The organism is Pseudomonas sp. Irchel 3E13, assembly GCF_900187455.1.
In the GTDB taxonomy this organism is placed as follows: domain Bacteria; phylum Pseudomonadota; class Gammaproteobacteria; order Pseudomonadales; family Pseudomonadaceae; genus Aquipseudomonas.
In genome coordinates this window covers 169195-225536 of record NZ_FYDX01000009.1, presented here as the reverse complement: position 1 = coordinate 225536, position 56342 = coordinate 169195, and the positions used below count along the sequence as shown (strand labels likewise).

Below are 56342 nucleotides of genomic sequence, written 5' to 3'. Positions count from 1 at the left end.
AACGCTCGCGTTCGGCCTCGTCGGCGAACTGGTAGGTGTCGATTGCCGCCTTGGCCACACCGCACAGGCTCAGGCCGAGGACAGCGGCTGCCAGCCAGCGCTTCATGGCCGGGCCTCATCGACCAGGCCCTGGTACAGCGGCGCCAGTTGCTCACGCCAGACGGTTTCATCGATCACGCCGACGAACTTGTGGCGGATGATGCCTTCGGCGTCGATCAGGAAGGTTTCCGGCGCGCCGTACACACCCAGGTCCAGGCCCAGGGTGCCCTGCTCGTCACGGATATCCAGTTGATAGGGGTTGTGGAACTCGGCCAGCCATTTCAGCGCGGCGGCATTGTCGTCCTTGTAGTTGACGCCGTAGATCACCACGCCCTGCTCGGCCAGTTTGTTCAGCACCGGGTGTTCGACCCGGCAGGACACGCACCAGGTGCCCCAGACGTTGACCAGCGCCGGCTTGCCGTGCAGGTCGTTCTGGGTCAGGGTGCGGTCGCCCTGCACGTTGGGCAGCGAGAACGCCGGGAACGGCTTGTCGATCATCGCCGACGGCAGCTCGGCCGGGTCCAGGTACAGGCCACGGTAGAGGAACACCGCCACCAGCAGAAACACCGCCAGTGGCAGCACCATGATCCAACGCTTCATGCAGTTGCTCCTTCCAGACCGAGTACGTCACGTACCTTGCTCTTGACCTTGATCCGATAACGCCGGTCCAGCGCCGCCAGCAAACCGCCAAGGCCGGTCAGCAGACCACCCAGCCAGATCCAGCGCACGAACGGCTTGACGTGTACCCGCACCGCCCACGCACCGTTTTCCAGCGGCTCGCCGAGGGCGACGTACAGATCACGGGTGAAACCGGCGTCGATGCCGGCCTCGGTCATCATCGACTGCTGCACGGTGTACAGGCGTTTTTCCGGGTGCAGCACGCTGATTTCGCGGCCGTCCTGGAGCACGCGCACGGTGCCTTTGTCGGAGGTAAAGTTCGGCCCTTCGAAGTGCTTGGCACCTTCGAAGACGAACTGGTAGCCGGCCAGTTCCACCGACTCGCCCGGCGCCAGGCGCAGGTCACGTTCGGCACTGTTGTTGCTCGACAGCACCACGCCCAGGGCGCAAACCGCCAGCCCCAGGTGCGCGACGTGCATGCCCCAATAGCTGCGGTTCAAGCCACGCACGCCTTTGAGCAGCCCTTTGTGACGGGTCTTGTCGAAGATGTCGCGCACGCCGCCGAGGACAATCCACGCCGCCAGGGCGAAGGTGGTCAGCACCGCCCAGTCGAAATCATCCACCAGCAGGCCGCAGATTGGCGCCAGCACGGCACTGCCGATCAGCACCGGGGTCAGCATGCCCGCCAACCAGCGCACCGGGGTGTCTTTCCAGCGCACCAGCACGCCCACCGTCATGACCACCATCAGCAGCGCCATCAACGGGATGAACAGTGCGTCGAAGTACGGCGGGCCGACCGACAACTTGGCGCCGGTCAGGGCGTCGAGCACCAGCGGATACAGGGTGCCGAGCAGGATCATCGACGCCGCCACCACCAGCACCAGATTGTTGGCCAGCAGCAATGTCTCGCGGGACCACAGGGCAAAGCCGACCTGGCTCTTGACCACCGGCGCGCGCAGGGCGAACAGGGTCAGCGAGCCGCCGACCACAAAGAGCAGGAAGAACAGGATGAACACACCGCGCTCGGGGTCCGAGGCGAAGGCGTGAACCGAGGTCAGCACGCCGGAACGGACCAGGAAGGTGCCGAGCAGGCTCAACGAGAATGCCGCGATGGCCAGCAACACGGTCCAGCTCTTGAACACCCCGCGTTTTTCCGTCACCGCCAGCGAGTGGATCAGCGCGGTGCCCACCAGCCACGGCATGAACGAGGCGTTTTCCACCGGGTCCCAGAACCACCAGCCGCCCCAGCCGAGTTCGTAGTAGGCCCACCACGAACCGAGGGTGATGCCGATGCCGAGGAAGGCCCAGGCGACGATGGTCCACGGCCGCGACCAGCGCGCCCAGGCGGCGTCGAGACGACCGCCGAGCAACGCGGCGATGGCGAAGGCGAAGGCCACCGAGAAACCGACGTAGCCCATGTACAGCATCGGCGGGTGAACGATCAGGCCGATGTCCTGCAACAGCGGGTTGAGGTCGCGGCCATCACCCGGCACCTGCGGCAGCAGGCGCATGAACGGGTTGGAGGTGACGATCAGGAACGACAGGAAGCCGACGCTGATCATGCCCATCACCGCCAGTACGCGGGCGAGCATCACTTGCGGCAATTGCCGGGAGAAGATCGACACGGCGAAGGTCCAGCCGCCGAGGATCAGCGCCCAGAGCAGCAGCGAACCTTCGTGGGCGCCCCACACCGCGCTGAACTTGTAGTACCAGGGCAAGGCGCTGTTGGAGTTGCTGGCGACATAGGCGACCGAGAAGTTGTCGGTCATGAAGGCATGGGTCAGGCAGGCGAAGGCGAAGGCGAGGAAGGCGAACTGGCCCCAGGCCGCCGGCCGCGCCAGGCTCATCCACAGGCTGTCGCCGCGCCAGGCGCCGAGCAGCGGGACGCTGGCCTGCACGCAGGCGAAGCAGATGGCCAGGATCATCGACAACTGGCCGAGTTCGGGAATGATCAGCGAAGCGTTCATTGCGCAGGTGCTCCCGAGGCCGTCTGACCACTTTCCTTGAGGGCCTTGGTGACTTCCGGCGGCATGTATTTCTCGTCGTGCTTGGCCAGCACTTCATCGGCCACCACCACGCCGTCGGCGTTCAGCTTGCCCAGGGCGACGATGCCCTGGCCTTCACGGAACAGGTCCGGAAGGATGCCGCGGTAGGTGATCGGCACGGATTTGGCGAAGTCGGTGACCACGAAACGCACATCCAGCGAGTCGCTGGAACGCTGCACCGAGCCCTTTTCGACCATGCCGCCGGCGCGGATGCGGGTATCCAGCGGCGCTTCGCCGTTGGCGATCTGGGTCGGGGTGTAGAACAGGTTGATGTTTTCCTGCAGCGCGCTGAGGGCCAGGCCCACGGCGACACCGAGGCCGGCGAGCAGGCCGAGGATGATGAACAGGCGCTTCTTGCGTAGCGGATTCACTTGGCGTTCTCCCGGCGCAGACGGCGCGCCTCTGCTTGCAGGTAACGGCGCCGTGCCAGCAGCGGCGAAGCGACGTTGACGGCCAGTACCAGCAGGCAGATGCCATAGGCAGACCAGACATAAAGGCCGTGACGGCCCATGGCGAGAAACTCGCCGAAGGATGCAAAGCTCATCGTGCGTTCCCCAGGCTATTGAGCACTTCTTCCCGGACCCAGCTTGCGCGAGCTTCGCGCTTGAGCACTTCGAGGCGCATGCGCACCAGCAGCACGGCGCCGAAGAAACAGTAGAAACCGAGCACGGTCAGCAGCAGCGGCAGCCACATTTCCACCGGCATCGCCGGTTTCTCGGTGATGGTGAAGGTGGCGCCCTGGTGCAGGGTATTCCACCACTCCACCGAGTACTTGATGATCGGGATGTTGATCACCCCGACGATGGCCAGCACCGCGCAGGCCTTGGCCGAGCTCTCACGATTGCTGATCGCGTGGCCGAGGGCAATGAGACCGAAGTACAGGAAAAGGAGGATGAGCATGGACGTCAGGCGGGCATCCCAGACCCAGTAGCTGCCCCAGGTCGGCTTGCCCCAGATGGCGCCGGTGACCAGCGCCAGCGCGGTCATCCAGGCGCCGATGGGCGCGGCGCTCTGCAGGGCGACGTCGGCGATCTTCATCTTCCAGACCAGGCCAACCACCCCGGCCACCGCCAGCATGACGTAGCAGGACTGCGCCAGCATCGCCGCCGGCACATGGATGTAGATGATCCGGAAACTATCGCCTTGCTGGTAATCCTGCGGCGCGAACGCCAGGCCCCAGATCACGCCGGTGCCGATCAGCAGCACCGCGGCGATGGCAAGCCAGGGCAGCATGCGGCCACTGATGCCGTAGAACCATTTGGGAGAACCGAGCTTGTGAAACCATGTCCAGCTTATTGCGCTGCTTTTCATCACGGTACATCCAGGGTCTTTGCTGGGCGTGGCCCAGACCTCATTATTCGCCGACGCTGATTTTCAGGCCGGCGGCTATTGCGAAAGGTGCAAGGGTGATTGCCAGGGCGGCCAGACTACCGAGCCAGAGCAGGTATCCGGTTGCAGGCATAGCTTGCACTGCTGCTTGTAAGGCGCCACTGCCCAGGATCAACACCGGGATATATAGCGGCAGAATCAGTAGCGCCAGAAGCAGACCACCTCGTTTCAATCCGACGGTCAGGGCCGCACCCACGGCACCCAACAGGCTCAGCACCGGAGTGCCGAGCAAGAGTGATGCCAGCAGGACCGGGAGACATTCCACGGGCAATCCGAGCATCACCGCCAGAAGCGGCGACAACAATACCAGTGCCAGCCCGGAAAAAACCCAGTGTGCCAGCACCTTGGCCAGTACCAGTAGGGGCAACGGGTGCGGCGAAAGGACCCACTGTTCCAGCGATCCGTCCTCGAAATCACTGCGAAACAGCCCGTCCAGCGAGAGCAGGACGGCCAAAAGCGCGGCCACCCAGACTAACCCTGGAGACAAGTTTTGCAACAATTGTGTCTCAGGTCCGACCGCAAGTGGAAACAATGCGATGACGATCGCGAAAAAAACCAGCGGATTGGCCAGCTCCGCCGGACGGCGGCAGAGAAGTCGGGCTTCGCGACGTAACAACAGGACAAATACACTCATGCGGCCCACTGCCCCAGGTTGATATCACGGTAACCGGACGGCGTGCGTTCCAGCGTGTGGTGAGTGGTCAGCACGACCATGCCGCCCTCCTCGCAGTGCCGCGCCAGGTGCGCTTCGAGTTGCGCGACGCCTTGTTTGTCGAGGGCGGTGAACGGCTCGTCGAGGATCCACAGCGACGGGCTGTCCAGGTAGAGCCGGGCCAGCGCCACACGGCGCTGCTGACCAGCGGACAGGGTGTGACAGGCGACATCCTCGAAACCGCGCAGGCCCACCGCTTCCAGCGCCTGCCAGATGGCGTCGCGGCTGGCGGGGCGGTGCAGGGCGCAGAGCCAGGTGAGGTTTTCTTCCGGGGTGAGCAGGTCCTTGATCCCGGCCGCATGGCCGATCCACACCAGGGAGCGGGCCAGTTCCGTGCCCTGCCCGGCCAGCGGCTTGCCGTTGAGCAGCACCTCGCCATGGGTCGGTTGCATCAGGCCGGCCAGCAGGCGCAGCAGGCTGGTCTTGCCGCTGCCGTTGGGACCGCTGATCTGCAGCATGTCGCCGGCCGACACCTGCAATTCGAGGTGTTCGAAGAGCATCCGCCAGTCGCGCTCGCAGGCCAGGCCCACGGCTTGGAGTTGAGGAGTCACAGATTCGCCTTATGGTTTCGCAGACTGTCTCAAGTCGGTACAGGCCTGGCCGTTATAGTGACAACGAAAACCTGGCCGACCGGTCTGGTCGCGAGCGCCGCCGGATCCTGCGCTCGCGGAAGAAATCGGCCGGCATTATACATGCCATGTCCTACTGTAAAGAGGGCTATTTGAACAGGTCGCAACGCGAATGACAGGCGAAATAAACAGCCTTGGCCCACAGGTTCCCGCCAATGCGCAGGTGCGTGCCGCGGCAATGACCGGCGAGCTGGTAAAGCTGGTGGAAGCCCAGCCCGATCTGGTGCCCGCCGGCGAAACGACCAAGGGCGAAGTGCTGTCGCTGCGTCAGGTAGGCCAGGAGTTTCAGTTGCTCCTGCGCCTGATGCAGGCCAACGGCCAACAAGTGACGGTGCAGACCACCGCCAACCAGCCGCTGGCCCAGGGCAGCCAGTTACTGGTCAGCCAGCCGACCTCGAACCAGTTGAGCCTGACGCTGCAACAGGCCATCGCCAGCAATGTCGCCACCCTCACCCGCCTCGACAGCCGTGAATTCCCGGAAGGCACATTGGTGCAAGGCAAGGTGCTGACCACCCAGCTGCAGCCGCAGACCGGCAATCTGCCAGCGGTCTACCGCTCATTGGTCAGCCTGCTCAATACCGCCCAGGCGGGCTCGACCCTCGCCATCGACTCCCCTCGCCCGCTGCCGCTGGGCAGCCTGCTCAGCGCGCGGGTGCAGGGCGACCAGGCGCTGAGCTTCGTGCCCCTGAGCGGGCGACAGGATCAGATGGCGATTGCCCAGAACCTCAGCGCCCAGCAAAACCGCCAGGCCTCGCTGCAGGGCATGCTCGCGGCCATGCAGCGCATCGCCAGCGACGACGGCCAGCCGGAGCAGGTGCGCACAGCGGTGGACAAACTGCTCGCCAGCCTGCCGGATGTCCGCCAGTTCAGCGACACCCGCCAGGTGGCCCAGGCCCTCAGCAACAGCGGCTCGTTCCTTGAAGCGCGGCTGTTCAACGGCGCCACCGGCCAATTGGCGCCCGACCTCAAGGCGCAGATGGTGCGGCTGGTGGCACAACTGCTGCCCAACGTGCCGGGCGGCACCCTGTTCAGCCCGAGCACGGCAGCGATCGTGGCCCAGGCCCTGCCGGGCATGGTGCGCAGCGCCCTCGGCGCCCTTGGCCAGGTAGCCCCGAAACCGCACCCTGGCAGCTTCCCGCTGCCCACCCGGCTGTTGCAGAACCTTGAAGAAGAAGGCGACCTGCAACACCTGTTGCGCCTCGCCGCCGCGGCCATTTCGCGGGTGCAGAGCCATCAACTGGCAAGCCTGGAACAAACCGGCACCACCGCCGACGGCAACCTGCAAACCACCTGGCAACTGGAAATCCCCCTGCGCACCGGCCCGGAATTCATGCCGATGCAGGTCAAGGTGCAGCGCGAAGAAACCAAGGAACAACAGGCCGATCCCGAACGCGAGCGGCGTGATCCGCTGGAAATGCTCTGGCGTGTCGAGCTGGCGTTCGACCTGCACCCGCTGGGGCCCTTGCAGGTCCAGGCGCAGATCACCCAGGGCAACCTGTCCAGCCAGCTCTGGGCAGAACTGCCGGCCACTGCGCAACTGATCGAAAGCCAATTGGGCGACCTGCGTGCGCGATTGGTGGCACGTGGCGTCAACGTCAGCGAATTGCACTGCCACCAGGGCGTACCGCCGCTGGGGCCGCGCACGCATCTGGAACAACGCTGGGTGGATGAAAACGCATGAGCAAGAAAACACCCCGCCAGGCGATTGCCCTGAACTACGACGGCGCCCGCGCCCCGACCCTGACGGCCAAGGGCGACGACGAACTGGCGGAAGCGATCCTGGCGATCGCCCGCGAGCACGAAGTGCCGATCTACGAGAATGCCGAGCTGGTGAGGTTGCTGGCGCGCATGGAACTGGGCGACAGCATTCCGGAAGCGCTGTACCTGACCATTGCCGAGATCATCGCGTTTGCCTGGCAATTGAAGGGCAAGATGCCGGTGGGGTTCAACGACGAGGGGCCGGTGGAACGGGATATCACACCGGATTTGAAGCGATTGCCCGGGCCTCGATGAGCGGGCATGGATTCATCGCAGCATCGGTATCCAAACTCTCGCAGGCAATCGCAAACCGTCAGCCGCTTGCGATCCGCTCCCACAGTTCGCGATGACCTGACGCCTTGGGCTCGCCCTCGAGAGGTCTAGATGCCTATGCTCATCGCTGGCAAGCCAGCTCACACAGGATTTTCGGGGCTGACACAACACCTGTGGGAGCCGGCTTGCCGGCGATGAGTCCCCAAAACGCGACAAAAAACCTTCAGCCCTTGTGCAGTTTGCTCATCAACTCCGCCTCGGCCTGGGTCAAACCGCAGGTCTGGGTCAGTTCGTCGACGCTGGCGCCCATGCCCACCAGCCGCGCCGCCTGAGCAAACGACAGGCTGTTGGGATCACGCTGCTCCAGTTGCAACATCTTCTCCGGCAGGGGCGCGACCGCCGCACGCAGTTCGTGCAACGCCTCGCCCATCGCCACCGAGCTGTTCTGGTAGTCGTCCAGGCGCTTGCCCAGGTCCTTGATGCGCTGGTCACGCAACGCATCGCCCTGAGCCTGCTGCGAGGCCATTTCGCGCTGGCGCTTGCTGTAGCCGATGAACAGCCACACGCTCAACGCCCAGAGCATCGCCAGGAATACAACCGCAACCTCCAGGATCAACTCAGATGTTCTCCAGCTCGGACCACTCTTCCTCGGTCATCATCTTGTCCAGCTCGACCAGGATCAGCAGTTCGCCGTTTTTGTTGCAAACGCCCTGGATGAACTTGGCCGACTCTTCGTTACCGACGTTCGGCGCGGTTTCCACTTCGGACTGACGCAGGTAGACCACTTCGGCCACGCTGTCGACGAGGATGCCGACCACTTGCTTGTCTGCCTCGATGATGACGATCCGGGTGTTGTCAGTGACGTCGCTTGGCGCCAGGCCGAAACGCTGACGGGTGTCGATCACGGTGACCACGTTGCCGCGCAGGTTGATGATGCCCAGCACGTAGCTCGGTGCACCCGGAACCGGCGCGATCTCGGTGTAGCGCAGCACTTCCTGGACCTGCATCACGTTGATGCCGTAGGACTCGTTGTCCAGGCGGAAGGTTACCCACTGCAGGATCGGATCTTCGGAACCCTGTCCAGATGTCTTTTTCATTCCCCTAACCCTCAAAAACCGCCGTCGGCGGAGTGCTCAGTGCGATCGCGCCGGTGCGCGACCGATCATTTATGGTTCAACTGCATCTTCTTGACCGCGCCGCTGGCGATCAACTCGGCCAACTCGGCGACGTCCAGCAATGCACACATGTGTTCGATCACCGTGCCGGCCAGCCACGGCCGCTGGCCGCGCTGGGTACGCCACTTGATCTCGCTCGGGTCAAGGCGCAACGAGCGGCTGACCTGATGCACCGCCAGCCCCCACTCATAGCCCTGCACCGAAATCACGTACTGCAGACCTTCGCGGAAATCGTCGCGATAGCGCTCGGGCATGACCCAGCGCGCGGTGTCCAGCACCTTGAGGTTGCCCGCCTGGCTCGGCAGGATGCCGAGGAACCAGTCCGGCTGGCCGAACAGCGGCGTCAGTTCGTGACCGTGCAGCGAATAGATCGACCCAAGGCACACCAACGGCACCGCCAGGGTCAGCCCGGCAACATCGAACAGCAGGCATTCGAACGGCTCCGCGGCCCAGGAAGGACGACCGTCCACCGTCTTCGGCGGCTGCGGCACATCCGGGGCCAGGTGGACCTCCACCAGCGGCTCGATCAGCCCAGGCGCCTCGACAACCGGTTCGATGACCGGCGCAACGACCTTCTCGACCACCGGCTCTACCACCGGTGCAACCTTCAGGACCGGCGGCGCGACCACGACCCTGGCCGGCGCAGGCTCGGCGAAGGTGGTCGGTGCGGCGGTGGTTGCGCGGCGCGCATCGCGGGCCTGCTCTTCCAGCACCGCGGCCTGGAACTCATCCAGCACCTGGGTGGAAACCGGTGGCGCGGGCGGCTCGGCCGCCACCGGGATTACCGGCGGCAGCGTTGGTACAACCACAGGTTCCGCGTAAGGCAGTTCTTCAGTGGCTTCATGCAGCAACCCGTCGAGGTACGACTGCAAGGCCATTTGTGGCCGGGTGGCGAGGTTTTGCGGACGGTTCATCAAGCCACCTGCGCCACGGATTTCTGCGTCAGCAGGTGCTTGAGCAAGGCGCGATAAGCCACCACGCCGCGGCTCTTGGCGTCGTATTGCGACGGTGTCACCCCCGCCCGGCTGGCATCGCGCAGGCGGGTATCGACCGGGATGTAACCTTGCCAGATGTCGTCCGGATAGCCGTCACGCAGCACTTTGAGGGTGCCCATGGACGCCTGGGTGCGACGGTCGAACAGGGTCGGCACGATGTGGAACGGCAGCGCCTGGCGGCGCGAACGGTTGACCATCGCCAGGGTGCTGACCATCCGCTCCAGGCCCTTCACGGCCAGGTATTCGGTCTGCACCGGGATCACCAGTTGCTGGCTGGCCGCCAGCGCATTGACCATCAGCACGCCGAGCAGCGGCGGGCTGTCGATCAGGGCGTAATCGAAATCCTGCCAGAGCTGCGCCAGACTCTTGGCGATTACCAGGCCCAGGCCGTTCTGCCCGGGCGACTGGCGCTCCAGCACCGCCAGCGCGGTACTGGACGGCAACAGCGAAATCTTCTCGTGGCTGGTGGGCAGTAGCAGTTGCCCCGGCAAGCCTTCGGGCACCGTGCCCTTGTGCTGGAACAGGTCGAAGTTGCTGTGCTCCAGGGTGTCGGGGTTGTGCCCGAAATAGCTGGTCATCGACCCATGCGGGTCGAGGTCGACCACAACCACGCGCCGCCCGGCATCGGCCAGCAAACCTGCCAGGGCGATGGACGTGGTGGTCTTGCCGACGCCACCTTTTTGATTGGCTACTGCCCAGACTCTCATGCGCTGCTTCCTCCCGGTCCGACCGTAGCCAGCCGGGATCGATTAAAAGGTCGACGACGACGGAGAATTGACGGGATTGCTCCCGGCCGTCGGTGATACCACGGGCGGTGCAGTTTGTGTGCCAGCGCGCTTGAGCGCCGCATCCGGGCTGGCATTGGCGGTGCCGGTCCCGGTCAGGCTGCGGCGCACTTCCAGGTTGCGCGAAATCACCAGCACGACGCGACGGTTCTTCGCCCGCCCTTGCTGGGTGGTGTTGCTGGCGATCGGCTGGAACTCGCCATAGCCGACGGACGCCATGCGCGCCGGATTGACCCCTTCCATGGCCAGCAGACGGACGATACTCGCCGCCCGCGCCGACGACAGCTCCCAGTTGGTCGGGTACTGCGCGGTACGGATCGGCTGGTCATCGGTGAAACCTTCGACGTGCACCGGGTTGGCGAACGGTTTGATGATATTCGCCACTTTCTCGATCAGGTTGAACGCGACATCACTGGGCATGGCGTCACCGCTGCCGAACAGCAGCGAGGAGCTCAGCTCGATCTCGATCCACAGTTCGTTGCCGCGCACGGTCATCTGGTCGGATTTGATCAGGTCGCCGAAGGCCTGCATCACTTCATCGGTAATGGTCTTGAGCGGATCGGCGCTGGTCTGGGCGAGGCCGGCATCGACCTGCTCGCTGTCCTTGATCAGGGGTTGCGCCGGCCGCACGCTCAGTGGTCGCTCCTCGCCAATGGGGATCGGCTTGGTGCTGCGCTCGGCATCGGTGAACACGCCGATAAGCGCCTGGGACATGATTTTGTACTTGCCCTCGTTGATCGAGGAAATCGAGTACATGACCACGAAAAACGCGAACAGCAAGGTGATGAAGTCCGCGTAGGACACCAGCCAGCGTTCGTGATTCTCGTGTTCCTCGATTTTGCGGCGACGGGCCATGGTTACTCCATGAAGCCCTGAAGCTTCAGTTCGATCGAGCGCGGGTTCTCGCCTTCGGCGATCGACAGCAGGCCCTCAAGGAGCATCTCCCGATAGCGCGATTGCCGCATGACTTGCGCCTTGAGCTTGTTGGCCACGGGCAGGAGGATCAGGTTGGCACTGGCCACGCCATAGATGGTGGCGACGAACGCCACGGCGATGCCGTTACCCAGTTGCGACGGGTCGGCCAGGTTGCCCATGACGTGAATCAGGCCCATGACCGCACCGATGATGCCGATGGTCGGCGCGTAGCCGCCCATGCTTTCAAACACTTTGGCGGCCTGGATGTCGCGGCTTTCCTGGGTGAGGAAATCCACTTCGAGAATGCTGCGGATGGCTTCCGGCTCGGCGCCATCCACCAGCAGTTGCAGGCCCTTGCGCGCATACGGATCGGGTTCGGCATCGGCCACGCCTTCCAGGCCGAGCAAGCCTTCCTTGCGTGCGGTGAGGCTCCAGTTGACGACCCGGTCGATACCGCCGGCCAGATCGACCCGTGGCGGGAACAGGATCCAGCCGAAAATCTGCAGCGCACGCTTGAACGAACTCAGCGGCGACTGCAGCAGCGCCGCCGCCAGGGTGCCACCGAGCACGATCAGTGCTGCCGGGCCGTTGAGCAGCGCGCCGACATGACCACCTTCGAGCAGGTTGCCGCCAACGATTGCGACGAAGGCGAGGATGATACCGAGAAGGCTGAGAACATCCATCAGACGCACGCCTCAACCAGATGACGACCGATGTCGTCGAGACCGTAGACCGCGTCAGCCAGGTTGGCTTTGACGATCGCCATCGGCATGCCGTAGATCACGCAGCTCGCTTCATCCTGAGCCCAGACCTGGCTGCCGCCCTGCTTGAGCAGACGCGCGCCTTCGCGGCCGTCGGCGCCCATGCCGGTCAACACCACCGCCAGCACCTTGTCACCGTAGGACTTGGCCGCCGAACCGAAGGTGATATCCACGCACGGCTTGTAGTTCAGACGCTCGTCGCCCGGAAGGATTTTCACCATGCCGCGACCGTCGACCATCATCTGCTTGCCGCCGGGCGCCAACAGGGCCAGACCCGGACGCAGCATGTCGCCGTCCTCGGCTTCCTTGACGTTGATCTTGCACAGCTTGTCCAGGCGCTCGGCGAACGCCTTGGTAAAGGCCGCCGGCATGTGCTGGATCAGCACGATCGGCGCCGGGAAATTGGCTGGCAGTTGGGTCAGCACCCGCTGCAGCGCGACCGGACCACCGGTGGAGGTACCGATAGCCAGCAGTTTGTAGGCCTTGCGCTTGGGCGCGGGCGAATTGCTTGCCGCCGGCGCCAGGGTCGGCTGACGGGTCGGCAGCGGCGCACTGGCGCGGGCGGCGCCGAGGGACGACACCGGGCTGGAAGAAGTGGTGGTCACCGCCGGCAGCGTGCTGGCGTAGCTGCTGAAACGACGGTTGCTGCGGGAGATGGTGTGAACCTTCTCGCACAGCATCTGCTTGACCTTGTCCGGGTTGCGCGAGATGTCTTCGAAGTTCTTCGGCAGGTAATCGACGGCGCCGGCATCCAGCGCATCGAGGGTTACCCGGGCACCTTCGTGGGTCAGCGAGGAGAACATCAGCACCGGGGTCGGGCAGCGCTGCATGATGTGGCGAACTGCGGTGATGCCATCCATGGTGGGCATCTCGTAGTCCATGGTGATGACATCGGGTTTGAGCGACAGTGCCTGGTCGATCGCTTCCTTGCCATTGGTGGCGGTGCCGACGACCTGGATGGTCGGGTCCGCCGAGAGAATTTCCGAGACACGGCGGCGGAAGAAACCGGAATCATCCACCACCAGGACCTTGACTGCCATAAACACTCCATTAGGTAGCGCGACCGCGAGGCCGCGCCACCGGGATCAAATTCGCCGTGCGGCGTAACGCTTGAGCATGCTCGGGACGTCGAGGATCAGCGCAATGCGCCCGTCACCGGTAATGGTCGCGCCCGACATGCCCGGGGTGCCCTGGAGCATCTTGCCCAGCGGCTTGATGACCACTTCTTCCTGGCCAACCAGTTGATCGACGACGAAGCCGATCCGCTGAGTGCCCACCGAAAGGATCACCACATGGCCTTCATGCTGCTCTTCATGAGCGGCAGAACTGACCAGCCAGCGTTTGAGGTAGAACAATGGCAACGCTTTGTCGCGGACGATCACCACTTCCTGACCGTCGACCACGTTGGTGCGCGACAGGTCGAGGTGGAAGATCTCGTTGACGTTGACCAGCGGGAAGGCGAAGGCCTGGTTGCCCAGCATCACCATCAGGGTCGGCATGATCGCCAGGGTCAGCGGCACCTTGATGACGATCTTCGAACCCTGGCCCTTGGCCGAGTAGATGCTGATCGAGCCGTTGAGCTGGGCAATCTTGGTCTTCACCACGTCCATGCCGACGCCGCGGCCGGACACGTCGGAAATCTCGGTCTTGGTCGAGAAGCCCGGGGCGAAGATCAGGTTGTAGCAGTCCGACTCGCTCAGGCGGTCGGCCGCGTCCTTGTCCATCAGGCCCTTTTCCACGGCCTTGGCGCGCAGCACGCCAGGGTCCATGCCCTTGCCGTCGTCGGAGATCGAGAGAAGGATGTGGTCACCTTCCTGCTCGGCCGACAGCACCACCTTGCCACCGCGGGACTTGCCCGAGGCTTCGCGCTCTTCCGGCGTTTCGACACCATGGTCGACGGCGTTGCGCACCAAGTGGACCAGCGGGTCGGCCAGGGCCTCGACAAGGTTCTTGTCGAGGTCGGTTTCTTCGCCGACCAGCTCCAGGGTGATGTCTTTCTTCAGCTGCCGCGCAAGGTCGCGAACCAGGCGCGGGAAGCGCCCGAAGACCTTCTTGATCGGCTGCATGCGGGTCTTCATGACCGCGGTCTGCAGGTCGGCGGTGACCACGTCGAGGTTCGACACGGCCTTGGACATGGCCTCGTCGCCGCTGTTCAGGCCCAGGCGGACCAGGCGGTTACGCACCAGCACCAGTTCGCCCACCATGTTCATGATTTCGTCCAGCCGCGCGGTATCGACCCGCACGGTGGTTTCCGTCTCGTTGGCCGGATGCTTGTCAGCGGCAGCAGGGGCAGCAGCCGGAGCGGCCTGACGTGCCGGCGCAGGCGCGGCAGGTTTGGCGGCAGCGGCAGGCGCGGCGGCGGCAGGTTTGGCTGCCGGCTTGGCGGCGACTGCAACGGCCGGCGCGGCGGCGCTCACGCTGTCAGGCACGAACTTGCCTTTGCCGTGCAACTCATCGAGCAGTGCTTCGAATTCGTGCTCGGTGATGTGGTCGCCCGAGCCACCGGCAGCCACGGCGGGCTCGCTGGCTTCTGGCGCGGCGGCCACGGCACCTGGCAATGCGTCTACGGCGAAGGAGCCCTTGCCATGGAGTTGGTCGAGCAGCGCTTCGAATTCGGCATCGGTGATTTCGTCGCTGGCGGCACCCGCCACTTCGGCGACCGGCGCTGACGCGGCGGCGCTTGGCAGGCTGTCGGCAGCGAACTGGCCTTTACCGTGCAACTGGTCGAGCAGGGATTCGAACTCGGCGTCGGTGATTTCGTCGCTGGCAGCAGCCGCTTCGGCCTCTTCCTTGACCGCACCCAGCGAATCGAGCAGTTGCTCGAACTCACTGTCGGTGATGTCACCGGAAACGGCGGCCACTTCAGGCGCCGCTTCGGCCACAGGCTCAGCCTCTGCCGGAGCAGCGGCACCGCCCGGCTCGGCCAGACGCGCCAGGGCGCCCAGCAGCTCAGGCGTGGCCGGGGTGACGTCGGTACGCTCGCGAACCTGACCGAACATGCTGTTGACGGTATCCAGTGCCTCCAGGACCACGTCCATCAGTTCGGAATCGACCCGACGCTCTCCCTTGCGCAGGATGTCGAATACGTTTTCGGCGATGTGGCAGCACTCCACCAGCTCATGGAGCTGGAGGAAGCCGGCGCCCCCTTTTACAGTGTGAAAACCGCGAAAGATCGCATTGAGCAGGTCGGAATCATCCGGGCGGCTTTCCAGCTCGACCAGTTGCTCGGACAGTTGCTCAAGAATTTCGCCGGCCTCTACCAGGAAATCCTGAAGGATTTCTTCATCGGCGCCGAAGCTCATCAAACGTGCTCCCTAAAAACCCAGGCTGGACAGCAGATCATCGACATCGTCCTGGCCGGACACGACATCTTCACGTTTATCGGCATGAATTTGCGGTCCTTCACCCCGGGTCGGATGTTTATCTTGGTCTTGCTCGGCACGAAGCTGCTGGTGGTCATGTTCGATACCGGCGAAGCGGTCGACCTGACTGGCCATCAGTACGAGCTTGAGCAGATTGCTTTCGACTTCGGTGACCAACGAGGTCACCCGCTTGATCACCTGGCCGGTCAGATCCTGATAGTCCTGTGCCAGGAGAATATCGTTGAGGTACCCGGTTACGGTGTGGGTACCCTCGGCGCTGCGCGCCAGAAACCTGTCGACACGCTGGACCAGCTCACGAAACTCCGGCGCCGCAACTTCGCGGCGCATGAAGCGCTGCCAGTCGTCGTGCAGTTCACGGGCTTCGTTGGTGAGATCGTGGAGCACGGGCGTACCCTGCTCGACCAGGTCCATCGTGCGGTTCGCCGCCGCCTCGGTCAGCTTGACCACATAGGACAAGCGCTCGGTGGCGTCGGTGATTTGCGAAACTTCCTCGGCCTGCGGCATGTGCGGATCGATCTGGAAACTGACGATCGCACTGTGCAGCTCTCGCGTGAGCTTGCCGACTTCCTGATACAGGCCGCGGTCACGGGTCTGGTTCAGCTGATGGATCAGTTGCACCGCGTCGCCGAAATTGCCTCGTTCGAGGCTTTTCACCAGCTCCTGGGCGTGTTTCTTCAGCGTCGACTCAAAGTCGTCCAAAGATGAATGTTTATGCTCCATAGCGCCCCCGTGCGTACATCAGCTATTGACGCGCTCGAAGATCTTCTCGATTTTTTCTTTCAGCACCTGGGCAGTGAAAGGCTTGACCACATAGCCGTTAACGCCGGCCTGGGCAGCTTCGATGATCTGTTCGCGCTTGGCTTCGGCGGTCACCATCAGCACAGGCAAGTGTTTCAGACGCTCGTCCGCGCGGACTTTGCGCAGCAGGTCAATACCGGACATGCCAGGCATGTTCCAGTCGGTCACCAGGAAGTCGAAGTTGTTGCTTTCGAGCATGGGCAGCGCGGTGTTGCCGTCGTCGGCCTCATGCGTGTTGGTGAAGCCCAGGTCACGCAACAGGTTCTTGATGATCCGCCGCATCGTCGAAAAATCGTCAACGATGAGGATTTTCATTTCTTTGTTCAATTAGACCTCCAAGCAGTCTTTAACGCGCTCAGCGCTGAACGCGCGTTCAATCAATTCCGGCACCACGGTATTACGACTGCATCGAAGCTGTGCTCAACGCGCCCGCCATTCCCCCAGCCGGCTGCGCAGACGCGCCGCACACTGGCTATGCAACTGGCTGACGCGCGACTCGCTGACCCCCAGGACCTCACCGATTTCCTTGAGGTTCAGCTCTTCGTCGTAGTACAGCGCCAACACCAGGCGTTCACGTTCAGGCAGGTTGGCGATGGCATCGGCCAAGGCTGCCTGAAAGCGCTCGTCTTCCAGATCGCGCGAAGGCTCGAGCTGGGCACTGGCACCGTCCTCGTGCAGGCCTTCATGTTCGCCGTCCTGCAACAGGTCGTCGAAACTGAACAGGCGGCTGCCCAAGGTATCGTTCAAAATCCCGTAGTAATCATCGAGACTCAATTGAAGTTCGGCAGCAACCTCGTGATCTTTAGCGTCACGACCGGTTTTTGCCTCAATTGCGCGAATCGCGTCGCTTACCATGCGGGTATTGCGGTGTACCGAACGCGGCGCCCAGTCACCCTTGCGTACTTCATCGAGCATGGCGCCGCGGATGCGGATGCCAGCGTAGGTCTCGAAACTGGCGCCCTTGCTCGAATCGTATTTGTTGGAGACTTCGAGCAGGCCGATCATCCCGGCCTGGATCAGGTCTTCCACCTGCACGCTGGCCGGCAACCGCGCCAGCAGGTGGTAGGCGATACGCTTGACCAACGGCGCATAACGCTCGATCAGTTCGTACTGGGCGTCACGCGAGGCCTTGCTGTACATCCGATAACCGCTCGCGCTCATAGCACAGGACCCGCGCTGGTAGGCTGCACCAGACGCTCGACAAAGAACTCCAGGTGCCCGCGCGGGTTGGCTGGCAGCGGCCAGCTATCGACCTTCTGGGCGATCGCCTTGAACGCCAGCGCGCACTTGGAACGCGGAAAGGCTTCATAGACCGCTCGCTGCTTCTGCACAGCCTTGCGCACACACTCGTCGTAGGGCACGGCCCCGACGTATTGTAGGGCCACATCCAGGAAGCGATCCGTGACCTTGGTCAACTTGGCGAACAGATTGCGACCTTCCTGCGGGCTCTGCGCCATGTTCGCCAGAACGCGGAAACGGTTCATGCCGTAATCACGGTTGAGCAGCTTGATCAGGGCGTAGGCGTCGGTGATCGACGTCGGCTCGTCGCAGACCACCAGGAGTACTTCCTGGGCGGCGCGGACAAAGCTGACCACCGACTCGCCAATCCCCGCAGCGGTGTCGATCACCAGCACGTCGAGGTTGTCGCCGATCTCGCTGAATGCCTGGATCAGGCCGGCGTGCTGGGCAGGCCCCAGGTGCACCATGCTCTGGGTACCGGAAGCGGCCGGCACGATGCGCACGCCGCCAGGCCCCTGCAGGAGCACATCGCGCAGCTCGCAGCGGCCTTCGATGACATCAGCCAGGGTGCGTTTGGGGGTGAGCCCGAGCAGTACGTCGACATTGGCCAGGCCAAGGTCGGCGTCCAACAGCATGACGCGACGGCCGAGTTCGGCCAGCGCCAGCGACAGATTCACTGACACGTTGGTCTTGCCGACGCCACCTTTGCCGCCGGTCACGGCGATCACCTGTACGGGATGCATGCTACCCATATTTGTTCTTTACCTTGTCTTGCTTAGACCGAGGCCACATGACTGGCTGCCCCTGGAACAACTGAAAAATGCCCGGCAGACCCTGTGATGTAGGTACTTTGCAACTGAAACATATCCACCTCAGCCGACGCGTTTGCCGTCACTGTGGTACAGGTCGGCGAACATATCGGCCATGGCCTCCTCGCTCGGCTCGTCCTGCATCTGCACACTGACCGCGCGGCTCACCAACTGGTGACGGCGCGGCAGGTGCAGGTCGTCAGGAATGCGCGGGCCATCGGTGAGATAGGCCACTGGCAATTCGTGACTGATGGCCAGGCTCAGGACTTCGCCCAAGCTGGCGGTTTCATCGAGTTTGGTCAGGATGCAACCGGCCAGGCCGCAGCGTTTGTAGCTGTGGTAGGCGGCGGTCAGCACCTGCTTCTGGCTGGTCGTTGCCAGCACCAGATAGTTCCGGGCGTGGATACCGCGCCCGGCCAGTGTTTCAAGCTGCATGCGCAGGGCCGGATCGCTGGCCTGCAGGCCGGCGGTATCGATCAGCACCACGCGCTTGCGCAGCAACGGTTCCAGCGCCTGGGCCAGGGACTGGCCAGGATCGACGTGGGTTACCGAAACGTTGAGGATGCGCCCGAGCGTCTTGAGCTGCTCCTGGGCACCAATACGGAAACTGTCCATGCTGACCAGCGCCAGGTTCTGCGCGCCGTACTTGAGCACGTAACGCGCAGCCAGCTTGGCCAGGGTGGTGGTCTTGCCCATGCCGGCCGGGCCGACCATGGCAATCACCCCGCCCTCTTCGATCGGCTCGACTTCCGGCACATGGATCATGCGCGCCAGGTGAGCGAGCAGCATCCGCCAGCCGTGGCGCGGGTCTTCGATATCGACGGTCAGGTTGAGCAGGTCGCGCGACAGCGGGCCGGACAGGCCGATCCGCTGCAGACGGCGCCAGAGGTTGGCCTGGTGCGGCTTGCTGCCTTGCAGTTGGGTCCAGGCCAGCGAGCCGAGCTGGACTTCCAGCAGTTCGCGCAGGCCGGACAGTTCGGAACGCATCGTGTCGAACAGGCGCTGATCGATCGGCGCGGCGACCGGTGCGACAGGCGCCGGTGGCAGCTCTGCGGCGCGGGACTCGACCAGCGGCTCGGAGGCGGTCAGCGGCAGGCCGGCGAACAACTGGCGGTTGCCCGTGTCGCTTTCGTTGCGGGTGGTCAGCTCGGCCTGGGCGGTAGCGATGCGCGATTGGGTCTTGCGCAGTTCGTCTTCCAGCTCGACGTTCGGCACCCGCGGCGACAGGGCAGACAGCTTGTAGTCCAGCGCAGCCGTCAGCTCGACACCGCCAGCAATCCGTCGGTTGCCGATGATGGCGGCATCAGCCCCCAGCTCATCACGAACCAGCTTCATGGCTTGACGCATATCGGCGGCGAAAAAACGCTTAACTTGCATAACCCACTACCTCAGCCGTTGGGGCCTACTGTGGCAACGATGGTGACTTGCTTGTTGTCAGGTATTTCCTGATACGCCAAAACATGCAAATTCGGTACAGCCAGGCGACCGAAGCGCGACAGCATGGCCCGGATCGGTCCCGCAACCAGCAGGATGGCCGGCTGCCCCTGCATCTCCTGACGCTGGGCTGCCTCGATCAACGAACGCTGAAGCTTTTCAGCCATGCTTGGCTCAAGAAGAACACCGTCTTCCTGACCTTGCCCGGCCCTTTGCAGACTATTGAGCAAAATCTGTTCCAACCTTGGTTCAAGGGTGATCACAGGAAGCTCGGACTCAGTCCCGACAATGCTTTGCACGATAGCGCGACACAATCCGACGCGGACTGCGGCGACCAATGCGGCGGTATCTTGACTCTTGCTGGCGTTGTTCGCGATTGCCTCGGCGATCGTACGGATATCCCTGACAGGAACCTGTTCCGAGAGCAGCGCCTGCAGCACCTTGAGCAGCCCCGACAACGGCAGCACGCCGGGCACGATTTCCTCGGCCAGTTTCGGCGAGCCCTTGGCCAGCACCTGCAACAGTTGCTGGACCTCTTCGTGGCCGATCAGCTCATGGCAATGCTTGTAGAGAATCTGGTTGAGGTGGGTGGCGACCACCGTGCTGGCGTCCACCACGGTGTAGCCCAGCGACTGCGCCTGGCCGCGCTGACTGACGTCGATCCACACCGCCTCCAGGCCGAACGCCGGGTCGCGCGCGGCGATACCGTTGAGGGTGCCGAACACCTGCCCCGGGTTGATCGCCATTTCCCGCTCCGGGTAAATCTCCGCCTCGGCCAGAATCACCCCCATCAGGGTAAGGCGGTAGGTGCTCGGCGCCAGGTCGAGGTTGTCGCGGATGTGCACGGTGGGCATGAGGAAGCCCAGGTCCTGGGACAGCTTCTTGCGCACGCCCTTGATCCGCGCCAGCAATTGCCCGCCCTGGTTGCGGTCCACCAGCGGAATCAGCCGGTAACCCACTTCCAGGCCGATCATGTCGATCGGGGTCACGTCGTCCCAGCCCAGCTCCTTGGTGTCGGCGGCGCGCTGTGGCGACGGCAGCAGGTCTTGCTGACGCTGGACTTCCTGGGCGGCCTTGACCTTGACCTGGTTCTGCTTCTTCCACACCAGGTAGGCGCCACCACCGGCCATGACGCCGAGGCTGAGGAAGGCCACGTGCGGCATGCCCGGCACCAGGCCCATGACGATCATGATCGCGGCGGACACCGCCAGCGCCTTCGGCGAATCGAACATCTGCCGGTTGATCTGCTTGCCCATGTCTTCCGAACCGGAAGCACGGGTCACCATGATTGCCGCGGCGGTGGACAGCAGCAGCGATGGCAATTGCGCCACCAAACCGTCACCGATGGTCAGCAGGGCGTAGACCCTGCCGGCGTCACCGAAGGTCATGCCGTGCTGGACCATACCGATGGCCATGCCGCCGATCAGGTTGATGAACAGGATCAGCAGGCCGGCGATGGCGTCACCGCGGACGAACTTGCTCGCACCGTCCATGGAGCCGTAGAACTCGGCTTCCTGGGCCACTTCGGCGCGACGGGACTTGGCCTGGTTCTGGTCGATCAGGCCGGCGTTGAGGTCGGCGTCGATGGCCATCTGCTTGCCGGGCATCGCATCGAGGGTGAAACGCGCGCTCACCTCGGAGATACGGCCGGCACCCTTGGTCACCACGACGAAGTTGATGATCATCAGGATCGCGAAGACCACGATACCGACCACGTAGTTGCCGCCGATGACCACATCACCGAAGGCCTGGATCACCTTACCGGCGGCGGCGTGGCCGTCATGACCGTGGAGCAGCACGACCCGGGTGGACGCCACGTTCAGCGCCAGACGCAGCAACGTCGCCACCAGCAGGATGGTCGGGAACGCGGCGAAGTCCAGTGGACGCAGGGCGTACACGCAGACCAGCAGGACGACGATGGACAACGCGATGTTGAAGGTGAAGAACACGTCGAGCAGGAACGGCGGGATCGGCAACATCATCATTGCCAGCATGATCAGCAGCAGCACCGGCACCCCGAGGTTGCCCTTGCCCAGGCCGCTGAGATTGCTCCGCGCGCTGTTGATTAACTGAGTGCGATCCACCGGTTGTCCTCATCAAGCAAAACTTTTGACGCCACGGAGGCGCTTGGCGCTGCTCATTGCAAGAACCTTTCCAACTTTGCAGGGGGTGGTGTTCTGTTGGGCCTCATCGCTGCGGTTCGGCCGGGAAGGACAACAGAAAATCAGGAATCGCGCCGCAAATCCGGCGGAATCGGCAGATCCTTGAGCGGCTCCGGCGGCTTGCCCTTGCCCGCCTGGTGCTGGCGGATCTGATAGACGTAGGCCAGCACCTGGGCCACCGCCAGGTAAAGCCCGGCGGGAATCTCTTCTTCCAGCTCCGTGGAGTAGTAGATCGACCGCGCCAGCGCCGGCGATTCCAGCAACTGGATGTTGTGCTGCACCGCGATCTCGCGGATTTTCAAGGCAATGAAGTCGGTGCCCTTGGCCAGCAACAGCGGCGCCGAACCCTTGTCCGGGTCGTATTTGAGCGCCACGGCGTAGTGGGTCGGGTTGGTGATGATCACGTCGGCCTCGGGCACGGCGGCCATCATCCGGCGCTGCGACATCTCGCGCTGGACCTGACGAATACGCTGCTTGACCTCAGGCTTGCCCTCGGTGTCCTTGTATTCGTCGCGCACTTCCTGCTTGGTCATCATCAGCTTCTGCTTCGCCTGCCAAAGCTGGATCGGCACGTCCACCGCCGCGATCAGCAGCAGCCCGCAGGCCATCCACAGGGCGCTCCAGCCGACCACCTGAACGCTGTGGATAATCGCCTGGTCCAGCGGCTCATTGGCGATCGCCAGCAGGTCATCGCGGTCCGAGGACAACACCGCCAGCGCCACCAACAGGATCACGAAGAACTTGGCCAGGGCCTTGAGCAACTCGGCCAGCGAGTGCATGGAGAACATCCGCTTGATCCCCGCCATCGGGTTCATCCGGCTGAATTTGGGCGCCATGGTGCCGGCAGCGAACAGCCAGCCGCCGAGGGCGATTGGCCCGAGCAAGGCGGCCAGCAGCAGCACCAGCAGCACCGGCTGGGTCGCGAGGATCGCCAGCTTGCCCGACGCCAGCAGGAAAATGCCCATGTAGCGCTCGTCCATCAGCACTTCCCGGGACAGGCTGAAATTGCTGCGCATGATTTCCATCAGCGCCTCGGCCAGGTAACCGCCGAACGACAGCAGCCCGCCCGCCCCGGCGAGCATCACCGCCACGGTGTTCAGCTCTTTGGAACGGGCAATCTCGCCCTTCTCCCGCGAGTCGTTCTTGCGCTTCTCGGTGGGGTCTTCTGTTTTGTCCTGACCGCTTTCGCTCTCTGCCATGCTCAGCGCGCCCGTGCCAGTTCACGCAGCCATTGCAGCGCCTCGGACGCCATTGACTGGTAGTGGGAAAGGATATCGGCCAGGCCGATCCAGAAAATCGCCATGCCCAGCACCAGGGTCATGGGAAAACCGATGGAGAAGATGTTCAGTTGCGGCGCGGCGCGGGTCATTACACCGAAGGCGATGTTGATCACCAGCAGCGCGGTGATCGCCGGCAGCACCAGCAACAGCGCCGCACCCAACACCCAGCCGAGGCGACCGGCCATGTCCCAGAAGTGATTGACCACCAGGCCGCCGCCCACGGGCAGCGTGGTGAAACTTTCGGTGAGGATTTCCAGCACCACCAGGTGCCCGTTCATCGCCAGGAACAGCAAGGTCACCAGCATGGTCAGGAACTGGCTGATCACCGTAGTGTTGACGCCGTTGGCCGGGTCGACCATGGAGGCGAAGGCCAGGCCCATCTGGATCGCGACGACCTGACCGGCGATCACGAACGCCTGGAAAAGCAGTTGCAGGGCCAGGCCGAACAGCGCGCCGATGATGATCTGCTCGGCGATCAGCAGCAGCGCGCTGAGGTCGAGCGCCTGCACCGGCGGCATCGGCGGCAGGGCCGGGGCGATGACCACGGTAATGGCCACGGCGAAATACAGGCGCACCCGCGTCGGCACCAGCGTGGTGCCGAACACCGGCATGGTCATCAGCACCGCCGCCACACGGAACAGCGGCAGCATGAAGCTGGCCACCCATGTGGCGATCTGCGTGTCCGTCAGTTCGAGCACGGGCCGCTCAGCCGATCAACTGCGGGATGCTGCCGTACAACGACAGGATGTATTCCATGAACTTCTGCACCAGCCACGGCCCGGCGACGATCAGGGTGGTCAGCATCACCAGCAGGCGCGGCAGGAAGCTCAGGGTCTGTTCGTTGATCTGGGTGGCGGCCTGGAACATCGCCACCAGCAGGCCCACCACCAGACTCGGAATGACCAGCACGGCGACCATCATGGTGGTCAGCCACAGCGCATCGCGGAACAGGTCGACAGCGACTTCAGGGGTCATGTTCTTCTCCAGTGCCTGCGGGGGCTATACGCCGCCGAAGCTGCCCGCCAGGGTGCCGATGATCAGCGCCCAGCCGTCCACCAGCACGAACAGCATGAGCTTGAACGGCAGGGAAATGATCAACGGCGACAGCATCATCATGCCCATGGCCATCAGCACACTGGCCACTACCAGGTCGATGATCAGGAACGGGATGAAGATCATGAAGCCGATCTGGAACGCAGTCTTCAGCTCCGAGGTCACGAACGCCGGGACCATGATGGTCAGCGGCACCTGCTCGGGACTGGCGATATCGGTGCGCTTGGACAGGCGCATGAACAGGTCGAGGTCGCTCTGCCGGGTCTGCGCGAGCATGAAGTCCTTGAGCGGCACCTGGGCCTTTTCGATGGCTTGCGGCGCGGTCAGGGTTTCGGCCAGGTACGGCTGCAGGGCGTCCTTGTTCACCCGGTCGAACACCGGGGCCATGATGAACATGGTCAGGAACAGCGTCAGGCCGATCAGGATCTGGTTCGATGGCGTCTGTTGCAGACCCAGGGCCTGACGCAGGATCGAGAAGACGATGATGATCCGGGTGAAGCTGGTCATCAGGATGACGAACGCCGGGATGAAGCTCAGCGCCGTCATGATCAGCAGGATCTGCAGGCTGACCGAGTACTCCTGCTGGCCGTTGGCCCCGTTGGACAGGGTGATCGCCGAGATCGACAGCGGATCGGCCGCCATCGCCAGCGGCGCTGCCAGCAGCAACAGCAGCGTCAACATCATTCGCAATGGGGCCATTACGGCTTGTCCTTCTGATCCTTGCCCAACAACTCCATCAGGCGCTGGGCGAATTCTGGCGTGGTCGGGCGGGCGTTGGCCGGCGCCGCGACGGGCTCGTTCATCACATGCAGGGTGGTCAGACTGCCGGGGCTGTGGCCGATGAGCACCTGCTCATTGCCCACCTGCACCAACAGCAGGCGGTCACGCGGACCGACCTGACGACTGCCAATCACCTGGATCACCTGATTGGCGGCCGGCGCGGCGTTCTGCATGCGGCGCAACAGCCAGGCGAGGAAGAAAATCAGCCCCAGCACCAACAGCAGGCCGAGCACCAGTTGCGTCAGTTGCCCCGCCACGCTACCAGTGGCGGCTGGAACTGCCACGGTCGCAGCCGGCGTGGCGCCAACCTGCGCAGCGCTGACCAGCGGCAGCCAGAGCAGGCCGGCCGCGGCCACTCCCAAGGAGAAGAGCCGTTTCACTCAGCGCAGCTTCTTGATGCGTTCGCTCGGGCTGATCACGTCAGTCAGGCGGATGCCGAACTTCTCGTTGACCACCACCACCTCGCCATGGGCGATCAGCGTGCCGTTGACCAGCACGTCCAGCGGCTCACCGGCCAGGCGGTCGAGTTCGATCACCGAGCCCTGGTTGAGCTGCAGCAGGTTGCGGATGTTGATCTCGGTGCTGCCGACTTCCATGGAGATGTTCACCGGAATATCCAGGATCACGTCCAGGTTCGGCCCTTCCAGGCTGACCGCCTCGTTGGAACGCGGCGAACTGCCGAACTCTTCCATCGGCAGGCGGCTCGCGCCGCCAGATGCGCCGCCACCCGCCATCAGGGCGTCGATGTCGGACTGGCCATCACCGGTTTCACTCAGGGCTGCCGCCCACTCATCGGCCAGAGCCTGCTCTTCCAGGGAAGTAATATCGTTTTCGTCAGCCATCTTGTCCTCGACGGGCAATCAAATCGGTTAATGAAGGGTCGGCGCTCAGCGTCGACCGATCGGCTCGCGGATCTGCAGAGCCAGGGTACCTTTGTGCGAACCCAGCCGAGCCTTGAACGATGGCACGCCGTTGGCGCGCACGATCAGGTCTTCCGGCAGTTCCACGGGAATCACGTCGCCCGGTTGCATGTGCAGGATGTCGCGCAGTTTCAGTTGGCGGCGGGCCACGGTGGCGCTGAGCGGCACGCTGACGTCCAGCACGTCTTCGCGCAGAGCCTTGACCCAACGCTCGTCCTGGTCGTCCAGGTCGGACTGGAAGCCGGCATCGAGCATTTCCCGCACCGGCTCGATCATCGAATACGGCATGGTCACGTGCAGGTCGCCGCCGCCGCCGTCGAGTTCGATATGGAAGGTCGACACCACCACCGCCTCGCTCGGGCCGACGATGTTGGCCATGGCCGGGTTGACCTCGGAGTTTATGTACTCGAAGTTGACCGGCATGATTGCCTGCCAGGCTTCCTTCAGATCGACGAAGGCCTGTTCCAGCACCATGCGCACCACCCGCAGCTCGGTCGGGGTGAACTCGCGGCCTTCGATCTTGGCGTGACGGCCGTCACCGCCGAAGAAGTTGTCCACCAGCTTGAACACCAGCTTGGCGTCGAGGATGAACAGCGAGGTGCCGCGCAGCGGCTTGATCTTGACCAGGTTGAGGCTGGTGGGGACGTACAGCGAATGCACGTACTCGCCGAACTTCATCACCTGCACCCCGCCCACCGCCACGTCGGCGGAGCGGCGCAGCAAGTTGAACATGCTGACGCGGGTGTAACGGGCGAACCGTTCGTTGATCATTTCCAGGGTCGGCATGCGACCACGGACGATCCGGTCCTGGCTCGTCAGGTCGTAACTCTTGACGCTACCGGGTTCGGCACTGGCTTCGGTTTGCACCAGTCCATCGTCGACCCCGTGCAACAGGGCATCGATTTCATCCTGGGACAGCAGGTCCTGCACGGCCATCTTCGGCTCCTACTGCAATACGAAATTGGTGAACAGCAACTGGTCCACGACCAGCTTGCCGACTTCCTTCTGGGCCACTTCCTGAACGCTGGCGGTCGCCTTCTGGCGGAGCATCTCCTGGCCGACCGGAGTCGCCAGCGATTCGAACGCCTGACCGGAGAACAGCATGACCAGGTTGTTGCGGATCACCGGCATGTGCACTTTCAGGGCATCCAGCGCAGCCTGATCGCGCGCCTGCATGGTGATGCTCACCTGCATGTAGCGCTGACGGCCGTTCTGGTTGAAGTTGACGACGAAGGCCGGCGCCATGCTTTCGTAGATGGCCGCCTGCTTGACGTTGGCGGCCGCTGCGGCGGCGGCCGGATCGACTTCCGGCTTGCTGTCGGACTTGTGCAGGAAGAACCAGGTCGCGCCCACCGAGAGACCGATCGCCAGCATCAGGGCCAGCACCAACAACAGGATCAGCTTGAGTTTGCCTTTTGCGGCGGGGTCTTTTACTGCTTCGCTCTTCGCCATGCCAATAATCCGTCACTCACAGGAGGTTTGTTCCACTATGGCGAGTGGGCGAGCAAGTGTTATGCCAGATTCGGGACCACGCTTCGCGGCAAGATCACCCGACGATCCCGACCGCGCCAACACGGCACTGACGGGACCGTCGCGAGGCGGTCAGGCGAAGTAATCCACCGTGCTGGAACCGACCACCACCTGCGACTCCACGGCCGCGGTGGCAGCGGCAACATCGGTGTCCGCGCCGTCGGCATTGCGGCGGGCTGCCACGCCACTCATCTTCGGCGTGTCATCCTGGCGGCCGTTCTGCTGCTCGCGGGATTGATCGGCAACGTTGACGTCCGGCTGGGCCAGGCCCTGCTGGTTGAACAGCTCGCGCAGACGGTGCACTTGGCCTTCGAGGGCATCGCGCACCCCGGCGTGCCCACTGGTGAAGGTGATCTGCGCCGCCTGGTCCGACGCCAGGTTGACGCGGATGTCGAGGCGACCGAGCTCGGCAGGTTCAAGCTGGATATCCGCCGACTTGAGGCTCTGGCTGGAGAGGTACATGACCCGGTTGACCAGGCCCTCGGTCCAGCCGCCCTGGTTCATGGCCAGCGGCTGGTGCAGCGGCGCGGGCGCCACGGCATTGGCGGTCTTAGGTGTCGCGGCCTGGGTCAGGGAGGCCAGGCGGTTGGCGAAGTCGTCGATACGGGTGTCGCTGCTCGCACCCTTGAGGTCTTTAAGGCCATCGTCGATCAGCCCGGCAAAGGCTTTCTCGCCGCCTTCGGACTTCCCGCCCTCGGCCTCGCTCGGGTCAAGCATCTGCGCCAGTGTATTGACGGCTGGCTGACCAGACGCGGTCTCCGGCTGAGCGTTGGGCTTGGCGGCATGGGTAGAGGTCGTGCCTTGGGCCTGGGCATTCTGCTCCAGGGCCAGACGCAGCACCGGCAGGTCGGCCAGGGGATCGCTGTCGGGATCGAATGCGTCTTCCGCCGGCGTGGCCGGCAGTGCCGCGGCAGGCTGCTGAGCGGCAGCCTGGATCACCGGGGCCATGGTCTGAGCCTGCGCCTGCAACAACTGCGCGCCCTGCGGTGCGTCGGTGAGTTGCCCGGCCACCAGATTGGCGTCCAGCGACTGGCCATCGGCGCTCGCGGTGTCGGCGGCGTCGTCGACCTTGTCCGCGCTCTGCGCCTGGGCGTCCTTGTCGTCAGGCAAATCGTTGCCGCTATCGGCAACCTTGCCGTTGCCCTTGTCGTCAGCCTTGCCGGTGTTTGCCGCCGACTTGTCGACGCCATCGCGGTCGCGAACGGGCGCGTCAGCCTTGACGTCGACCTTGTCCCGCGAGTGCTGCGCATAGACCTTGGAGAAGTCCGGGCCCTTGTCGTTGAGGGCTTGCGAGGCCTTGTCCAGGTTGCTGGCCTGGGCGCGTGCGGTTTTGGCCGCGACACCGGTTTGCAGCAATGGGTTTGAAGCGACGGGCATGAAAAAGGTCTCCGCTACAGAAGCTCGTCATCACGAATAGCGAAGCCTACGCAAAAGTCGCGCCAGGTTAGCCAACCTGGCGCGACTTCATCGGGTCAGCCGACCAGGACACGTTCCCGTTCGGCGCGGTAGAGCTGACGGACCGCGATGAATTCGCGGTCGATGCGGTTGATCAGGTCCTCGATGCCAAACAGCGCTTGCTGCCTGACCCGCTCTTCGAGTTGCCGGCACAGTTCGGCCAGTTCGATCGCGCCCATGTTGCTGCTGCTGCCCTTGAGGCTGTGCGCAGCCTGACCCAGTTGCTCGGCGTTACGGGCCTTGTAGAGCTGGCGCAAACGCTCCTCGGAATCGGCGAGAAAGGTTTCGAGCAGGTTGAGGTAGCCACCTTCCATGACCTCCTGAAGGTCGCTCAACACCTTGCGGTCAATATGAATATCGGACACTTGTTCACTCCTTGATCAAGTTGGATTATGCCAGAGCGCCCCACGCGAACTCCACGCGTGCGCGGCGTCCGCCATCGGCCCACTCGGCCTGCCGGCCAAGGCGGCGTACCAGGTTCAGTCCCCGGCCACACAGACGCTGCTCCACTTCGGGCGGCCCGCGTACTTTACTCACATCGAAGCCGTTGCCGCTGTCCTCGACTTCAAGAATGAGACGCCCGCCTCCTTCCCACGGCTCCACCTTCAAATGAAGGCGGATATGACCGCTGTCGAGGGCCTGCAAACGCCGGTTGCGCTCCTGGTAATACGCGGCGAAGCCATCGGCGTCGCGCTTGAGCGCCGAGTCCAGCCCCAGCACGCCATGCTCGAGCGCGTTGGAATACAGCTCGGTGAGCACACTGTGCAACGCACCGCTTTGCCCGCGCAGACCATGAATCTCCTGCAGCACCTGCATAAGGTAAGGCAAGGGATTGAAACGCTTGAGGGTCTGGGCACGAAATTCGAATGACAGCGACCAATCCAGCGGGCTGGACTGGCCGCTGTCGGAATACACCACCGGCGGCGGCGCCAACTCGCCCGGGGCGACCACGGTGATTTCCAGCATGCTGACGTCATCCCGCGAGCGTCCGCGAAAGCGCTCCAGCGCTTGTAGCACGTCCTCGAACAGGTGCTCGGGCTCACGGTTGTCGGCGAACACCTGCTGCAAACGCTCGACGCCAAACAACTGGTCGCTCTCATCGCAGGTGTCCACCACACCATCGGACAGCAGGAACAAGCGGTCACCGAGCGTCAACGGCAAGACATCGGTGTGTTCGTCAAACTGCTCGGACGGCAGGATGCCCAGCGGCAAATGCCGGGACACCAGCGGCATCGCCTGGCCGCCGGCGGCAGGCAGCAAGTAGGCGTCGGGCATGCCACCGTTCCACACCTCCACCATGCGCCGCTCGAAACTCAGGTTGAGCAACAACGCGCAGCAGAACATGTCCACCGGCAGGATGCGCTTGAGCTTGGCGTTCATCTCCCGCAGGGTCTCGGCCAGGCCGTAGCCCTTGGCGGTCATGCCGTAGAACACCTCGGCCAGCGGCATCGCGCCGACCGCCGCCGGCAAACCGTGGCCGGTAAAGTCGCCGAGCAGCACGTGCATTTCGCCGGTCGGGGTGAACGCCGCCAGCAGCAGGTCGCCGTTGAACAGCGCGTAGGGCGATTGCAGGTAGCGAATATTCGGCGCGCTCAGGCAGCCGGCGTGGGCCACCTGGTCGAATACTGCCTTGGCCACCCGCTGCTCGTTGAGCAGGTGATTGTGGTGCCGGGATATCTGGTCACGCTGCTCCAGCACCGTGGCCTGCAGACGGCGCAGGCGATCCATGGCCTTGATCTTGGCGGCCAGCACTACCGGACTGTAAGGCTTGGCCAGAAAGTCGTCGCCGCCTGCCTCCAGGCAGCGCACCAACGCTTCATCCTCGGTCAGCGACGTGAGGAAGATGATCGGCACCAACTCCTCGCCGGCCAGCGCCTTGATTCGCCGGGCCGCCTCGAAACCGTCCATCACCGGCATCACCGCATCGAGCAAGACCAGTTGCGGCCGCTGCTCAACGAACAGCGCCACCGCCCGCTCGCCGTTCTCGGCGGTCAGCACCCGGTGCCCCTGCTTGCGGACGATGGTCGCCAGCAGGAGACGGTCGGTCGCACCGTCCTCGGCAATCAGGACGGTAAGCGCGGGGGAACTGCTCATGGTCGCGCTCAACTAATATCGAAGAGTTTTTCGAAATTGGAAATGGCGAGGATCTTGCGCACGTCGGAGCTGGTGTTGACGACGCTGACCCTCGGCTCATCGCCGCCAACGTGATCGCGCAGCAGCAGCAACATACCCAGCGCCGAGCTGTCCAGGTAGGTGGCGTCTTTAAGGTCCACGACCACGCTTTCAGGCTTCACCGCCTGGCGCTCGTAGGCGTCACGGAAGACTTGGTGATTGCCGAAATCGAAACGACCCTTGACCCGGATCGTCAGTTTGTTCTCGTCCTTTGAGTACACGGATTCAACGGCCATGTGGGCGTTCCTTCGATGATGGCGAGTACCGACACCCTGTAGGTTTAGCAGTCCACCGGCAGCCCGGCAACCTGGGCCGACCAACGCTTTCAGTGTCAGAAACGATCGTGTCGCGGGAGGCGCTGGGACAGCTCGTCGAGCAGTTTCTGCTCACGTTTGTCTTCGATCAGGCGGGCTTCTTCGATGTAGCGCTGGACCAGCTTGCGCAGGCCTTCGACACGCGCGTAGGCCTCCTGCCAGGTCGCGCGGGCGCTATTGAGATTGTTCTGGTGCCAGATCAGGCTCTGGTTCTGCTGGGCCACCGCGGTGTCAAGCTGGCCGAGGAAGCGCTGGAAACCCACCAGCCAGTTGCTGCTCACACCCTGCCCGCCCCGCTGCATCCACTGCTGCTGGTAATCGGAACGGAACTGGTCGAGTTCGGCGAGCTTGGCCTTGGCCATATTGACCTGCTGCTGGAATTGCCCGAGGCGCTGGGCGGCCTTGCGCTCGGCGTCCTCGGCCATTTCCACCACCGGGACCAGGCGGGCGGCGCGACTAGGCTGGGCCATACGCTATCAGCCCGCAGCCAGCGGCGTGAAGACGCTCGCCAGATGTTCGCGACTCTGGGCCAGGCCAACGTTGTCGTTGAGCCCCTGACGCAAGAAGTGCACGAGGCGAGGCTGCAGGGAAATCGCCAGGTCGGTTTCCTTGTCGCCACCGGCGACATAGGCGCCGACGCTGATCAGGTCGCGACTTTGCGACAACCGCGACCAGAGCTGCTTGAACTGCTGGGCCTGGGTCATCTGTTCCGGCGTCACCACCTGCGGCATGACCCGGCTGATGGACGCTTCGATATCGATGGCCGGGTAGTGCCCTTCCTCAGCCAGGCGGCGTGACAGCACGATGTGGCCGTCGAGCACGCCCCGCGCCGAGTCGGCGATCGGGTCCTGCTGGTCGTCACCCTCGGACAACACGGTATAGAACGCGGTGATCGAACCACCGCCCGCCTCGCCATTACCCGCGCGCTCCACCAGCTTGGGCAGCTTGGCGAACACCGATGGCGGATAACCCTTGGTCGCTGGCGGCTCGCCGATGGCCAGGGCGATTTCCCGCTGGGCCTGGGCGAAACGGGTCAACGAGTCCATCAGCAGCAGGACGTTCTTGCCCTTGTCGCGGAAATACTCGGCGATCCGCGTGCAGTACATCGCGGCGCGCAGACGCATCAGCGGCGCGTCGTCCGCAGGCGAAGCCACCACCACCGAGCGCTTGAGGCCCTCGGTGCCAAGAATATGCTCGATGAACTCCTTCACCTCGCGGCCCCGCTCGCCGATCAAGCCGACGACGATGATGTCGGCCTCGGTGAAGCGGGTCATCATGCCCAGCAGCACACTCTTACCAACGCCAGTACCGGCGAACAGGCCGAGACGCTGGCCTCGGCCGACCGTGAGCAGGCCATTGATGCTGCGGATACCCACATCCAGCGGCTGGCTGATGGGATCGCGGTTGAGCGGGTTGATGGTCGGACCGTCCATCGGCACCCAGTCTTCGGCCTTCATCCCGCCTTTGCCGTCGAGTGCCCGGCCAGCGCCGTCCAGCACCCGCCCGAGCATGCTCATGCCCATGGGCAGGCGACCGCTGTCATCCAGCGGCACCACCCGCGCGCCAGGCGCGATACCGGCAACACTGCCCACCGGCATCAGGAAGATCTTGCCGCCGGAAAAGCCCATGACCTCGGCCTCGACTTCGACCGGGTGATAGCTATCGTCGTTGATCACCAGGCAGCGGCTGCCGACTGCGGCGCGCAGGCCCTCGGCTTCGAGGGTCAGGCCGACCATGCGCAGCAGGCGGCCTTCGACCACCGGCTGGCTCGGCAGGCGGATGGCATCGACATAGGTTTCAAGGCGCTTGCCGAAACTGGTTCGCTCAAGGCGCATCGCTGGTTTCCGTCTCTTCGACCGGCGCCTCGCTCGGCGCCTCCAGCTCGATGTGCAAGTCCGGCGCGGCCGGGTGCAGGCCCTGGTCGTGCAATTGGTCGAACAACTGCTTCATGGCTTTTTCGATACGGGTTTCCACCGTGGCATCGATGCGGCTATGGGCCGTTTCGATCCAGCAACCGCCCGCTTGCAGACTGTCGTCTTCGAGCAGGCGCCAGTTTTCCTCATGACGCTCGCGCAGGGCCTTGGCCAGGGCGAAGTCTTGCGGATTGACGTGGATGCGGATGTTTTCGGCGCCCATGGGCAGCAGCTTGAGGGCTTCACGCAGGACATGGGTGATCTGGCTGGAATCGGTTTGCAGCTCGCGGCCGATCACCTCGCGGGCGATATGGCTGACCAGTTGCACCAACTGCTTTTCGATCTGCGCATCCTGCTCGGCAATCGGCTCCAGCAGGTTGCCCATCAGTTGTTCGAGGCTGGCCAGCTTGGCGGTCAGCGCCACTTCGGCTTCCTGACGGACCTTGAGCTGGGTGCTGTGGAAACCTTCACGCTCGCCGGTGGCGAAGCCTTCGTTGTAGGCCTCCTGGCGGATACTCTCGAGTTCTTCGAGGGTCAGCGGCTGGACTTCTTCCAGCGGCACTTCCTCGACTTCTTCGACCAGTTCCGGCTCAGGCTCGGGTTCGGCCTGGGGCTCCGGTTCAGGATCGAAACTGGGCAGCGCCCAGCGGTCGAAATCCTCTACGTCGCGGGCGCGGATCAGTTCACTCAAATGCTCGTTGGTCGACATGATTCCATGCGCTCAAAAGTCGGGTTACGGATGATCAGGCAGCGTCGGCGGCGGGTGCCGCCCGACGAAGCCCCATCGGGGCCGGTGCGGTTTCGCGGGCGCGAAAACCGACCGGGCCGACGGGTCAGATCATCTCTTCGGCACCTTTGCCGCCCAGCACGATTTCGCCGGCTTCGGCCATGCGGCGGGCGATGGTAAGGATTTCCTTCTGCGCGGTCTCGACGTCGCTGACACGGACCGGGCCCTTGGCCTCAAGGTCGTCGCGCAGCAGTTCCGAAGCACGCTTGGACATGTTCTTGAAGACCTTGTCCTTGACCTTCTCGTCCGCGCCCTTGAGCGAGACGACCAGGACGTCGGAGGAGACTTCCCGCAACAGCGCCTGGATACCGCGGTCATCGACATCGGCCAGGTTGTTGAAGACGAACATGAGGTCTTCGATCTGCTCGGAGAGATCGCCGTCGATCTCGCGGATCGAATCCATGAGCTGGCCTTCGACCGAACTGTCGAGGAAGTTCATGATGTCCGCAGCACGCTTGATACCACCCAGGGTGGTGCGCGCGGCGTTGGAGTTGCCGGAGAACTGCTTCTCGAGGATCTGGTTGAGTTCCTTGAGCGCGGCCGGTTGCACGGTGTTCAGCGACGAGACGCGCAGGATGATGTCCAGGCGCACCTTGTGGTCGAAATTGCCGAGGACTTCGCCTGCCTGGTCCGGGTCGAGATACGCCACGACGATCGCCTGAATCTGCGGGTGCTCGTAGCGGATAACGTCGGCAACCGCACGCGGCTCCATCCATTTGAGGCTGTCCAGACCGCTGGTGTTGCCACCCAGCAGGATCCGGTCGATCAGGCCGTTGGCCTTGTCCTCGCCCAGGGCCTGGGTGAGCATCTTGCGAATGTAGCCGTCGGAGCCGACGCCAAGGCTGGTCTGGTCGCCGACGATCTCGACGAACTCGCTCATGACCTGCTCGACCTGCTCGCGGTGGATGTTGCCCACCTGCGCCATGGCCACGCCTACACGCTGGACCTCTTTCGGCCCCATGTGCCGCAGCACTTGCGCGGCATCGGTCTCGCCCAGCGACAGCAGCAGGATCGCGGCCTTGTCGACACGGGTCAGTTTCGCAGTCAGGGCTCGATTGTCACTCATCGGCGTTGATCCACTCTTTCACGACCTGGGCCACACGACCCGGATCTTCTGCTACCAGACTCTTGATAGCGTTGAGCTGGGCGTCATAGCCCTCGCTCGGACTAGGCAAGAGGATGCTTTGCGGACCACCCAGGCTCACGCGGTCGTTGGCCAGTTCACCGTCCAACCCCAACATGCCGCCCAGTTCCATGTCGCCGTCGCTTGTCGACTGTTTGCCATTGCCGGTGATGTTGTTGAGCACCGGGCGCAGCACACCGAACACCAGCACCAGGATGAACAGGACGCCGAGCACTTGCTTGACGATGTCCCAGAACCAGGGCTGCGAATAGAACGGAATCTCGGCGATGGTCTCGCCACGGTCGGCGGCGAACGGCACGTTGATCACGCTGACGCTGTCACCACGGCTGGCATCGAAGCCCACCGCGTCCTGGACCAGCCGCGTGAAGCGGGCCAGGTCCTCGGCGCTCCATGGCACGCTGGTGGCGTTGCCATTGGCCGGGTCGAGCTTGACCTGGTCGTCAACCACCACGGCCACCGACAGACGGGTCACACGGCCCTGCTGCTGACGGGTATGGCTGATGGAGCGGTCCAGTTCGAAGTTCTTGGTGGACTGCAGACGCTTGTCCGCAGGGTAAGGCGCGAGCATCGGCTGGCCGGTGGCCGGGTCCATGATCTGCTGACCGTTGGCGTCGAGCAGCGGCTGGCCGGGCTGGATCGCGGCAGCCGCACCTTGCGCGGCACCACCGGTGGTCTGCGGCGCCGAAGCCGGGCTTGGTGGCTGGTTGCTCAGCGCACCGGGAACGCCCTGCGGGCCCATGCTGCTGGAGCGTTGCTCGTTGACCGACTGCTCGCTGCGCAGCGCCGGCTGATCGGGGTTGAACTGTTCGGAAGTGGACTCGACCGCGCTGAAATCGACGTCGGCGGACACTTCGGCCTTGTAGCGGTCGTTACCCAGCACCGGTTGCAGGATGTTGTGCACACGCTGGGTGAGCAGGCCTTCCATGCGGCGGCTGTAGTCGAACTGCTTGCCGGCGACAGTCAGCTCGCTGTTCTGCAGTTGATCGGAGAGCAGGTTGCCCTTCTGGTCGACCACGGTGACCTGGGACTTGTCCAGTTCAGGAACGCTGGTCGCCACCAGATTGACGATGGCCATGACCTGGCCGGGCTCGAGGTTGCGACCGGGGTACAGCTCGACCAGCACCGAGGCGCTTGGCTTGCGCTCATCGCGCACGAAAACCGAGCTTTTCGGGATCGCCAGGTGCACACGGGCACCCTTGACGTTGTTCAGGCTGGAGACGGTGCGCGCCAGTTCGCCTTCGAGGCCGCGACGATAACGGGTGGCCTCCATGAACTGACTGGTGCCCAGGCCCTGCTCCTTGTCGAGGATTTCGAAACCGACGTTGCCATCACTCGGTGCAACCCCGGCGGCGGCGAGCTTCAGACGGGCGCGGGAAATATCCTCGGCCTTGACCAGCAAGGCGCCGGAATTGGGCTCGACGTTGTAGGGAATGTCAGCAGCGGCCAGGGTTTCCATGACCTGCTTGGTGTCCATGCCACTGAGGCTGCCGTAGAGAGGACGGTAGTCAGGCTGTTGCGACCAGAGCACCACGGCGAAGCCGATGGCCACACTGGCAGCCAGGCCGACCAGCAGGCCGACCTGACGCAACATGGGCATCTGTGAAATGTTTTCCAGGAACGAAAGGCCGAACAGCGGCGGTTTTGGCGCTGGCGGACCGCCCTTGGCGGGCACGTTATCGACGACTGCATCGGCCATGAATCAAATCCCGCCCTTAAACCGGCATCTGCATGATGTCTTGATACGATTGAACCAGCTTGTTGCGCACCTGGGTCAGCGCCTGGAACGAGACGCTGGCTTTCTGCGACGCGATCATCACGTCGGTCAGGTCGACGCCGCTCTTGCCGATTTCGAATGCTGTGGCCAGTTGGTTGGAGGCCTGCTGGGTGTCGTTGACCTTGTTGATGGCCTGCCCGAGCATGTCGGCAAAATTGCTCGACCCCAGCTCAGGAGCCTGGACAGCCTTCGGCGCCGACATCGCGTCCATTTGCATGGCCCGCATGTCCAACATCAAACGATTGAATTCAACACCTTGGCTCATGGTCTTCTCTCTCCGACGGCCCGCATTTTTTTGACACTCATGCAGCGGGTGAACAGGACTTAGCAACAAGAGTGCCAGCTACGCCCGACAATTTGACAAAACGCTGATCCTGCACCTCAAAGCCCCGTGGCATAAAGGCTGGCCTCGACATCCATCCCGGCATCGCGCATCTGCGCCAATTTGTAGCGCAGGGTCCGCGGACTGATGCCAAGTCGCTCGGCGGCTTCCTTGCGGCGGCCGCGCTCGGCGCGAAGGGTGTCGATGATCATCTGGAACTCGTGCCGACGCAAGTCATCTCCAAGGCCACCCACATCCTGCGTCTCGCTCACCACCGCTGGCGCTGCAGCCCGCACAGGCTGTGGCGTCAGGGCTGGCAGCACGCCGGCGAGGCAAAAGTCAGCAGCAGCAATGACCCCACCCTGTTGCAAAATCAGCGCCCGCTGGATGGCGTTGTCCAATTCCCGCACATTGCCCGGCCACGGATAGCTTTGCAGGCAGGCCCGAGCCTCCTCCGACAGTCTGACGGGTGCGTGCTTCATTTTATTGACGTGGCGCAATAGCAAACGCTCGGCCAGTGGCAGAATATCGGCGCTCCGTTCTCTCAACGGGCGCCACGCCAACGGAAACACAGACAGACGATAGAACAAATCCTCGCGGAAACGCCCCGCCGCCACTTCGCCCGCCAGATCACGGTTGGTGGTGGCCACCACGCGGATATCCAGGGCAATCGGCTTGCGCCCACCAACCCGCTCCACCTCACGCTCTTGCAACACGCGCAGCAGCTTGGCCTGCAGGCCCAGCGGCATTTCGGAAATCTCGTCGAGCAGCAACGTGCCGCCATCGGCCTGTTCGAACTTGCCCGCCTGGGCGGCGATGGCGCCGGTGAACGAGCCCTTTTCGTGGCCGAACAGCGTGGCCTCGAGCATGTTGTCTGGAATCGCCGCACAGTTGATCGCCACGAATGGCTGGCTGGCCCGCGGCGACTGCTGATGGATATAGCGCGCCAGCACTTCTTTACCGGTCCCGGACTCGCCGGAAATCAGCACGGTGGATTCGCTGCGAGCGACCCGCGCCGCCAACTCCAGCAACTGCGCACTGGCCGGCTCGCAGGCGACAGGCCCCTCGGCATCCGCGCCGCTGGCGGCACCCAGCGCATGGCGGGCAACCAATTCCAGCAAGGCACGCGGCTCGAACGGCTTGACCAGATAGTCCGCCGCGCCCTGACGCATGGCATCCACCGCCCGCTCCACCGCGGCATGAGCAGTCATCAGCAATACCGGCAACTGTGGCTGAGTGGCACGCAGGCGGGCGAGCAACTGGTGACCGTCCATGCCCGGCATGTTGACGTCACTGACCACCAGGCTGAAGGCTTCCTTCGAGACCGCTTCAAGGGCCTCTTCCGCAGAACCCACCGCGCAATAAGTGAAACCGCCCAACTCCAGGGTGTCACCCAGGGCCTGACGCAGTGAACGGTCATCCTCGACCAGTAGCACCTTGATCCCGCTCATGCCGACACCTCCGGCGACGCACCCATCAACGGCAAGGTAATCGTGGCGCAGGTGCCGCGCCCCTGACGCGAACTCAGGTGCAACTCGCCGCGATGGGCCCGCGCAACCGCCTTGACCACCGCCAGGCCGAGGCCGGTGCCGGTGGATTTGGTGGTCAGGAAGGGTTCGCCCAGACGCTGGAGCAACACGCTGTCGATCCCCGGGCCCGCATCACTGACACACAAACGCAGGCTGTCATCACGACGATAGAGATGCACCTTGATCCGCGCCGGACCTTCGCTGGCCTGCAGGGCGTTTTCCACCAGATTGAGAACGGCGCCCACCAGGGTGTCGCGATTGCACAGCAGTTCGCCCAGATGGCTGTCGCACTGCCAGCGCACATTGTGCCCCTGCACTTGAACCTGCGCGGCCTGCTGCAGCGCCTGGAACAGTGCCTTGGGCGTCAGGCGATCGGTCAGCGGCAGTTCGCCGCGCGCGAACACCAGCATGTCGCGCACCTGGCGCTCCAGCTCGTGCAGGCGCTCCTTGAGATTGCCGGCAAAACGCTGCTGGGTTTCCAGCGGCAACGCCTGTTCAGCAAGGTGGCTGGCATACAGCAGCGCCGCCGACAGCGGCGTGCGGATCTGATGGGCCAGTGAAGCGACCATACGACCCAGGGTCGACAACCGCTCATGGCGGGCCAGTTGATCCTGCAGGCGGCGGGTTTCAGTGAGGTCGTTGAGCAACACCAACTGGCCCGGTTCGGCATCGAGGGAGCGAGTGGCGATGGACAGGCGCCGGCCGTCGCGCAGCGACACTTCGTGACCGTCGTCCTCGCGCGGCGCGAAGCTGCGGGCGATCACCTGCCGCCACAACTCGCCCACCAGCGGTTCGCCCAGCAGTTCGCCAGCGGCCGGATTGGCCTCGCGCACCTTGCCGTGGCCATCGATAACGATGACGCCACCGGGCAACAGATCGAGCAAGTTCTGCAAACGATTGGCCAGCCGCTCCTTCTCCGCCAGCTCGGCCATGCGCTGCGCACTGACCACTGCCAGCTCGCCTTTCAGCTCGGTAACCCTCGCTTCAAGCAGGCTGTAGGACTGAGTGAGCTGACTGGACATCTGATCGAACAGGGCAAACGCCTGCTCCAGACCTTCGCGACCCTGCTGTTCGGCGACATCGGGGCGTGGCGGCTCAAGGGAGGTAGTGGCTGCGTGGGGCATCGTGCTCTCTCGCGTGGCTCACCGTCATAAAACGGTATGTTGAAAGCGGTATAGCAATAGCCATGCCGGAAACATTTTCGTCATGAAGGGAGTAAGCGAGGGGTGCCGACAAAGCCCGCAATGACGGGCATTTACCTCACAAAAAGAAAGGTTGCTTGAAGCAGAGCGCCCAGACGGAAGCCAGGCGGTGGGTGAGCAGGCGTCAATCCTCCGCCTGCTCGTCCCCTTCGCGACGGCTCATGCCGTACTTGCGCATTTTTTCCACCAGGGTGGTCCGACGAATCCGCAAACGCTCGGCGGCACGCGCCACGATACCGTTTGCATCGTCCAGCGCCTGTTGAATCAGGCCCTGCTCGAGACTGCCCAGGTAATCCTTCAGGTCCAGGCCTTCCGGCGGCAGCATGGCATTGGTCGGGAAGCTCGGCGTATGGCCGTTGATCGCCACGCGCTCTTCGAGGTCGGAGCGCAGGCTGTCCACCAGTTGCTCGTCTTCGTCGTCCACGTAACGGAACTTCTTTGGCAGTTCGGCCACACCGATCACACCGTACGGATGCATGATCGCCATGCGCTCCACCAGATTGGCCAGCTCGCGAACGTTGCCCGGCCAGCCATGTCGGCACAGCGACATGATCGCCGCCGAATTGAAACGGATCGAACCACGCTTTTCGTGCTCCATCCGCGAGATCAATTCGTTCATCAGCAGCGGAATGTCTTCGACCCGCTCACGCAGCGGCGCCATCTCGATCGGGAAGACGTTGAGACGGTAGTACAGGTCTTCGCGGAACGAACCCACCTCGATCATGCTTTCGAGGTTCTTGTGGGTCGCAGCGATGATCCGCACGTCGATGCTCTGGGTCTTGTTGCTGCCCACGCGCTCAAAGGTGCGCTCCTGCAATACGCGCAGCAGCTTGACCTGCATCGGCAGCGGCATGTCGCCGATCTCGTCGAGGAACAGGGTGCCGCCATTGGCCAGCTCGAAGCGCCCGGCACGGCTGGTGATGGCGCCGGTGAAGGCACCCTTCTCATGGCCGAACAGTTCGCTTTCCAGCAACTCGGCCGGGATCGCACCGCAATTGACCGGTACGAACGGCGCTTCGCGGCGCTTGGAATGGTAATGCAGGTTACGCGCAACCACTTCCTTGCCCGTGCCGGACTCACCGAGGATCAGCACGCTGGCGTCGGTATCGGCCACCTGCTGCATCATCTGGCGGACATGCTGGATCGCCCGGCTGGTGCCGACCAGACTGCGGAACAGGTTGGGCTCGCGCTGCCGGCCACGCTCGCGCGCCTGGTCGTACATCTCGCGATAGACCTGGGCACGATGGAGCGAATCCAGCAATTTGCTGTAGCTCGGCGGCATTTCAAGGTTGGAGAGCACCCGGCGACGCAAGTCTTCGGGAAGCTCGGGCAAAGAATTTTCGCCCAAAAGCAGAACCGGAAGGAACTCATCCCAGGCAGCCACTGTCTTAAGCAAGCCCAACAAGCCTGCCGGAGCATTTACTGTCCCGAGAAGAACGCACAGTACTTCACGGCTCGACGACAACGATTCGACAGCCTGCTGCCAGTCTTCACTGGAGCACGCCAGATTTTCTTCCCCAAGAAAATTCAGCACCACCGCCAGGTCACGGCGGCGAGCACTATCGTCATCGATCAAGAGAATTTTGGTTTCACGCCACATGCAATAGCAACTTCCCTAGTCAACTCGAGGCCCAGCGAGGGCATGCTCGACATCATTCCGACTGAACGGTCAGTGTTCCGACGTCTGAAATTAGAAAACAGCCACTAGTTAAGTCAAAAAACACTTCACAGTCAAATTTATGGCGCGCAACTGATTTTCGATCAACCGTCAGCGGTACAGATGGTATACCTTCGACGCCTGCTGCGCTTGCTTGATCTTCGACATCTCGTCAGCGATAGCCTGGCGCTCTTCGGTCGCCACATCGATCAATTGCCGATAGACCCCGAGCAGATCCTGCAGGTTATCCCGCAGCGCTTCTTCGTCGGACGGCTGCGCACTCAATACTTCATCCATGCAGGCACGGCAAGCCTGATCCAACTCACCTACCGCCTCCCAATCCCGATTGGCCAATGCACCGACCAATGCGTCACGGGTTTCCTCGATTCGCTTGAGCACAGCACTCATCACGACATCCTCATTGCAACTGGTTATTGTGCGACAACCGCGTCCCACCCTTCCTTGACCGTGATCAACAGATCGGTCACCTCATCGAGCGCAGCGATGTCGTTCTTGAGGTTGGCATCGATCAGGCGGCGGTTCATATACAGGTAGAGCCCATCGAGACGCTCCAGTTCCGGCGTCATGTTGTCGCGATCCAGACCTTCGCGAAGACCGCCGATGATGCCGATGGCCTTGCCGATGGCAATGCCCTTGCCTGCGATATCATTGCGCTCGAGCGAGCCTTTTGCCTGGGCAACACGATCCAGGCCACCCTCCATCAGCATCTGCACCAGGCGGTGCGGGCTGGCTTCAGAGGTCTGGGCCTGTGCACTGATTTTCTGATACTGCCGAAGGGCCAACATCGGATTCATGCGTGTACCTCACCACAATTGCTGTATGACCGGGCTATCGACCCCGCGTCAAAAAACTTTAAGGAAGATGCAAAAAGCCCGACATGCTGGTATGGCACTGCCGGGCTTTTGGCGTCAGTCAGTAGATCAGGACGACTTGGACTGAGCGGCCATCGCCTCGAAGATCGAAGTGATGTTGTCGCGCTGGGCGTTGAGTTTGCCCACCAGAGTGTCCATGGTGTTGTACTTCTTGGTCAACGACGCGGTCATCGCAGTAACCCGTGCATCCAGCGACGACTGCTGCAAGGTCAGGCTCTTTTTCGCCTGCTCGAGAATCTTGGAGCGGTCGTCCAGCAAGCCGCCGGATTTCGAATAGGGGTCCAACGCCGAGGTCATGCGAGCCAAAAGACCGTCATCTCCGCCGAACAGCGCCTGAATACCACCACCCAGCTTCTGCACTTCCACAGCCTTGGTGAACTTGGTGGAGTCCAGTTCAAGCAGGCCGGTTTCCTGAACAGTGTTGATGCCCAACTGCGACAGCACCTGCAAGTTATCGCTACCCCCAGCCGGCACTACCAACTGGTCACGCAGGGTCTTGAGCATGTTGCGAGCCGCCGAGTCACCCGACAGCGCAGGCGCGGTACCCATCGTGCCGTCGGCGTTCTTGGTCGCCTGGCTGAGGCTGGTGACTGTCTTGACCAGCGTGTTGTAGGCATCCACAAACGACTGCACCGACTTCTTCAGGCCTTCGGTGTTGGTGCCCACGGTGACGGTGGTTTCGCCTTTGGCAACCAGGTCAATCGTCAGGCCACTTACCGCATTTTCGACCTTGTTCGACTTGCTGGTGAGTACCATACCGTCGATTTCGAATTTCGCGTCCTTGGCCAGAGCACTGATGAAACCCGCGCCGGTGCCAACCATTTGCGCAGTGCCGTCGATTTCCAGCTCAGGGATGCCACCAACGGAGATGTCGGAATCCAGGCCGGTATTCGTCGAGGTCAAGACCAGACGCGAGCCAGTACCATCGTTGATGATGTTGGCCATGATGCCTTTGTTGTTGACCTGGCCATTGATGGTGTCGCGCACCGATTGCAGCGTGGCATTCGGGCCGATCTCGACCGTGTAGTCCTGGTCGCCCTGCGAAATGGTCAATACACCTTCGCTGATCGCGTCGGCACTGGAACCAAAACGCTGGCTGGCAACTTTCGACGCCGTTGCCAGCTCGGTCACCTTGACGCTGTACATGCCGCCGACAGCGCCGTTACCGGCGGTTGCCTTGACGGTCTTTTCATCCGCGCTGGTCGCGTTGTAGGCAAGGAACTGTGGCGAAGTGGTGCTGCTCAGCTTTTCAAGGGCGGTCTTGTAGGCAGCCAATGCGCTTTTCAGACTGCCGATCGCCGAGATCGTCGCCGTGTTGGACTTGGTTTGCCGATCGATCTGGCTCTGTTTAGGCGTTTTTTCGGCGTCAACCAAGGCCTTTACAATCGCACTGGTATCCAGGCCACTACCCAGACCCAGGGCCGGCAGAATTGGACTTGCCATGTTTCTCTCCTTTTTTGGTTCACGCCAAACGCTTGACCATTACCGCACGAGCCGCAAACCCTTCAATTTTCGTACCGCCTTCAGACCTTTTCGTCGAATAGAAGGCTGTTTACGTCATGCAGGCTTTTCGCCAATTCCAGCGCCGTTTGCGATGGAATCTGCCGAATGACCTCACCGCTGTCGCGAGCAACTACCTTCACGACGACGGTTCCGGTGGAATCATCCACCGAGAATTCCAGGTTGCGTTGCAACGACTGGACAAAATCCTGGATTTCCTTGACCGCTGATTGCAACTCAGTGGCATCGGATTCTTTTTCTGTCGCTACGGCTGACAGGGACGGCTTGTTGTAGACCTTGTCGGACGCACCTTGTTCAGCAGTCTTGTCGTGCTGAGCCGCGGTCGTCGAGGCCGGATAAGACGCATTCAATCTGACGCTTATGTCCATCGCCCATCACCTCCAAAGTAAAAGGCGAGGAAATGCTCACGCACCCCCTCGCCGAACTTCATCGCGCTATTACTGAAGCAGTTTCAGTACGGCGGATGGCAGTTGGTTGGCCTGGGCCAGAACTGCGGTGGACGCTTGCTGCAGAGTTTGCTGCTTGGTCAGCTGAGCAGTTTCTGCTGCGAAGTCGGTGTCCTGAACGCGGCCTTGAGCGGCGGTGGCGTTCTCAGCCATGCTTTGCAGGTTGTTGATGGTGCTCTGGAAACGGTTCTGAACAGCACCGAGTTCCGATTTCTTGTCGTCGATCTTCTGCAGAGCAGCGTCGATGGCGGTGATAGCAGCGTCAACCGAGGTGTGTACAGCGGAGTCGGAAGTACCCGAGATCGCCAGAGTACCGGTACCGACCGCCAGGGTCGAAGCGGCGAAGCTGGTGCTCATTACAACGCTGATGACCTGGTCAGTACCGGTCATTGCGCCGACCTGGAACTGCATGGTGCCAGCACTGGCGTCCAGCAGGTGTTTGCTGGTGCCGTAGGTGGTGGACGAAGCGATACGAGTGATCTCGTCGGACTTGGCCGCGAACTCTTTGTTCAGAGCAGCGCGTTCAGTGGTGCCGTTGGAGTCGTTACGCGATTGCAGAGCCAGTTCACGCATACGCTGCAGGATGTTGGTCATCTCAGACAGAGCGCCTTCAGCGGTCTGAGTGATCGAAACACCGTCGTTGGCGTTTTTGATGGCTACGGCCGAACCGGTAACCATGGTTTGCAGCTTGTTGGCGATCTGCTGACCAGCGGCGTCGTCTTTAGCGCTGTTGATGCGCAGGCCGGACGACAGACGAGTCATGGAGGTGCTCAGGCTGTCGGAAGCGCGGTTCAGGTTCTTCTGGACGGCCAGGGAGGTAGTGTTGGTGTTTACGGTTAATGCCATGACGAATTCCTCGTTGGATGGATACTGCGGCTTCCGGCCCTGGCATCCGCCGGGTGTGGCCTAGAGAACCTTCGTAATGTTTATCGTCGGGTTTTCAGGTTGCTTGAGGGTTTTTTCAAAAAAAAGTGCCATCACCCAGCCACCCCTTGCAAATCAGGCACTTGCCGGAAGCCACCAGCGCCGCGAGCGGCGAACGCAATGTGATAGCCATCACACTTTCAGGCGGAAGCTGTCCGCTCGATCAATTCCAGCAACTCGTATTCCAGGTTATCGGCTACGCAAAGCCAGTCCTGGCGCTGCTGCGCGGCAAGGATCTGCGCCAGCAGCGTCGCGGATTGCGCCTGCAGCGCCTGGGGCGCGCGCTCGAACAGCGGCATCACCGCCTCGAACAGGCTGACCATTTCCACTGCCGCCTCCACGTCCCGTCCCAGACGGAACAGCCCCGCGCACTGATGTGCGGCTTGCTGACAGGCGGTCATGGGCAGAACTCCTGGTCAAAGCGCGCGCCGGCGATCAAGGCCCCGGCACGACTGGTATTGAAGAACGCCACCTCAGGGTGACGGGCAATGAAGCGCTCCAGCTCGATCAGGTAGCCACGGAAATTCAGTTGTGTGCGCACCCGCTGGCCATGCCCATCCAGCACCCAGTGGCGCGCTACGGCCAGTTGCGGGCCAAGATCGCCGTCATTCCAGCCGGTGTGGGTGCGGTTCATCGGGAAAGCGAAGTCGGCGCCGAACAGGGTGATGCGGCTCACGCCCATCTTCACCGCCAGGTCCACCGCCGGATGAATGACGCTGCCGCCTACGAACAGGTGCCCGCGGGGGATGTCGTCGCGCACCCGGTCGTACAGGGCGCTATCGGAATAGGCGGCATAGCGCGGCCCCTGCCACGCCGCCAGCGTGTCGACGTCGAGCATCGGCATGTACACCAGCGCGGTTCGCGCCGAGGCCTCAGGCGGCAGGTGATGCAGGCGGATCTTGTGATCGACGCTGACCACTATGTCCGGCTCGATGCCGGCCGCAAGCAAGGGCTTGTAGGCCGTGTCGACGCAAATGAACAGCGGCCGCCCTGGCTGCTCGCGAAGATGCCGCAGCGCCGGCAGATGGCCCTGCAGGGTCGGCCCGGTGGCGATCACCAGGACGCCCTCCCCCGCTCGGCTACCGAACAGCTCGGCCACGTCGCGGTCGGCCCGCAGCAGCGGCAGGCTTTGATCGAGCAACGCCACCAGCGCCGGGTCGGCGACATCGAAATTGCGGTTGTTGTAGGTCAGGTGAACTTCGCCGATCAGGCGGTCACGGACCTTGGCATTGAAATCGTCGGCCAGCACCAACTCGGCCGGCAGGGCGAAGAATGGCAAGGCGATTTCCGCGGCATCGCCGGCATACGCCAGTTCGACACGCGGATCGGCGAGCCACGCGCACTGGTCGAGCAGTTGCAGGACCAGCTTGAACACGGCGCCATTGAGAATATGAACGTGCAGATGGCGTAGCGAAGGACGCCGCAGCAGCTCGGCCTGGAGATCACCGAGACCGGTACCGTAGAGATGCAACACGGGGCTGTCGTCGGGCAGGCTGGCAGCCTGGAAACGCGCCTCGGCGAGACGGTCATGGCGACTGGTGAGCTGAACACCGTCAACCGTCAGGGTCGAGCCCAGCCCTTCAGTCAGTACCGCGTCGACCTTGTCGCTGTCTTCACGTATCAGGCGATCGAACAGCGACGGCCAGCGGGCCTGGATAATGTCGGCGTTGCGCTGGAAAAATTCGCTCATCGGTTGAGCATCCCTTGCCTGCGAAACGCCTGAGATTACCCCAGCAAGCGGCTTTAAGCAGCCACCGCGATCAAGGCCGGTGGAGAATCGCCGAGCCCCACGACAGGCCAACACCGAAGCCGCTCAGGGCCACTCGCTGCCAGGTGGTATCCAGGGCGTGCTTTTCCAGCAGCAGCGGGATGCTCGACGACACGGTATTGCCGGTCTCGACCATGTCCTTGACGAACTTCTCCGGCTTGTCTTCGAAGCGGCGGGCGACCGCATCGACGATAGCCGCGCTGCCCTGGTGGATGCAGAACGCGTCGATATCGTCGGCGCTGAGGCCGGAGCGCTCAAGCAACTCGTGCAGGTGCGCCGGCACCTTGAGCAGGGCGAAGTTGAACACCTGGCGGCCGTTCATGAAGAACACGCCATCGCTGACCTTCAGGTGCGGCGCACCGGAACCGTCGGTGCCGAAGGCGGACTTGCCCAGCGCCCAGACCGGGTCTTCACCCATCCAGGTGGCAGTGGCGGCATCGCCGAACAGCATGGTGGTGTTGCGGTCTTCCGGATCGACGATCTTGGAGTACGGATCGGCGGTCACCAGCAGGCCGTTCTTCAGGCCGGTGGCTTCCATGAAACCCTTGAGCGCGTAGATGCCGTAGACGTAGCCGGAGCAGCCGAGGGAAATGTCGAACGCCGCGACATGGGTCGGCAGGCCAAGCTTGTCCTGGACGATTGCCGCGGTGTGAGGAAGACCTTCGGCGTCACCGTTCTGGGTGACGACGATCAGCGCATCGATGGAATCGCGCGACAGCTCGGGGTTCGCGGCGAACAGTGCGTTGACCGCTTCGACGCACAGGTCGGAGGTCTCTTGTTCGTCGGATTTGCGCGGCAGGAAGGCCGAGCCGATCTTGCCAAGGATGAAATCCTCATCCTTACCGAATTTGGCGCCTTGTGCGTAGTTGTCCAGGCCCGCAGCCGGAACGTAGCTCGCAATGCTTTTTATGCCAATCATCATGGCTTCCCAATAAATAACCGCTAGATATCACCGCTCGCACGATTCGAGGGGCGCCAGAAAACAGGGATTCCCGCTGCCCGATCACTTGGACAGCGGTGGAAATGGTGGTGACACGGCCCGCCACTCCCATTAACGATAGAGACACAGATGCCCGGTCTGACTGATAGGTCACGGATTTTCACAGACAATGGCATATTTTCCTAGGGCGTGCCGCCCCAGGCTGCGTGGCAGACGGGCGGCAGCCCTACTCCACCAGCGACCAGTCCAGCGCGGTTCCACGGGCAAGTGGCTGCCGGGCCTTGCGTCCGAGCAGGGATTCCAGGTGCTTGGGCGCAAGGCCGAGCCCCGGACGAATGGCGCGCACATTGCTCTGATCGAAGACCTCGCCAGCCGCCATGTCACGCACCACGTACAACGAACGCCGGAAGCGCCGCGAGGCCTCTTCGGCCTGGCTCGCGCCGTAACGCACCTGACCCAGCGACTGCCAGGCCCGCTCGGTCTCCTGCACCAGGCAGGCCAATTCCGCCGGCTCCAGCGAGAATGCCGCATCCACCCCGCCCTCGGCGCGGCTGAGGGTGAAGTGCTTTTCCACCACGCTGGCGCCCAGCGCGACCGCCGCCACCGCCGCGCCCACACCCAGGGTGTGATCGGACAGCCCGACTTCGCAGCCGAACAGTTCGCGCAGGTGCGGAATGGTCCGCACGTTGCTGTTCTCCGGGTTTGCCGGGTAGGTGCTGGTGCACTTGAGCAACACCAGATCACGGCAGCCGGCCTGGCGCGCCGTGCGCACGGTTTCGTCCAGCTCGGCCAGGCTGGCCATGCCGGTGGAAATGATCATCGGTTTGCCGGTAGCGGCCACCTTGCGGATCAGCGGCAGGTCGGTGTTTTCGAAACTGGCGATCTTGTACGCCGGCACGTCAAGGCTTTCGAGAAAGTCCACGGCGCTTTCGTCGAACGGTGTGGAGAACGCCAGCATGCCCAGCTCACGGGCGCGCCGGAAAATCGGCGCGTGCCACTCCCACGGGGTGTACGCCTGCTGGTACAGCGAATACAGCGAGGAGCCGGCCCAAAGGCTGCTCTTGTCTTCGATGAAGAACTCGCCATGGCTCAGGTCCAGGGTCATGGTGTCGGCGGTGTAGGTCTGCAGCTTCAGGGCATGGGCGCCGGCTTTGGCAGCGGCCTCGACGATCTGCAAGGCGCGCTCCAGCGACTGGTTGTGATTGCCGCTCATCTCGGCGATCACCAAGGGCGCGGCATCGACGCCGACACGACGCTGACCGATGTCAAAACTGCTCATGCTGAGAATCCTTCAATACCTGTTCGAAATGGCCCGCGGCCTGTGTATAACCCGCCGCCTGGAACAGCGCCAGCGCCACCCGCTGCGCACCCAGGCCATCCACCAGTTCTATGCCGCGCGCGGCAAAATGTTGACGCTGCGGCAGATTGCCCAGCAACCCGGCAATTGCCTGATGCAGCGCTGCCACCGCGACCTGTTCTGCCGGCCCCAGGTACAGGTGCAGACCCGCCTGCGCCAGCGCCTCGGCGTTGGCGTACTGGTTTGGCGCGACGCCGATACACAGGCTCGGCAGGCCGATGGCCGCACGCTCCCAGGTGGTCCCGCCGCCAGCACCGATGAACAAGGTGGCTGCGGCCATGCGCTCTGGCAGGTCGTTGACGAAATTCAGCAACGTCCAGCCAGGATGACGGGCGACCAGTGATTGCAATGCCGCGAGATCCGGACTGGAGTGCCCGGCAATGCACTGCACCTCGACGCCTTCGAGCCCGTCCAGCGCCTGCAAGGTGCGCAAGGTCATGCCGGCCTGGTCGAAGCCACCAAAGCTCACCAGCACCCGGCTCGGACCTGCTTGCGCGGCCGGACGAAGCTCGCGGAACGCCGGGCGCAGCAACGCATGCCGCGGCCCCGCCAGTATCTGGCAGGCCGCTGGCACCCACCCGTGGTAAAGCGCCGCGCTGGCAGTGAAATTCTGGTCCAGCAGCAAGTCGCAGTCGTGCGGCCGGTCGGCCAGGTCGTCGATGGCCATGACCCGCCGCCCCCAGCAATGCGCCGCGGACTCCCAGCGGGCATCGAGTTGGTAATGATCGACAAGAATCCAGTCGAAACACGCCTCGGTCGGCAGCAGCGCCTGCAACGCCGGAATCTCGTCCGGCGTATCGGCGGGCAGGCTGAACACCTCATGCCCGGCCGCGGCGATCCTCTGCATCTGATGCCCCGGCAACGCGCGGCAGGCGAAGCTGATCTGTGCGCCCCCGGACGCCAGCACCTGCGCCAGCGTCAGGCATCGAGCAACATGGCCGATACCCAGGTGGCTGCCAGCATCGGCGCGAAACAGTACCTTCAACCCTGCAGTTCCCCCGCCGCCAACAACGCGGCGTACAGGTACTCGACACGTCGCCAGTCGTCTTCGGTATCGATGTCCTGGACCAGATGTCGCGGCAAGATCACCGGCAGGCTCTGCTCGGAAAACGGCCCGTTTCCACGTAGCCAGGCGTCGGTTCTTCCCCAGTAGAACTGGCCGGCATCCTGATAGGCGTGGGGCAAGTCCTGGGAACGGGTGTCACGGTACTGCGGATAAAGGGGCGTCAACGCGCCCTCTTCGGTCAAGGTCAACGCCCGCTGAACCGGAAAACCTGCACTGCACACGGAAAATGCGAAGGAGCCCTCGGGCTGATCCAGCAGCGCCTCGTACCCGGCTCGCAGGTAACGCTGCTGCAACAAGGGTGCGGTGGCGTAGATACAGCACGCCAGATCCACTTTTTGCCCTTGCTCAGCCAGTGTCTGCACGGCATGGACGATGACCGACGCGGTAGTGGCATGATCATCTGCCAGCGCTTTGGGGCGGGTGAACGGCACCTCGGCGCCGTAGCTCAGCGCGATATCAGCGATGCGTGGATCGTCGGTGCTGACCACCACACGCTCGAACAGACCACTGCCCAGAGCCGCCCGGATCGAGTAAGCGATGATGGGCTCGCCCCTGAACAGCTTGAGGTTCTTGTACGGAATTCGCTTGCTGTCACCACGGGCGGGAATGATCGCTATCGCAACGTCACTCATGCCCGGTCCACCTCTGCGACCAGCAATGCGCGCAGGGTGTCGACCACACGGTCCTGCTGCGCTTCGCTCAATTGCGGGAAGAGCGGCAAGGTAATGGCCTGGCGGTAATAGCGTTCCGCTTCAGGGAAATCACCGGGCGCAAAGCCCAGGGCCTGGTAATAGGGCTGCAGGTGAATCGGAATGTAATGCAGGTTGACCTGGATACCGGCCGCACGCATGCCATCGAACACGGCGCGATGGCTCCCTTCCAGGCGGCCCTGCAACCGCACCACATACAGGTGCCAGGCCGACTGGGCCTTCGCCTGGGCCACCGGCAACTGCAGCGGCAAATCGGCAAGCAGTCGTTGATAACGGGCAGCCAGAAAACGCCGGCGCTCCAGGAATTCATCCAGCCGGCGCAATTGCGACAGCCCAAGGGCGGCCTGCACATCGCACATCCGGTAATTGAAACCCAGGTCGACCTGCTGGTAGTACCAGTTGCCGTGCGCGGGCTCGGTCATCTCCTCAGGGTTGCGAGTAATGCCATGGCTACGCAAGGAGCGCAGTTGCCGCGCTAGCGCCGGGTCATTGCACAAGACCATGCCACCTTCACCGCTGGTGATGATCTTGACCGGATGGAAACTGAAAACCGTCATGTCGGCATAACGACCGCTTCCCACGGGTTCACCGGCATAGCTGGCACCGAAGGCATGCGCGGCGTCCTCGATCACACGGAAACCGTATTTGCGGGCCAACCGGGCAATTTCAGCCATGTCGCAGCTCTGCCCGGAAAAGGCGACCGCCACCAGCACCTTGGGCAACCGATCCGCAGCCTCGGCCTGTTCCAGCTTGGTCGCCAGTGCGCGGACATCGATATTCCAGGTCAGCACGTCGATGTCGACGAAATCCACCTCGGCACCGCAATACCGTGCGCAATTGGCCGAAGCGACGAAACTGTTCGGGCTGGTCCACAGCCAGTCACCCGCGCCAAGCCCCGCCGCCAGGCAGGCCAGATGCAGCCCGGCAGTGGCATTGCTCACCGCTACCGCGAAGGTTGCCTGACAACGCTCGGCGACTGCCTGTTCGAAGCGCTCGAGCACCGGCCCCTGGGTCAGCCAGTCGGAACGCAAGACCTCGACGACCGCGTCGATGTCTGCCTGATCAACATTCTGCCGCCCGTAGGGAATCACCTCTGTACCCGCAAGCGCCGGCAGCCCACCCGGATTGGCGACGGCGGCGGCTTTCGGTTTTTTCCCGGTCCGCCCTTTGAGCCGGTCGTGGCGGTCCGCGCCGAGGCCCACATCAACCTCGGCAGCACCGGGCGTCGTCTCGTGGGCAAGGCGCTCGGTGAACTCCAGGGACATTCGGGTGTTGACCAAAGGAATCATTGCGTTCTCGGAACAGAGGTTCGGATTGTCATGAAGCACGGGGGAGATCAGGCTCTCCGTCAGTTCGGCGGGCACAGTGATGAGCGTGCGATTGAAAGCACCAGCACTGCTGGAACTGAGGGGTGACTTGTCGTCGAACATGCCTGGATCCTTGCTGGGTCGTCGCCGGCATGCGCTGGCGACGACCTGGACTTGCTGTGGTCAGGGACCGGGATCAACGTTTTTCTGACCCCTGCCCTGTTTATGCAAGCCCGAAGCAAGATACAGGCCACTCGCTGGCCGCGGCGCGGGCTCAGCCGACCAGGCTTTTCCAGTCGAAGGCGGCGCTGGCCGGCTTCAGGCTGCGGCCATGGGCAGCGCTCTGCCACAGGCCGGCCCACTTCTGTCGCAACGCGGCAAGCGCGGCGGCATCGTCCGGCAAGTGGCCCGGATGGAGCACCTGGACCTGCGGCGTCCACACGGTCAGCAGTCCGGCGTCGGCGACTTTCAGGCACAGGTCGACATCGGCATAGCTGTCGGCGAACTCACCTTCGTCCAGCCCGCCCAGCGCCCGGAAGACCTCGGTACGCACCATCAGGCACGCAGCCGACACCGCCGGGTAGTTCTGCTCGACACCCGCCTGGCCGAGGTAACCGGTTTCATCCTTGGCCAGCCCGACATGGGCCGCCACGACCTGACCTCCTTCGGCGAGCAACAGGCCGCCCTGGGTGACCTTGCCCTGGGCATCCACCAGCTTGGCGCCGACCACACCGACCTCCTGGCGCTGGGCCTGGTTGAGCAGTGCTTCCAGCCAGTTGGCATTGACCACCTCGGCATCGGCCGACAGCAGCACCAGGTATTCACCGCTGGCTTCGGCACTGGCGGCGTTGACCAGCGCCGCGGCGCTGAGACGCTGCGGGCTTTGCAGCACGCGCACGCGGCCGCCGGCCTGCTGCAATTGCTCCAGCCATTGCAGGTGCTGCGGCGACTGGCTGGCGTTGTCGGCGATCAGCACTTCGTAGCGCAGGTAGCGGGTGCGTTGCAGCACGCTGTCCAGGCAACGTTGCAGCGCCGCCTGGTTGTCTTCGCTGTGCAGGATGATCGACACCTGCGGCCGCTCCATATGGCGGTAGTCGATGCGCAAGGCGCCCGGGAAGGCCGAGCTGACCTGGGCCTTGTAGCCGCGGGTGGCGAGGTGCCGGGCCAGTGTCTGGCGCGCGTGCTCATTGTGCTTGAGCTGCGGAGCGTTGCTGACCAGCACCGGTTCGTCCAGGTGCGCCAGACCGTTCAGGCCACCCTGTTCGATCAGGCGCAGCAACAGGTCGTATTCCAGCGCGTCGCTGTACTCGCGGGCAAAGCCACCGGCCTCGACCAGCACTTCGCGGCGCACCAGCCAGTGCCGCGCCATCATCAGCGGCAGGCTTTGCAGCAAGTCGAGGTTGATGCCCGGGCGAAGCATTTCGCGCCACGCACCACCGACCAACTGCTGGATTTCATCCACCGCCACGGCGCGGCACTCCGGCGCGTCGAGCAGTTCCAGGCCCGCCCGCAGCAGACCGGTGGAGGTGAACTCGTCACCGGCCTCGGCCAGCATCAGCCACTCGCAAGAAGTCTGCCGGGCGATCTGGTTGATCTTGTCGACGTAGTCGTCCTGGCTGACCCGGACGAAGTGCACGGTGTTGTGCAGCGACGTCACCGCCGGCAGCGCCGCGGTGGTGAACACCACCACGCGGAACGACCGGCTCAGGCCGCTGAGCAGGCTGTCGAAGGTTGCCTGCAACTTGCTCTCGTCGTGGTTCAGGTCCAGCAGCAGGATGCCGAACTGCGGCCCGCCCTGATGCTGCGCCAAATGGGCGGTGATCGCCTCCTGGCTGGCGTCGTCGGGGCGCCGCGCCTCCAGCCAGTCGAGCATCTGCCCGGACGGCTGGGCGCTGAGCAGCGCGCGACCGGCGTCGCTGGTGACCGACTCAAGACGCCGGGCCCAGGCGGACAGGCGCTGCACCTCGTCGGCCTCGCCGTTGTCCTGCAGCAGTTCGATCAGGCGCTTGACCACCTTGAGGTTGTAGGCACCGCACTCCAGCGCTTTGCGCGCACGGTCGATGACCACATCGATGTGCTCGCCGGCGTTCACCCGCAACAGGCGCTCCTGCGTCAGCCAGATCGGCTCCAGCTCTTCAAGCTGCAAGCGGCCGGCCGGCATGGCGTGGAGAAGGAATTCGATTTCGCTCAGGTGATCGAAGAACGGCTTGTTGTAGAACGGCAGGTCGACGTACTGGGTCGGCAGGAAGTGCCGCTTCGATGGCTCACCCATGCCCGTCAGGATCGACGACAAGATCGGCTCGATGATCAGCGAGCGACCGGCCGCCAGCCCTTCGTACATATGCGCGAAAGTCTGCAGGGCGAAGGCGCGAATGTCCTCGCGCTCACCCTTGAGCGGCGTATCCAGCCCGGCCAGGACATCGGCGAATTCCTCGCGACTGGCCACCGAAGCCGGGTCCGGCAAGGCCAGGGCGTAGGTCACCTCGGTGTTGTGCTCCGAGGTGCCGTAGTTGGCCTCGCGCACCGCGTAGGGAATCGGCAGCATCCGCGCCTTGGCGCTGGCCAGCAGGAAGTACGTGTGGCTGACTTCCAGCCATTCGAAGCGCAACGCGTCGGGAATCTGCGCGGCCCAATCCTGCAGCAGCGCGGTGCGGGTCACGGCGTAGAACGGCGGGATAAAGGCGTACAGGTAATCGAGCACGCGCTGGCGCGGGTCTTCGCTGTCGAAGTCTTCGCGGGCGATCTTCTTGTCGCGGCGGTAGTAGTTGGTGTGCCCGGACTCGGCCAGGTACATCATGCTGTAGCCCTGGCACATGCCGTAGTCAGGATGGGCTTCGAGGAAGTCCAGGGACTCGGCGATGGCTTCCGGCAGAATGAAATCGTCGTCGGCCACCAGCGCCACGTAGCGCGTTTTAACCAGGCTCAGGCCATGCTTGATCTTGGCCTGGAAGCCGCGGTAGTTGAACTGCGGCAGGTGCTGGTAATCAACTCGCGGGAAGCGGCTGGCGATGTCCGCGACAGGCTCGGGGGACGAGTCCAGCACCAGCAGGGTGCCGGGGAAATCCTTGTAGTACTGCAAGGCACGGCGCAGGAAGGCCGGGCGTTTGTGGGTCAGCAGAACGAGGGTGAAGTGCTCGCGCAGGGCGGTGCTTTGCATATCTGTACCTACAGGGATTCTGTGGTGATCTTTTGGGCCGAACCGCAGCGATTGGCCGAGAGTTCAGTAAAAATCAGCGAACCCGGCGCAGATACCCGTCCGGCGCCACGCTCAGCAGCAGTTTGTCCTGCATCTGCTGGTCGATTTCGAAGTCGGTGTTTTCCTTCAGGTACTCCCAGACCGCAGTCTTCGGGTTGTCACCCGGGCCCCACGGACGGTCCGGGAAGAATTCCGCCGGCATGTCCTCGACCACGGTGTCCATCACCACGCAGTAGCTGTCCACCGCCACCAGCGGCGCATAGGCACGCAGTTCGGCGAGAACGTGGTCGTGGGTGTGGTTGGAGTCCAGTACCAGGATGACTTTCTTGCCTTCGGCGATCGCGCGCACCTGGGCGATGGTCGCCTCATCGATGCTCGAACCTTCGATCATGGAAATGCGCTTGCTCATCGGGTGCGACTCGATGGCCTCGCGGTTGTGCGGGCGAATGTCGCGGTCGATGCC

General features: G+C 63.2%; 59 protein-coding genes (2 of these 59 only partly in view). 2 read left to right on the top strand and 57 right to left on the bottom strand.

Annotated features, from left to right (window positions below; genetic code table 11):
* The 8 genes in view from CKW37_RS17655 to ccmA are tightly spaced (at most 43 nt apart) and all read right to left on the bottom strand, a layout consistent with a single transcriptional unit that may run on beyond the window.
* Positions 1 to 106, bottom strand: partial view of a cytochrome c-type biogenesis protein gene (locus tag CKW37_RS17655; protein WP_095156998.1) — the 5' end (the start) only. The gene continues 371 nt to the left of window position 1, outside the view; only the first 106 of its 477 coding nucleotides appear in the window; its start codon is at positions 104 to 106; its stop codon lies beyond the left edge, outside the window.
* Positions 103 to 639, bottom strand: a complete 537-nt coding sequence (locus CKW37_RS17650; RefSeq protein WP_095156997.1) for a DsbE family thiol:disulfide interchange protein — start codon at positions 637 to 639, stop codon at positions 103 to 105. The genes CKW37_RS17655 and CKW37_RS17650 overlap by 4 nt, the downstream gene beginning before the upstream one ends.
* Positions 636 to 2609: a heme lyase CcmF/NrfE family subunit gene (locus CKW37_RS17645; RefSeq protein WP_177454445.1), complete on the bottom strand. Its 1974-nt coding sequence runs from the start codon at positions 2607 to 2609 to the stop codon at positions 636 to 638. Before CKW37_RS17645 ends, CKW37_RS17650 begins: the two co-directional genes overlap by 4 nt.
* Before the next feature lie 11 nt (positions 2610 to 2620).
* Positions 2621 to 3073 carry a cytochrome c maturation protein CcmE gene (ccmE, locus tag CKW37_RS17640; RefSeq protein WP_095156995.1) on the bottom strand — a complete coding sequence of 151 codons (453 nt, stop codon included), beginning with the start codon at positions 3071 to 3073 and terminating at the stop codon, positions 2621 to 2623.
* Positions 3070 to 3246 carry a heme exporter protein CcmD gene (ccmD, locus tag CKW37_RS17635; RefSeq protein ID WP_095156994.1) on the bottom strand — a complete coding sequence of 59 codons (177 nt, stop codon included), beginning with the start codon at positions 3244 to 3246 and terminating at the stop codon, positions 3070 to 3072. The genes ccmE and ccmD overlap by 4 nt, the downstream gene beginning before the upstream one ends.
* The gene (locus tag CKW37_RS17630) at positions 3243 to 4013 is read right to left on the bottom strand and encodes a heme ABC transporter permease (protein WP_095156993.1); all 771 of its coding nucleotides are present in this window, start codon (positions 4011 to 4013) and stop codon (positions 3243 to 3245) included. The genes ccmD and CKW37_RS17630 overlap by 4 nt, the downstream gene beginning before the upstream one ends.
* Positions 4014 to 4056: 43 nt before the next feature.
* Positions 4057 to 4725 (bottom strand): heme exporter protein CcmB, encoded by a 669-nt coding sequence (gene ccmB, locus CKW37_RS17625; protein ID WP_095156992.1) that lies wholly within the window; start codon positions 4723 to 4725, stop codon positions 4057 to 4059.
* Entirely contained in the window at positions 4722 to 5354 is a 633-nt protein-coding gene (gene ccmA, locus CKW37_RS17620; protein ID WP_095156991.1) for a cytochrome c biogenesis heme-transporting ATPase CcmA, read from the bottom strand. Before ccmA ends, ccmB begins: the two co-directional genes overlap by 4 nt.
* A gap of 190 nt (positions 5355 to 5544) precedes the next feature.
* Between ccmA and CKW37_RS17615 the strand changes: the two genes are divergently transcribed.
* Together CKW37_RS17615 and CKW37_RS17610 are read left to right on the top strand one after the other, a co-directional pair.
* Positions 5545 to 7113: a flagellar hook-length control protein FliK gene (locus CKW37_RS17615; protein ID WP_095156990.1), complete on the top strand. Its 1569-nt coding sequence runs from the start codon at positions 5545 to 5547 to the stop codon at positions 7111 to 7113.
* Entirely contained in the window at positions 7110 to 7445 is a 336-nt protein-coding gene (locus CKW37_RS17610) for an EscU/YscU/HrcU family type III secretion system export apparatus switch protein (protein ID WP_095156989.1), read from the top strand. The genes CKW37_RS17615 and CKW37_RS17610 overlap by 4 nt, the downstream gene beginning before the upstream one ends.
* Positions 7446 to 7686: 241 nt before the next feature.
* On the opposite strand, the gene CKW37_RS17605 is transcribed toward CKW37_RS17610, so the two are convergent.
* From CKW37_RS17605 to CKW37_RS17365, 49 genes are all read right to left on the bottom strand, one after another.
* A complete protein-coding gene (locus CKW37_RS17605; protein WP_095156988.1) occupies positions 7687 to 8079 on the bottom strand; it encodes a DUF2802 domain-containing protein in 393 nt (130 codons plus the stop codon).
* A 1-nt stretch (position 8080) separates the two neighbouring features.
* On the bottom strand, positions 8081 to 8560 hold the full coding sequence (locus CKW37_RS17600) for a chemotaxis protein CheW (protein ID WP_095156987.1): 480 nt from the start codon (positions 8558 to 8560) through the stop codon (positions 8081 to 8083).
* Positions 8561 to 8625: 65 nt separating this feature from the next.
* On the bottom strand, positions 8626 to 9552 hold the full coding sequence (locus CKW37_RS17595; protein WP_095156986.1) for a CheW domain-containing protein: 927 nt from the start codon (positions 9550 to 9552) through the stop codon (positions 8626 to 8628).
* A complete protein-coding gene (locus CKW37_RS17590) occupies positions 9552 to 10340 on the bottom strand; it encodes a ParA family protein (protein ID WP_095156985.1) in 789 nt (262 codons plus the stop codon). Before CKW37_RS17590 ends, CKW37_RS17595 begins: the two co-directional genes overlap by 1 nt.
* Before the next feature lie 42 nt (positions 10341 to 10382).
* A complete protein-coding gene (gene motD / locus CKW37_RS17585; RefSeq protein WP_095156984.1) occupies positions 10383 to 11273 on the bottom strand; it encodes a flagellar motor protein MotD in 891 nt (296 codons plus the stop codon).
* Between the two features lie 2 nt (positions 11274 to 11275).
* Positions 11276 to 12016, bottom strand: a complete 741-nt coding sequence (locus tag CKW37_RS17580; protein WP_095156983.1) for a flagellar motor protein — start codon at positions 12014 to 12016, stop codon at positions 11276 to 11278.
* On the bottom strand, positions 12016 to 13134 hold the full coding sequence (locus CKW37_RS17575) for a chemotaxis response regulator protein-glutamate methylesterase (protein ID WP_095156982.1): 1119 nt from the start codon (positions 13132 to 13134) through the stop codon (positions 12016 to 12018). The genes CKW37_RS17580 and CKW37_RS17575 overlap by 1 nt, the downstream gene beginning before the upstream one ends.
* Before the next feature lie 45 nt (positions 13135 to 13179).
* On the bottom strand, positions 13180 to 15396 hold the full coding sequence (locus tag CKW37_RS17570) for a chemotaxis protein CheA (RefSeq protein ID WP_095156981.1): 2217 nt from the start codon (positions 15394 to 15396) through the stop codon (positions 13180 to 13182).
* A 12-nt stretch (positions 15397 to 15408) separates the two neighbouring features.
* Positions 15409 to 16197 carry a protein phosphatase CheZ gene (locus CKW37_RS17565; protein ID WP_095156980.1) on the bottom strand — a complete coding sequence of 263 codons (789 nt, stop codon included), beginning with the start codon at positions 16195 to 16197 and terminating at the stop codon, positions 15409 to 15411.
* Positions 16198 to 16215: 18 nt separating this feature from the next.
* Entirely contained in the window at positions 16216 to 16590 is a 375-nt protein-coding gene (locus CKW37_RS17560; RefSeq protein WP_177431531.1) for a chemotaxis response regulator CheY, read from the bottom strand.
* 105 nt (positions 16591 to 16695) lie between these two features.
* Positions 16696 to 17436 (bottom strand): RNA polymerase sigma factor FliA, encoded by a 741-nt coding sequence (gene fliA, locus CKW37_RS17555; RefSeq protein WP_095156978.1) that lies wholly within the window; start codon positions 17434 to 17436, stop codon positions 16696 to 16698.
* Complete coding sequence (fleN, locus tag CKW37_RS17550) at positions 17433 to 18266, bottom strand: flagellar synthesis regulator FleN (protein WP_095156977.1); 834 nt, start codon at positions 18264 to 18266, stop codon at positions 17433 to 17435. Before fleN ends, fliA begins: the two co-directional genes overlap by 4 nt.
* 120 nt (positions 18267 to 18386) lie before the next feature.
* On the bottom strand, positions 18387 to 19700 hold the full coding sequence (flhF, locus tag CKW37_RS17545) for a flagellar biosynthesis protein FlhF (RefSeq protein WP_095156976.1): 1314 nt from the start codon (positions 19698 to 19700) through the stop codon (positions 18387 to 18389).
* Positions 19701 to 19711: 11 nt separating this feature from the next.
* Positions 19712 to 21841, bottom strand: a complete 2130-nt coding sequence (gene flhA, locus CKW37_RS17540) for a flagellar biosynthesis protein FlhA (protein WP_095156975.1) — start codon at positions 21839 to 21841, stop codon at positions 19712 to 19714.
* A gap of 140 nt (positions 21842 to 21981) precedes the next feature.
* Positions 21982 to 23118, bottom strand: a complete 1137-nt coding sequence (gene flhB / locus CKW37_RS17535; RefSeq protein WP_095156974.1) for a flagellar biosynthesis protein FlhB — start codon at positions 23116 to 23118, stop codon at positions 21982 to 21984.
* Positions 23119 to 23120: 2 nt separating this feature from the next.
* Complete coding sequence (gene fliR / locus CKW37_RS17530) at positions 23121 to 23849, bottom strand: flagellar biosynthetic protein FliR (RefSeq protein WP_256587797.1); 729 nt, start codon at positions 23847 to 23849, stop codon at positions 23121 to 23123.
* A gap of 55 nt (positions 23850 to 23904) precedes the next feature.
* On the bottom strand, positions 23905 to 24174 hold the full coding sequence (gene fliQ / locus CKW37_RS17525) for a flagellar biosynthesis protein FliQ (RefSeq protein ID WP_095156972.1): 270 nt from the start codon (positions 24172 to 24174) through the stop codon (positions 23905 to 23907).
* A 24-nt stretch (positions 24175 to 24198) separates the two neighbouring features.
* A complete protein-coding gene (gene fliP / locus CKW37_RS17520; RefSeq protein WP_095156971.1) occupies positions 24199 to 24951 on the bottom strand; it encodes a flagellar type III secretion system pore protein FliP in 753 nt (250 codons plus the stop codon).
* Positions 24951 to 25412, bottom strand: a complete 462-nt coding sequence (gene fliO / locus CKW37_RS17515) for a flagellar biosynthetic protein FliO (RefSeq protein WP_095156970.1) — start codon at positions 25410 to 25412, stop codon at positions 24951 to 24953. The genes fliP and fliO overlap by 1 nt, the downstream gene beginning before the upstream one ends.
* Positions 25413 to 25874, bottom strand: a complete 462-nt coding sequence (gene fliN / locus CKW37_RS17510) for a flagellar motor switch protein FliN (protein WP_095156969.1) — start codon at positions 25872 to 25874, stop codon at positions 25413 to 25415. It abuts the gene before it with no gap.
* Between the two features lie 45 nt (positions 25875 to 25919).
* A complete protein-coding gene (fliM, locus tag CKW37_RS17505; protein ID WP_095156968.1) occupies positions 25920 to 26888 on the bottom strand; it encodes a flagellar motor switch protein FliM in 969 nt (322 codons plus the stop codon).
* A gap of 9 nt (positions 26889 to 26897) precedes the next feature.
* Complete coding sequence (fliL, locus tag CKW37_RS17500; protein WP_095156967.1) at positions 26898 to 27404, bottom strand: flagellar basal body-associated protein FliL; 507 nt, start codon at positions 27402 to 27404, stop codon at positions 26898 to 26900.
* 150 nt (positions 27405 to 27554) lie between these two features.
* The gene (locus CKW37_RS17495) at positions 27555 to 28859 is read right to left on the bottom strand and encodes a flagellar hook-length control protein FliK (protein ID WP_095156966.1); all 1305 of its coding nucleotides are present in this window, start codon (positions 28857 to 28859) and stop codon (positions 27555 to 27557) included.
* 95 nt (positions 28860 to 28954) lie between these two features.
* Positions 28955 to 29302 (bottom strand): Hpt domain-containing protein, encoded by a 348-nt coding sequence (locus CKW37_RS17490; RefSeq protein WP_095156965.1) that lies wholly within the window; start codon positions 29300 to 29302, stop codon positions 28955 to 28957.
* Positions 29303 to 29327: 25 nt separating this feature from the next.
* Positions 29328 to 31031 carry a fused response regulator/phosphatase gene (locus CKW37_RS17485; RefSeq protein ID WP_095156964.1) on the bottom strand — a complete coding sequence of 568 codons (1704 nt, stop codon included), beginning with the start codon at positions 31029 to 31031 and terminating at the stop codon, positions 29328 to 29330.
* Between the two features lie 8 nt (positions 31032 to 31039).
* Positions 31040 to 31345: an STAS domain-containing protein gene (locus tag CKW37_RS17480; RefSeq protein ID WP_095156963.1), complete on the bottom strand. Its 306-nt coding sequence runs from the start codon at positions 31343 to 31345 to the stop codon at positions 31040 to 31042.
* Between the two features lie 95 nt (positions 31346 to 31440).
* Positions 31441 to 31893 carry a flagellar export protein FliJ gene (gene fliJ, locus CKW37_RS17475; protein ID WP_095156962.1) on the bottom strand — a complete coding sequence of 151 codons (453 nt, stop codon included), beginning with the start codon at positions 31891 to 31893 and terminating at the stop codon, positions 31441 to 31443.
* Between the two features lie 6 nt (positions 31894 to 31899).
* A complete protein-coding gene (gene fliI / locus CKW37_RS17470) occupies positions 31900 to 33258 on the bottom strand; it encodes a flagellar protein export ATPase FliI (protein ID WP_095156961.1) in 1359 nt (452 codons plus the stop codon).
* Complete coding sequence (gene fliH / locus CKW37_RS17465; protein WP_095156960.1) at positions 33248 to 34045, bottom strand: flagellar assembly protein FliH; 798 nt, start codon at positions 34043 to 34045, stop codon at positions 33248 to 33250. Before fliH ends, fliI begins: the two co-directional genes overlap by 11 nt.
* Positions 34046 to 34169: 124 nt before the next feature.
* Positions 34170 to 35189, bottom strand: a complete 1020-nt coding sequence (gene fliG, locus CKW37_RS17460; protein ID WP_095156959.1) for a flagellar motor switch protein FliG — start codon at positions 35187 to 35189, stop codon at positions 34170 to 34172.
* On the bottom strand, positions 35182 to 36963 hold the full coding sequence (gene fliF, locus CKW37_RS17455) for a flagellar basal-body MS-ring/collar protein FliF (RefSeq protein WP_095156958.1): 1782 nt from the start codon (positions 36961 to 36963) through the stop codon (positions 35182 to 35184). Before fliF ends, fliG begins: the two co-directional genes overlap by 8 nt.
* 16 nt (positions 36964 to 36979) lie before the next feature.
* Positions 36980 to 37306: a flagellar hook-basal body complex protein FliE gene (gene fliE / locus CKW37_RS17450; RefSeq protein WP_095156957.1), complete on the bottom strand. Its 327-nt coding sequence runs from the start codon at positions 37304 to 37306 to the stop codon at positions 36980 to 36982.
* Between the two features lie 116 nt (positions 37307 to 37422).
* On the bottom strand, positions 37423 to 38814 hold the full coding sequence (locus tag CKW37_RS17445; protein WP_095156956.1) for a sigma-54 dependent transcriptional regulator: 1392 nt from the start codon (positions 38812 to 38814) through the stop codon (positions 37423 to 37425).
* Positions 38811 to 40016, bottom strand: a complete 1206-nt coding sequence (locus CKW37_RS17440; protein ID WP_095156955.1) for a PAS domain-containing sensor histidine kinase — start codon at positions 40014 to 40016, stop codon at positions 38811 to 38813. Before CKW37_RS17440 ends, CKW37_RS17445 begins: the two co-directional genes overlap by 4 nt.
* A gap of 202 nt (positions 40017 to 40218) precedes the next feature.
* The gene (gene fleQ / locus CKW37_RS17435; RefSeq protein WP_095156954.1) at positions 40219 to 41694 is read right to left on the bottom strand and encodes a transcriptional regulator FleQ; all 1476 of its coding nucleotides are present in this window, start codon (positions 41692 to 41694) and stop codon (positions 40219 to 40221) included.
* A gap of 168 nt (positions 41695 to 41862) precedes the next feature.
* Positions 41863 to 42159, bottom strand: coding sequence for a flagellar protein FliT (fliT, locus tag CKW37_RS17430; protein ID WP_095156953.1), 297 nt, complete (start codon positions 42157 to 42159; stop codon positions 41863 to 41865).
* A gap of 23 nt (positions 42160 to 42182) precedes the next feature.
* Positions 42183 to 42566, bottom strand: a complete 384-nt coding sequence (gene fliS, locus CKW37_RS17425; protein ID WP_095156952.1) for a flagellar export chaperone FliS — start codon at positions 42564 to 42566, stop codon at positions 42183 to 42185.
* Between the two features lie 126 nt (positions 42567 to 42692).
* Positions 42693 to 44087 (bottom strand): flagellar filament capping protein FliD, encoded by a 1395-nt coding sequence (fliD, locus tag CKW37_RS17420; protein WP_095156951.1) that lies wholly within the window; start codon positions 44085 to 44087, stop codon positions 42693 to 42695.
* An 80-nt stretch (positions 44088 to 44167) separates the two neighbouring features.
* Positions 44168 to 44533, bottom strand: a complete 366-nt coding sequence (locus tag CKW37_RS17415) for a flagellar protein FlaG (RefSeq protein ID WP_095156950.1) — start codon at positions 44531 to 44533, stop codon at positions 44168 to 44170.
* Between the two features lie 69 nt (positions 44534 to 44602).
* Complete coding sequence (locus CKW37_RS17410) at positions 44603 to 45457, bottom strand: flagellin domain-containing protein (RefSeq protein ID WP_095156949.1); 855 nt, start codon at positions 45455 to 45457, stop codon at positions 44603 to 44605.
* 218 nt (positions 45458 to 45675) lie between these two features.
* A complete protein-coding gene (locus CKW37_RS17405; RefSeq protein ID WP_095156948.1) occupies positions 45676 to 45936 on the bottom strand; it encodes a hypothetical protein in 261 nt (86 codons plus the stop codon).
* Entirely contained in the window at positions 45933 to 47225 is a 1293-nt protein-coding gene (locus CKW37_RS17400; RefSeq protein WP_095156947.1) for a motility associated factor glycosyltransferase family protein, read from the bottom strand. The genes CKW37_RS17405 and CKW37_RS17400 overlap by 4 nt, the downstream gene beginning before the upstream one ends.
* 70 nt (positions 47226 to 47295) lie before the next feature.
* On the bottom strand, positions 47296 to 48222 hold the full coding sequence (locus CKW37_RS17395; RefSeq protein WP_095156946.1) for a ketoacyl-ACP synthase III: 927 nt from the start codon (positions 48220 to 48222) through the stop codon (positions 47296 to 47298).
* A gap of 247 nt (positions 48223 to 48469) precedes the next feature.
* Positions 48470 to 49522 carry a pseudaminic acid synthase gene (gene pseI, locus CKW37_RS17390; RefSeq protein ID WP_095156945.1) on the bottom strand — a complete coding sequence of 351 codons (1053 nt, stop codon included), beginning with the start codon at positions 49520 to 49522 and terminating at the stop codon, positions 48470 to 48472.
* Positions 49509 to 50585, bottom strand: a complete 1077-nt coding sequence (gene pseG, locus CKW37_RS17385; RefSeq protein WP_095156944.1) for a UDP-2,4-diacetamido-2,4,6-trideoxy-beta-L-altropyranose hydrolase — start codon at positions 50583 to 50585, stop codon at positions 49509 to 49511. The genes pseI and pseG overlap by 14 nt, the downstream gene beginning before the upstream one ends.
* On the bottom strand, positions 50582 to 51298 hold the full coding sequence (pseF, locus tag CKW37_RS17380) for a pseudaminic acid cytidylyltransferase (RefSeq protein WP_095156943.1): 717 nt from the start codon (positions 51296 to 51298) through the stop codon (positions 50582 to 50584). The genes pseG and pseF overlap by 4 nt, the downstream gene beginning before the upstream one ends.
* Positions 51295 to 52467 (bottom strand): UDP-4-amino-4,6-dideoxy-N-acetyl-beta-L-altrosamine transaminase, encoded by a 1173-nt coding sequence (gene pseC, locus CKW37_RS17375; RefSeq protein ID WP_095157129.1) that lies wholly within the window; start codon positions 52465 to 52467, stop codon positions 51295 to 51297. The genes pseF and pseC overlap by 4 nt, the downstream gene beginning before the upstream one ends.
* Before the next feature lie 490 nt (positions 52468 to 52957).
* Positions 52958 to 55840 (bottom strand): TIGR00180 family glycosyltransferase, encoded by a 2883-nt coding sequence (locus CKW37_RS17370; protein ID WP_095156942.1) that lies wholly within the window; start codon positions 55838 to 55840, stop codon positions 52958 to 52960.
* 73 nt (positions 55841 to 55913) lie between these two features.
* Positions 55914 to 56342, bottom strand: the 3' portion of a protein-coding gene (locus tag CKW37_RS17365) for a cephalosporin hydroxylase family protein (RefSeq protein WP_095156941.1). It continues 303 nt past the right edge of the window; only the last 429 of its 732 coding nucleotides appear in the window; the start codon falls outside the window, past its right edge — the gene reads right to left on this strand; its stop codon occupies positions 55914 to 55916.

Coding starts and splice junctions, on each gene's coding strand:
- CKW37_RS17650 (WP_095156997.1), bottom strand. CDS start 639: ATGAAGCGTTGGATCATGGTGCTGCCACTGGCGGTGTTTCTGCTGGTG.
- ccmD (WP_095156994.1), bottom strand. CDS start 3,246: ATGAGCTTTGCATCCTTCGGCGAGTTTCTCGCCATGGGCCGTCACGGC.
- CKW37_RS17630 (WP_095156993.1), bottom strand. CDS start 4,013: ATGAAAAGCAGCGCAATAAGCTGGACATGGTTTCACAAGCTCGGTTCT.
- ccmB (WP_095156992.1), bottom strand. CDS start 4,725: ATGAGTGTATTTGTCCTGTTGTTACGTCGCGAAGCCCGACTTCTCTGC.
- CKW37_RS17615 (WP_095156990.1), top strand. CDS start 5,545: ATGACAGGCGAAATAAACAGCCTTGGCCCACAGGTTCCCGCCAATGCG.
- CKW37_RS17610 (WP_095156989.1), top strand. CDS start 7,110: ATGAGCAAGAAAACACCCCGCCAGGCGATTGCCCTGAACTACGACGGC.
- CKW37_RS17600 (WP_095156987.1), bottom strand. CDS start 8,560: ATGAAAAAGACATCTGGACAGGGTTCCGAAGATCCGATCCTGCAGTGG.
- CKW37_RS17595 (WP_095156986.1), bottom strand. CDS start 9,552: ATGAACCGTCCGCAAAACCTCGCCACCCGGCCACAAATGGCCTTGCAG.
- CKW37_RS17590 (WP_095156985.1), bottom strand. CDS start 10,340: ATGAGAGTCTGGGCAGTAGCCAATCAAAAAGGTGGCGTCGGCAAGACC.
- motD (WP_095156984.1), bottom strand. CDS start 11,273: ATGGCCCGTCGCCGCAAAATCGAGGAACACGAGAATCACGAACGCTGG.
- CKW37_RS17580 (WP_095156983.1), bottom strand. CDS start 12,016: ATGGATGTTCTCAGCCTTCTCGGTATCATCCTCGCCTTCGTCGCAATC.
- CKW37_RS17575 (WP_095156982.1), bottom strand. CDS start 13,134: ATGGCAGTCAAGGTCCTGGTGGTGGATGATTCCGGTTTCTTCCGCCGC.
- CKW37_RS17570 (WP_095156981.1), bottom strand. CDS start 15,396: ATGAGCTTCGGCGCCGATGAAGAAATCCTTCAGGATTTCCTGGTAGAG.
- CKW37_RS17565 (WP_095156980.1), bottom strand. CDS start 16,197: ATGGAGCATAAACATTCATCTTTGGACGACTTTGAGTCGACGCTGAAG.
- CKW37_RS17560 (WP_177431531.1), bottom strand. CDS start 16,590: ATGAAAATCCTCATCGTTGACGATTTTTCGACGATGCGGCGGATCATC.
- fliA (WP_095156978.1), bottom strand. CDS start 17,436: ATGAGCGCGAGCGGTTATCGGATGTACAGCAAGGCCTCGCGTGACGCC.
- fleN (WP_095156977.1), bottom strand. CDS start 18,266: ATGGGTAGCATGCATCCCGTACAGGTGATCGCCGTGACCGGCGGCAAA.
- flhF (WP_095156976.1), bottom strand. CDS start 19,700: ATGCAAGTTAAGCGTTTTTTCGCCGCCGATATGCGTCAAGCCATGAAG.
- flhB (WP_095156974.1), bottom strand. CDS start 23,118: ATGGCAGAGAGCGAAAGCGGTCAGGACAAAACAGAAGACCCCACCGAG.
- fliR (WP_256587797.1), bottom strand. CDS start 23,849: ATGCTGCCGCTGTTCCGTGTGGCGGCGGTGCTGATGACCATGCCGGTG.
- fliQ (WP_095156972.1), bottom strand. CDS start 24,174: ATGACCCCTGAAGTCGCTGTCGACCTGTTCCGCGATGCGCTGTGGCTG.
- fliP (WP_095156971.1), bottom strand. CDS start 24,951: ATGGCCCCATTGCGAATGATGTTGACGCTGCTGTTGCTGCTGGCAGCG.
- fliN (WP_095156969.1), bottom strand. CDS start 25,874: ATGGCTGACGAAAACGATATTACTTCCCTGGAAGAGCAGGCTCTGGCC.
- fliM (WP_095156968.1), bottom strand. CDS start 26,888: ATGGCCGTGCAGGACCTGCTGTCCCAGGATGAAATCGATGCCCTGTTG.
- fliL (WP_095156967.1), bottom strand. CDS start 27,404: ATGGCGAAGAGCGAAGCAGTAAAAGACCCCGCCGCAAAAGGCAAACTC.
- CKW37_RS17495 (WP_095156966.1), bottom strand. CDS start 28,859: ATGCCCGTCGCTTCAAACCCATTGCTGCAAACCGGTGTCGCGGCCAAA.
- CKW37_RS17485 (WP_095156964.1), bottom strand. CDS start 31,031: ATGAGCAGTTCCCCCGCGCTTACCGTCCTGATTGCCGAGGACGGTGCG.
- CKW37_RS17480 (WP_095156963.1), bottom strand. CDS start 31,345: ATGGCCGTTGAATCCGTGTACTCAAAGGACGAGAACAAACTGACGATC.
- fliJ (WP_095156962.1), bottom strand. CDS start 31,893: ATGGCCCAGCCTAGTCGCGCCGCCCGCCTGGTCCCGGTGGTGGAAATG.
- fliI (WP_095156961.1), bottom strand. CDS start 33,258: ATGCGCCTTGAGCGAACCAGTTTCGGCAAGCGCCTTGAAACCTATGTC.
- fliH (WP_095156960.1), bottom strand. CDS start 34,045: ATGTCGACCAACGAGCATTTGAGTGAACTGATCCGCGCCCGCGACGTA.
- fliG (WP_095156959.1), bottom strand. CDS start 35,189: ATGAGTGACAATCGAGCCCTGACTGCGAAACTGACCCGTGTCGACAAG.
- fliF (WP_095156958.1), bottom strand. CDS start 36,963: ATGGCCGATGCAGTCGTCGATAACGTGCCCGCCAAGGGCGGTCCGCCA.
- fliE (WP_095156957.1), bottom strand. CDS start 37,306: ATGAGCCAAGGTGTTGAATTCAATCGTTTGATGTTGGACATGCGGGCC.
- CKW37_RS17445 (WP_095156956.1), bottom strand. CDS start 38,814: ATGAGCGGGATCAAGGTGCTACTGGTCGAGGATGACCGTTCACTGCGT.
- CKW37_RS17440 (WP_095156955.1), bottom strand. CDS start 40,016: ATGCCCCACGCAGCCACTACCTCCCTTGAGCCGCCACGCCCCGATGTC.
- fleQ (WP_095156954.1), bottom strand. CDS start 41,694: ATGTGGCGTGAAACCAAAATTCTCTTGATCGATGACGATAGTGCTCGC.
- fliT (WP_095156953.1), bottom strand. CDS start 42,159: ATGAGTGCTGTGCTCAAGCGAATCGAGGAAACCCGTGACGCATTGGTC.
- fliS (WP_095156952.1), bottom strand. CDS start 42,566: ATGAATCCGATGTTGGCCCTTCGGCAGTATCAGAAAATCAGTGCACAG.
- fliD (WP_095156951.1), bottom strand. CDS start 44,087: ATGGCAAGTCCAATTCTGCCGGCCCTGGGTCTGGGTAGTGGCCTGGAT.
- CKW37_RS17415 (WP_095156950.1), bottom strand. CDS start 44,533: ATGGACATAAGCGTCAGATTGAATGCGTCTTATCCGGCCTCGACGACC.
- CKW37_RS17410 (WP_095156949.1), bottom strand. CDS start 45,457: ATGGCATTAACCGTAAACACCAACACTACCTCCCTGGCCGTCCAGAAG.
- CKW37_RS17405 (WP_095156948.1), bottom strand. CDS start 45,936: ATGACCGCCTGTCAGCAAGCCGCACATCAGTGCGCGGGGCTGTTCCGT.
- CKW37_RS17400 (WP_095156947.1), bottom strand. CDS start 47,225: ATGAGCGAATTTTTCCAGCGCAACGCCGACATTATCCAGGCCCGCTGG.
- CKW37_RS17395 (WP_095156946.1), bottom strand. CDS start 48,222: ATGATTGGCATAAAAAGCATTGCGAGCTACGTTCCGGCTGCGGGCCTG.
- pseI (WP_095156945.1), bottom strand. CDS start 49,522: ATGAGCAGTTTTGACATCGGTCAGCGTCGTGTCGGCGTCGATGCCGCG.
- pseF (WP_095156943.1), bottom strand. CDS start 51,298: ATGAGTGACGTTGCGATAGCGATCATTCCCGCCCGTGGTGACAGCAAG.
- CKW37_RS17370 (WP_095156942.1), bottom strand. CDS start 55,840: ATGCAAAGCACCGCCCTGCGCGAGCACTTCACCCTCGTTCTGCTGACC.